The following is a 42798-nucleotide window of genomic DNA, read 5'->3' as shown; positions in this document are numbered from 1 at the left end:
GAGTTTTAAGGGCTCAAAACAGGTTTCTGGATTTGTTTCTGTTTATTTTAAAGTCATAAAAGAAGTCGATTCTGTATATCTAGATGCCATAAACATGAACTTCAGAAGTATAGCGTTGAAGAATGTCGCTACGGATAACGTCGAACACGGCGATTTTCGGGTTGATGCCGATAAAATTGTAATCTTAAACAAATTTAAAAAGAACCAAGACTATCTATTCAGTTTTTGGTATTCCGCTGAGCCTAGGCAAGCCTTATACTTTGTCGACGATCAGATTTGGACACAGGGACAAGGGAAATACACGAGCCACTGGTTGCCAAGTATTGATGATACAAATGATAAGATTGAATTTGATTTATCTATTTCTTTCCAGAAAGGTTATGAGGTTTTGGCTAACGGTGAACTTGTTGCAAAAGAAGCCATCACGGAAAATAGAACAACCTGGCATTTTGATATGAGTAAGCCCATGAGCAGTTATCTTGTAGCGCTTGCCATTGGCAATTACAATAAAAGAACGGAAACTTCAAAAAGTGGCGTTCCCTTAGAATATTACTATTATCCAGAAGATTCAGCCAAAGTAGAGTCGACTTATCGCTATAGCAAACAGCTATTTGATTTTCTGGAGGAAGAGATTGGTGTGCCATATCCTTGGGAGGTCTATAAACAGGTTCCGGTCAAGGATTTTTTATATTCCGGGATGGAAAACACAACCTTGACCATATTTTCAGATGCCTTGATAGTGGATGCCATTGGATTTAACGACAAGAATTATGTTAACGTCAATGCCCACGAACTGGCCCATCAATGGTTTGGCAATTTGGTGACAGCTACAAGTAGTGAGCATCATTGGCTACAGGAAGGATTTGCGACCTATTACGCGCTCTTGGCAGAGCGTGATGTGTTTGGCGATAACTATTACTATTGGCGTTTACATGAATACGCACAGCAGCTCTTAGCGCAGGAAAATGCAGGAGATTCCACGTCTTTGCTTGATCCAAAATCCAGTAGCTTAACCTTTTATCAAAAAGGTTGCTGGGCCTTGCATGTGTTGCGGGAGCAGGTTGGGGAAGAAGCCTTTACATTGGCGGTAAAAAATTATCTGCTAAAACATCAATACAAAAATGTTGAAACGTCTGATTTTATTCAGGAAATGGAAACGATAAGTAGTCAGGATTTATCGGAATTTGTGAAAATATGGTTGGAAGACCGTGTGTTGCCACAAGATTTGATGGTTCAGAGTTTGAAGAAATCGGAGTTTATTCAAAAGTATATGGATGTGAGTTGTGAAACCTATCCCTCCAAATGTGACGATTATTTGGTTTCAGATATTTCTGATAAGGCAAAAATCAAGATTCTTTCGCAACCTGGTTACGAGGTAGAGCTGGAGGATTTCAATAACAATCTTGAGGTACGACAAGCCATTGCTCAAAAGATGGCTACTATTCCAATAGAATTTAAAACACAGTATGAATCGCTTTTAAACGATGCGTCCTATGTGACGATTGAGAATGCTTTGTATAATTTGTGGGTGAATTTCCAAAGTGATCGCGCTAAATACCTGCATCAAACCAAAACTATTTATGGATTTAACGATTATAATGTGAAATTGCTTTGGCTGGCCTTACATTTAAATACAGTTGAATATCAACCAGATAAAAAACAAGAAATTTTTGAAGAATTAAGAAGTTATACCGATTCAAGGTTTAGTTTTGATTTGCGGATGAATGCGTTTAATTATTTAAAATTGATCAATGGGTTCGATAGAATATCCTTGGCTAATTTAATCGAAGCAAAGTCTCATCACAATTGGAGGTTTCAGCAGTTTGCAAAAAAAATGTTAGTGGAACTGCAGGATATAGAGATGTATAAGCGGGTTCTTGATGAAATGGAGAGATAGGAATAAAGATATAGCTATTGAATAATTTTTAAACTAGAAACTAGCCTGTCCCATAGCAAAGCGGAGAGGGGAAGTTGAAGTTGAACTTGAACTTGAAATGCATCAAACAAGAAACTAGAAACTAGAAGCGAGAAACTAAAAATAACACACAACAAATGAGAGCATTAGTCATATCAGGAGGAGGAAGTAAAGGTGCGTTTGCGGGAGGGGTGGCACAGTATCTTATTGAAAACAAGAGACTTAATTACGACCTATTTATTGGAACTTCTACGGGTAGCTTGTTGGTGTCTCACTTAGCGTTAAATAAGGTGGAAGAAATTAAGGAAATTTATACCAGTGTCACTCAAAGTGATATTTTTAATGTATGTCCTTTTAACATCAAAAAAAGAAATGGCATTGAGACCATTAGTATCAATCATTTCAATGTGTTACGAAATCTTTTAAGTGGAAGTAAAACCTTTGGTGAAAGCCATAATTTAAAAAAACTTATCCAATCTCACGTTACTGAAGAGGGGTTTAATGCCTTAAAAGCCTTGAAAGCTGATGTGGTGGTGACAGTTTCAAATCTGTCACTTAATCAGGTAGAGTACAAGTCTGTTAAAGATTTTGATTACGAAGAATTTATGGATTGGGTTTGGATCTCATGCAACTACACCCCTTTTATGTCGTTAGCAAAAAGGGAAGGTTGTGAATATGCTGATGGTGGTTTAGGCTCGATGGTGCCTATAGAGGAAGCTATCAGGCGTGGTGCAACTGTAGTGGATGCGGTTGTTTTGCAGACGGAAGTTACACAGTATAATAGAATGCCCTCGCTAAATGCGTTTTCATTGTTGACCAATATGTTTGCGTTTATGTTGGATAGAATCGAATTTCAAAACATCCGAATTGGAAAGTTTGTGGCCAACAACCAAAATGCGATTATTAATTTTTACTATACGCCAACCGTTTTGACTACTAATTCGTTGGTTTTCAACAAGGATAAAATGACGTTATGGTGGCAAAGTGGATTTGAATTTGCAAAATACAAAAATCAAGAAACAAGTCCGGTAGAACCTGAGAAAACGGAGTAGTTAACCGCAATTTACCACATTTCACTTACTTCCTGTTTGATATAGGAAAGTGCTGCATCACTAGGTGCGCGTTTCTCCATCATTTCAGTTAAAACAACTTCTCGTAATTTGTTGGCAGAATCCGTTTTTTCTAAAAGGCTAGCTTTTCTGATGAGTTGGATCGTGGCATTTTTTGCAGCGCATATAATGTTCCAACATTCGTCCGTAATGTAAATTTGTTGCGATAGATTATGCTCAAATTCCTGTTCAATGTTCGCTATAAGTAAGCTTTCGTAACTATCTTTATCAGAAGATGTTGGCTTGACCCTAATCATTAGTTTGGAAGGGGTGATGCGCTCTAGGAAAAGTACCATGCGTTCATAGGCTTGCAGGCGTAAGGGCATGGCTTTGACTTGCATATCTTTTTGAAGTAGAAAACGTCTTCTGCCATCCTCGTTTTTGGTGTGTTCCTTAAAAAAATAATAGGCTATCAGTCCAGTGATTAAAGCTGGGATGGCATAGAGTAAGGCGTCAACTAGTTTTGGTACTAATTCCATAATGGGCTGTTAAGTTTTATCAAACATAAGATGTTTTTATTTAAATTTCGCAAAGAAATTAAAAAAACGATTATTTAAGGATGTAACGAGTTTAGGCTACGTGTAATTTTAATTTTTAAATTTAAATTTTCAAAACAGTTGTCTATAAAAGTATATCTTTAAACTATGACCAAACCTGTAAAAATTACTTTGATTCTAGTGTTTTCTGTGGTAGTCCTTGCTGTTGTAGGCTATTTTGTGGCAACTGCTATTGTGTCCTCAAAACTAGAAAATTTTCTTAAAACAGAACTTCCAGAAAACCTGAGTATGAATTATGGCTCTTTAGATGTCAGCATATGGCGAGGAGATGTCATAATTGTCAATCCTAAAGTTGTGGATAAGGGAGTTCATGCTTCAAAAAGCAAGGTCCAGGTTGAGCTCGATACCATATTGGTTAGTGGCTTTGGGCTTTGGAGCTATCTCCTTAACGATCAGATTCATGTGGAAAGCGTGCAGATGAGAAGTCCTAAGTTGCTGTATAACCACAATAGCGCCATTCCCAAAAATGAAGATCAGGATTCTTCCCGAGATAAATGGAAAGGAAAGATTAAGGTAGGTAGATTTAATATCCAGAATGCAGAAATAAGTATTAAGGATATTGAAACGGACTCTCTAGTATTTTATACGGAAGAATTGACGGCAAATGTAATGGACATCAGTATAGACGCGGCTTCCGTCAAAAATCGTATTCCTTTTAATTACACGGATTATAATCTTTCCTACAACAACTTATTCTATAGTATGGGCGATTATGAAAATCTTAAAATTGCTTCGGCTAATATCACTCAGGACAAGGCGGTTTTTAACCAAATGAAAATGTATACCAAATACTCCAAAGCACAATATGATAGAATGATCCCTATTGAGCGCGATCATTTTGATGTGTCCATAGCTTCATTGGTTTTGGAGGATCAGAAATTCGGGTATGAAAAGGATTCTGTTTTTTATTTTAAGAGCCCAAAAATTACTTTTGAGAATCCAGAAATGTATATTTATAGAAACAAGTTGGTTGCTGATGATCTTACTCGTAAAATTTTGTACAGTAGGATGTTAAGAGAGCTTAAGTTTGATTTGACTTTAAGTGGTGTTTTTCTTAAAAATGGAACTATTGTATACTCTGAAAAAGTGAATGCCGATATGGGCGCAGGGGAACTTTCATTTACAAAAATGAATGTCGACATAAAAAATATCAGTAATACTTATGACCAATCAGAAAAAACCACCTTAGATATTGATGCTGTATTTATGGCGAGAACGCCGTTAAAGGTGAAATGGGAATTTGATGTTAACAACGTCAATGATGCGTTTGTATTTAGAGTGGATATTGGAAAACTTCCCGCGGCAGATTTGAATCCCTTCTCACAACCCAATCTAAAGGTGAAACTGGTAGGCGAGCTTTTAAAAACCTATGCCACGGTATCAGGAGATGCCAACACCTCCAGGGTGGATATGCGAGTGAATTATGAAGATTTTAAAGTGGAAATTTTGGATGGTGAAGGCGAAAAGAAAAAAAAGGTCCTATCCGCCATAGCGAATTTGTTTATTGCAAAAAATAGCGATCGGGCAGTTGATGGGTTTAGAGAAGGGAATAAAGAGGGAATTGAGCGCGATCATACCAAATCAATCTTTAATTTCCTCTGGATTAGCATCAAGGCAGGATTGGCAAGTGTATTGACGGGGGACGGGAAAAAGAAGTAGCGGCATTCCGATTTTTTGATAATGGCGAAAGATGTTAAATCAAAAGTTGATTAGGAGTAGTCTATATCTCATTTTAGAGATCTGAAATAGTTATTATTTAAGGGGTTAAATTATTGAATTTTAATATCTACTAGAAACAAGAAACAAGAAACAAGCCTGCCCGTCCGAAGCTTTTGAGGAGGCGGGAAACCAGAAACTCCAATTTTAATCCAGCTCCAAATAGTCAATTGCCAACTGTGTCAGTGTCTTAACACCCAATAACATTCCGCTTTCGTCAATGACAAAATCTGGCGTATGATGTGGAAAAGCTTCCGTGTTACCTGGAGTCATTCCACCCAGGAAAAAAAACAGCCCAGGGACGGCTTCTTGAAAAAACGAAAAATCTTCTCCACCGGTGACGGCTTTGGTAATAAGAACTTGATCGCTTCCTGCAACTTTTTGAAGCGTTGGCAACATTGTAGCGGTTAAATCCAGATCGTTGTAAGTTATGGACGTAAAGTTTTCAAATGCGATAGTCGCTTCGCCACCATAGGCCTTGGCGATGGTTTCGGTCATTTCAGTCATGCGTTTAATGATTTTTGCTTTCATATCAGGATCCAAGGAGCGAACGGTTCCGATAAGTTCAGCGCTTTCAGGAATTATATTGAAACGAACGCCACTGGTGATTTTCCCTACGGTAATCACGGCGGCTTCCTTGGTCAAATCGAGCTCTCTGCTGACAATGGACTGAAAACCGTCAATAATTTTTGCTGAAATCAAAATAGGGTCAACACCAAGCCAAGGCTGGGAGCCATGACTTTGTTTGCCCTTGACCTTAACTACAAACCGCTCCACAGCAGCCATAATACCACCAGATTTGTATTTGATTGTACCTACAGGCGTTGCCGAATTGATATGCAGGCCAAAAATCGCATCTACTTTTGGGTTTTCCAGAACGCCTTCTTTTATCATGAGTTTGGCGCCACCTTCTTCTCCGGGAGGCGGACCTTCTTCCGCGGGTTGAAAAATGAATTTCACGGTACCCTTGATTTTGTCTTTATGTTGGGATAAAACCTCGGCAACGCCCATTAAAATAGCTGTATGGGTATCATGTCCGCAGGCATGCATCACCCCGGTTTTGGTGCCCATAAATTCTGTTTCAACCTTCGACCTAAACGGCAAGTTATTACGCTCCGTGACGGGAAGGGCATCAATATCCGCTCTCAAGGCCACAACTTTGCCTGGATTGTTTCCTTTTAAAATTCCCACAACTCCAGTTTGTGCAACACCAGTTTGAACTTCAAGGCCCAAAGATTTTAAATGCTCAGCAATTTTCTCTGCTGTCTTAAATTCCCGATTGCTCAGTTCGGGGTGCTCGTGAAAATGTCGTCGCCATTCAATTACTTTAGATTCTATAGCGTTAAAATCGGCTTCTAAATCAGTTTGGGCATTTAACAGCGTGCTTCCGAAGAGACAAATGAAGAGGAGTGAATAGTTCATGGGATGTTTTTTTTGTAATCATTCTAAAGATATTCTTTTTCTTTTAAAGATGGAATACAATTGCAATTGTTTATAATTATTGATAAAAACGTTCTCTAAAAACAGAAGCTTTGGTTAATTTCACGGATTAATAATTGAAAGAGATTTGGAAAAGTATTTAAGTCAGTTAAATGAAGCGCAGTTAGCACCAACACTGCAAAAAGATGGTCCCATGATTGTGATTGCGGGTGCTGGTTCTGGTAAAACTCGTGTGTTGACGTATAGGATTGCTTACTTAATGAGTTTGGGGGTTGACCCTTTTAATATTTTGTCGTTGACGTTCACCAATAAGGCTGCTCGTGAAATGAAGGGCAGGATTGCCGATATTGTTGGGAGCAGTGAAGCAAAAAATCTTTGGATGGGAACGTTTCACTCCGTTTTTGCGAAAATTCTTCGGATTGAAGCCGATAAATTGGGCTATCCGAGCAATTTTACCATTTATGACGCACAGGATTCGCAACGCTTGATAGGTGCCATTATAAAAGAAATGGGACTTGATAAAGATATTTATAAAACGAAACAGATCAGTTCAAGGATTTCATCCTATAAAAATAGTTTGATTACGGTGAAAGCTTATTTCCAGAATCCAGAGCTCATTGAGGCCGATACCATGGCCAAACGGCCGAGGTTGGGAGATATCTATAAAAATTATGTCGATCGTTGTTTTAAGGCGGGCGCTATGGATTTTGATGATCTGCTATTGAAAACCAATGAATTGCTCACACGTTTCCCGGATGTGTTGGCCAAATATCAAAACCGGTTCCGTTATATATTGGTAGACGAGTATCAGGATACCAACCATTCCCAATATTTGATTGTTAGGGCGTTGTCTGATCGATTTCAAAATATTTGCGTTGTTGGAGATGATGCTCAAAGTATTTATGCCTTTAGGGGTGCCAACATCAATAATATTCTAAATTTCCAGAAGGATTATGACGATGTGAAAATGTTCCGATTGGAGCAAAACTACCGCTCAACCAAGAATATTGTCAACGCTGCCAATTCCATCATCGAAAAGAACCAGACCAAACTTGAAAAAGTGGTATGGACGGCCAATGATGAAGGGCCCAAGATAAAAGTCAACCGGTTGATGACGGACGGTGACGAAGGCCGCTTTGTGGCCAGTTCCATCTTTGAAAACAAAATGGAACATCAATTGATGAATAGTGATTTTGCCATTTTATATCGCACCAATGCACAATCCCGTGCCATGGAGGATGCGCTGAGAAAACGCGGTATTCCTTATCGAATTTATGGCGGCCTATCTTTCTATCAGCGAAAAGAGATTAAGGATGTCTTGTCCTATTTACGATTGATCATCAATCCAGCCGATGAAGAGGCGTTAAAACGCGTTATCAATTTTCCAGGCCGCGGGATAGGGCAGACTACTATTGATCGATTGGTGGTGGCTGCAAATGGCTTTAACCGCTCAATTTTTGAGGTGATGCAACATATTGATAAAGTTGACATCAATATTAATTCCGGCACTAAAAATAAACTTAAGAATTTTGTCACCATGATCGAAAGTTTTCAGGTGATGAATCAAACAGCGAATGCTTTTGAGCTGGCAGATCACGTGACCAAAGTGACTGGATTGATCAAGGAATTCAAGGATGATGGCACGCCGGAAGGGATTGCCAAAATGGAAAATATTGAAGAATTGCTTAATGGGATTAAGGATTTTGTTGAAGGACAAGAGGAATTGGCAGATGCCACAGGTGCCTTAACAGAATTCTTGGAAGATGTAGCCTTGGCCACCGATTTGGATGCCGATAAAGGCGATGCAGATCATGTGGCCTTAATGACCATTCACTTAGCCAAAGGTTTGGAGTTCCCGTATGTTTATATTGTGGGCATGGAGGAGGATTTATTCCCAAGTGGAATGAGTATGAACACCCGCAGTGAGTTGGAGGAAGAGCGACGTTTATTTTACGTGGCTTTGACCAGGGCGGAAAAGCAAGCGTATCTTACCTATACCATGTCACGTTACCGTTGGGGAAAATTAATAGATGCTGAGCCAAGCCGCTTTATTGAGGAAATTGACGAAAGTTTCTTGGAAATCATGACGCCAATTGACGATCGACGCTTTAATCCGATGTTGTCTGCGGATATTTTTGGTGATGTGGAGCCCAATATGATCCGATTCAAAAAACCAGCCAAACGAAAATCTGAAGAAAAACCACCTAAATTTATTCCACCGGCAAAACTGAAGCCAATCGGGAAGTCTACCGGAAGTCCTGATGTTAATTTGTTTGACGGCAAGTTGACGGTAGGCAATGTGGTAGAACACATGCGTTTTGGTAAAGGTGAAGTCTTAAAAATTGAAGGCGTTGGTGCAGATACCAAGGCCGAAATCAATTTTGAGCATGGCGGTGTTAAAAAATTATTGTTACGTTTTGCGAAATTGGATGTATTAGGATAAGAATCTTATTAGATTTTTGCTTCATATGCGTTTGAGTAAACACTCTTAATTTTGATCAAGTGCCCAATAGTTCAATTCCTATCCACCCATGACCTGCATTTCATAGCGTTTAAAGTCGTGGTTAAGTCCCAATTGTCTTAGCCGCGATCTCATGGTAAACCTTCATGTTGTTGGCATTGAAGGATCTATTCCACCAAAAAATAGAATGGTTGTAGGTGCAATAGCAGTCGCCGGATGCTACGAACTGACATCTTCCAAAAATTTGGTAGAAACCCCACTACCATAGAAATTCATTAAAACCCGTATATTTGGATCTATAGACCTTGATCCCGTTCATAAGTATTTTCTTTGCTAAAAGGAAATGATATGGAAGCAGGGCAACAAAGAGTAAATTGGTTTTATGCCCTTCATGAAGAAATTATTAATTACTTTATAAACGCAATTACAATACACATATTATGGCTGAATTCATAAGAATATACGAAGAGAACCCCAACGCTAAAGAAATTAAAAAGGTCATTAAGGTCCTTAAAAATGGTGGATTGATTATTTATCCTACGGATACTGTTTACGGTTTAGGCTGCGATATTAACAATATCAAGGCATTGGAGCGTGTGGCACAAATTAAGGGGGTGAAATTGGACAAAGCTAATTTTTCCTTTATCTGTCATGATTTGAGCAACCTAAGTGACTATGTCAAGCAAATAGACACGACCACGTTTAAAATATTAAAGCGCGCACTGCCTGGTCCCTACACGTTCATTCTTCCGGGTGCTAAAACGCTTCCGCATCCTTTTAAAAAGAAAAAGACAGTTGGAATCAGGGTCCCCAATAATAATATTGCTTTAGAAATTGTAAGACAACTAGGGCGACCAATAATTTCCACCTCAATTAGAGATGAAGATGAAATAATTGAATACACCACAGATCCTGAATTAATTTTAGAAAAATGGGGTAACCTGGTCGATTTGGTAATTGATGGAGGATATGGTGATAATCTCGCTTCTACAATTATTGATCTATCCGAAGAGGAGCCTGTCATAATAAGAGAAGGTAAGGGAAGTTTGGAGATCTTTTAGACAAGTTTTCACTCGCCTTTATTAAAATAGCCAAAGTCTGTCTAATTGATGAAAGGCATATTAATGCAATTAATCAAGCAGTTTGGATAGCTGCCACTTGAACATTGTCTAACTTGTGGAAGTATTGTGCAGATTAAAAAGAGATTTCTGACTGCGAAGGAATAAAAAAAGCTCAACCTTCAAGTTGAGCTTTTTAAATATTTTAAACTGATTGTTTAGTTCTTTTTGTCTTGAGCAATCATGTTTTTCATTTCTTTTTCAACCATATCGTAGAACTGGTCAATCTTAGGAAGTACTAAAATTCGTGTACGTCTGTTAATTGATCTGTTCTCAGCCGTATCGTTAGGTACTAAAGGCACATACTCACTACGTCCAGAAGCAATTAGTTGTTTAGGGTTGACACCTAATTCTTCTAATACTCTAACAATTGAAGTTGCACGTTTTACACTTAAATCCCAGTTGTCAACTAATACGCCACCTCTATTGTAAGGTACGCTATCGGTATGACCTTCAACCATACATTCAAAATCAGGCTTTCCGTTAACTACAGTTGCTACTTTGCTTAAGATAGTCTTAGCTCTAGAAGTAACGTTGTAGCTTCCACTTTGGAATAATAATTTATCCGCAATTGAGATATAAACCACACCTTTTTCCACATTAATTTGAATGTCTGGATCGCTAAGACCAACATCTTTTTTCAAACTTGTTACAATTGCAAGAGTTACACTGTCTTTTTTGGTTAATGCATCTTGCAAACGGGTAATCTTAAGATCTTTTTCTTTTAGGCTCTCAAGAGATCTTTCAAGATTCTCAGCGCCTTTTTTAGTTAAGGTAGTTAAGTTTCCTTTGGTGTCAATCAAATCCTGGTTTGTTCTGCGCATATCAGCCAATTGTTCTTGTAGGCCTTCAACGCGTGCTTGTGCAGCAGCTCTTTCAGAGATACAGCTGTTTAGCTTTACAGTTGCGGTATTTAATAAATCTTGTGTTTCTTTTTGTTTGGCTTCAAGTGCTGCATATTCTTTTTTAGATACACATGAACTTAAAACCAACAATGAAAACACACTTAATAACATGATTTTTTTCATAATGGTAGTGATTAAATAATTAGAAATTTAATAAGGCAAAATTATATAAAAAATGCTACTAAAGCGAAGAATTAACAAGAATTTTAACACTTTAATTCTTACTTAAAGTTTCTTTTGATTTTTCCCAAAATAAAGCCATACAATTGAATTGATTTGGTAGTAATTACATGGTTTGAAGGTACTTATTTGAAGTTGCAAAAGTTGACGTTTTTTTAGAAATTGTGGAAGGCGCCAGTAAAAATTAGCATGGGCTTTTAAAACCGCCAGAATGTGGGCAAATTTAAATTCTATTAAAAACTTAAAACTTGCCAATCCATCCAAAACAAGCCGAACAAAGATTAAAAAGAAAATGTTTTTAGGAGCATTTTTTGTCAAGGTGAATAAACTGTTTCTGAAATTGAGATAGGTTTTTTTCGGATTGTTAGTGTCTAAGGTAGCACCACCAACATGGTATACCGATGAAGTGCCAACATATTTGGTGGTATATCCAACATTATGGGCGCGCCAACAAAGATCTATTTCCTCCATATGAGCAAAGAAAGATTCATCAAAACCATTTAATTTTTCGAAAACAGATTTCCTAATAAAAAAGCAAGCGCCCGAAGCCCAAAAAATTGGGATGGTGTCATTATATTGACCAAGGTCTTTTTCGATCGTATCAAAAATCCGTCCTCTACAATAAGGATATCCAAATTTGTCAATAAACCCGCCGCCAGCTCCAGCGTATTCAAAATAGGCTTTGTTTTTATAATCGAGTATTTTTGGCTGAATTATGGCAGTCTTTGGTTCAGAACCAAAGAGGGCGCTTATAGGTTGTAACCAATCTTTAGTGACCTCAATGTCACTATTGAGAAGACAGAAAACCTCTTCATCAACCTGTTTTAGCGCGTCATTATAACCTTTGGCATACCCACCGTTTTCTTTGTTTTTTATGATTTTTACCGAGGGGTAATTCGTTTTTAAGAAACTGACGGAATCATCCGTGGAGGCATTATCGGCCACGTAAATAGCGGCATTTTCAGAATACTTAAGGACTGAGGGAAGAAATTTCTCCAACAAGGCCTTGCCATTCCAATTTAATATAATTACTGCTATTTCTTTTTTAGCCACGAATAATAATTTTTAATTTTCACCTACAGAACCCTAGACCTCTGAACCATTAATCCCTTTCATATTCTGGAATATCCCTTAAAAACACATAGCTCTCGGCCTGAAAATCCATCTGACAGTAATAATGTTGCAACCCATTGGTGACCATCAAATATTTTGCCTTCAACGTAAGGTTGTAACGCGCAATTTGATCAAATGTACTTTGGTCAATTTCAACTTGTGGGGCTTTACATTCCACAATCAGATGGACCTCACCTTGCGTGTTGAACACCACAATATCATAGCGTTTTTTTAGATTGTTGATGGTCAATTCCTTTTCCACATTTATTAATGAATGTGGGTATTTTTTTTCAGTCATTAAGTAGTGCACACAATGTTGACGCACCCATTCCTCAGGTTGTAAAATCATAAATCTTTTGCGAACAACGTCGAAAATAGATACTTTATTTTCGCTATTTTTGAATCGGAACGAAAACTTTGGAAAATTAAGTGGTTGCAAGACTTCTAATTTAGACATGGCCAAAGTTAATCTTCAATAACCAAATACCAAATTCCCCAAGGTAAAAATGGAATTTGGTACATGAGAATTTCAAAATTTATAAAGTTTGGACGAAGTTAAACAGATAGCTGCCGATATTAAGAGTAGAAAGTTGAAGCCCATTTATTTCTTAATGGGCGAAGAGCCCTATTATATCGATAAGATTTCAGATTTTATTCAAGATAATGTTCTTACCGAGGAAGAGCGCGGTTTCAACCAGATGGTGCTTTATGGACGTGATGTGTCCATAGATGATATCGTAGGAAATGCCAAGCGGTTTCCAATGATGGCGGAATATCAGGTAATCATTGTTAAGGAAGCTCAAGATTTATCACGAACTATTGAAAAGTTAGTTGACTATGCTAAGACCCCTCAGCCTTCCACCATCTTGGTGATGAACTATAAGTACAAGACGATTGACAAGCGGAAATCACTTTACAAAACCATCAATAAAATGGGAGTGGTTTATGAAAGCAAAAAACTTTATGAAAACCAGGTTGCCGATTGGATTAGACGGGTGTTGGCTCCTAAAGACTATACCATTGCCCCAAAAGCGTCGCAAATGTTGGTGGAGTTTTTAGGCACGGATTTGAGTAAGATCAATAATGAGTTGGATAAACTACAGATTGTATTACCAAAGGGTACGCAAATATCCCCAGAACATATAGAAGAGAACATTGGAATCAGCAAAGATTTTAACAACTTTGAATTGCGAAAGGCGATTGGGGAGGGCGATCTTAAAAAGGCCCATCAGATCGTAATTTACTTTGCCGAAAATCCTAAAGACAATCCCATGGTGGTTACGGTTTCTTTGTTATTTAATTTCTTTTCACAATTGCTGTACTTACATGGAATGAATGATAAATCGCCTAGAAATGTCGCTTCTGCATTAAAAATCAACCCTTATTTTGTGAACGAATATATTACGGCCTCAAGAAATTTTCCGATGAGAAAAGTGAGCAGTATCATTGCTACTTTACGTGAATTTGACGTAAAGAGTAAAGGTGTTGGCTCTAATTCCGTGCCTCAAGGCGATTTGTTAAAAGAGCTTTTGGTGCGGATTATGAACTAATTAAAACTTTCAAATTCCAACTTTCAAATTCTGGTATTTCCTTAGAGGATGAGCACTATATTTTTTTTAGTAGAGTCTATTTAAGATAGTTTGTTATTTAACTTCAACTTTAATTTAAATTTCGACTTCAATTTGATTTCCTATTTTATGAAACGTTAACATCTTGTGCTAAGCTTAGGTTAAAGCCTCGCTGTGATTTTTATGTACGCTATTTTTTTGTTAAGTTATAACATGTCGAATAGTAATTTTAAAAACATAAAAATTATGAAAAACCTAAAAAATAAGAGAGTCGCAATTTTAGCGACCAACGGATTTGAAGAAAGTGAATTGAGAGATCCAAAAGCCGCGTTGGAAAAAGCGGGGGCTGAAGTCCATATTGTTTCAGAAAAATCAGGAACAATAAAATCTTGGACGGATGGCAATTGGGGTTCAGATTATACGGTTGATAAAACTTTGGACGAAGTGAGCCAAACAGATTATAGTGCTTTGATGCTACCAGGCGGTCTGATCAATCCTGACACTTTAAGAAAAAATTCTAAAGCGGTATCTTTTATAAAGTCATTTTTCGAAAATCATAAACCAGTAGGCGCCATTTGTCACGGACCTTGGTTATTGGCAGAAGCTGATGTGTTGAAAGGTCGGAAAATCACCTCTTATAGCTCCATCAAAACCGATATGATCAATGCCGGCGCCAATTGGGTGGATGAAGAAGTTGTCGTTGACCAAGGGTTGGTAACCAGTAGAACTCCTAAAGATTTACCTGCCTTTAACTCAAAATTAGTTGAAGAAATTCATGAAGGAAAGCATAAAGAACAAGTGGCATAATATGTAGAGGCATAAGTGAAGTGCTTGAAAACTCAAAATAAACGAATTATGGAGAAACAAAAAGAGCATGGTCCAAGTATAAAAAATGATGCGCGCTATGAAGCCTTAAGAGATGAAGGTTACAGCAAACAAAAAGCGGCCAGAATAGCCAATACCAAGGATCCTGGTAAAAAGGGAGGAAAGGCCGAACGTTATGAAGACCGCACGCGAAGTGCGCTTTATGAAAAAGCCAAAGATATTGGCATTAAAGGTCGAAGTAAAATGGATAAAGAAGAATTGATCCATGCACTAAGGAATAATTAATTGGAAGCAATTCTTAGTTAAAATGAAAAACGTCAGACATTGAAAATTATGTTTGACGTTTTTTTATGAGGTTTAAAATGAATTAAATTGTGCCATTATTTTTTCAAGTTTTTTAAAATTGGCATCATAAGTTTCCCGAGTTGCTGTTAAATCAATCCATAAAAACGCTTTGGAAGTTTCAACAATGATGTAGCAGGAGTTGTAAAAGGTATCCTCTGACTTTAGTTGGACCTTGTACGCTTTACCAATGCTTTTGAATTCAGGAAGGTCTTTTTTAAATAGGATTTTATGGTCATTTGACCATTTTGGAGTGTCTCCAGATCGGTACCCAACTATGACCCAATTTTCAAAGTTTTGGAGGGTTTTAAATTTTTCCTTTTCGAAGGACTTAAATAAAAGGGCACTTTCTGATTTCTCGATTATAGGAAATGTACCGCCAAAAAAATTAGGACTTGGTGTTTCTTTAATATCCCACCATTTTGGTATTATCACGCTGTAGCCGTAAGTGGAATCGACATAATTAATTTGATCCTGTCCTGACTTTTGTTTTGAAATGACGTGTGCAGCATTCGTATTTACGGTGGCCTTTGTCTGGGAAAAACCAATATTCGGGACTTGGACAAGAAGAACCACTACGACTAAAATTTTTATATACATGGAGTTAATTAATTTAATGAAGGTGGAATATTTCTTTAATGCTCCACTGGAAGAATATCCGACTTATTTAAGAAATTGTTTAGAGTTTGAACACTTTTGAATTGTCCCTGAACTCTTCCAATTCCTCCAATAACAAATTATAATCATACTGTAAGTCTTCATGCAGGTTGCTAACTATTTTCTTTATGGCTACAATCTGACGGTCATATATATTGTTGAGGGTGACGTTTTTAAATATGGAAGGCTCGAAGTCTTTAAGAACTGTGCAAAAGTGAATCAATAATTCCACTTCAGTTTCTTTTTTTAGGGAGTACCTGGCATATTTTTTAATGTTTCTCAGAATTTTTCGAACACTTTTCTTAATATAAAAATAACTGTTGGTGTTGATGGTTTTAAATTGTTCATCAATTTCAGCTTTTACGCTTTCGATATATCCCGCTTCGTCATGCGATTCAAATAATAAATAGGTAAGCAGCTCCTTGTTTTCCTTTTTGAATTTTGAAAGACGCAAACAAAGTTCCAGCAATTCTTCTGAAGAACGATGTTTTAATTCTTTCTTTATGGTAACAACCGAAACTGCTTTCATTTAAAATTATTATTTTTTGTCAACTGAATATTTTCCAGCCCCAAGCAATGCGATAACGATAAATCCAATCAGATATAACAATGCTTTTTCTTTAGTTCCAAAACTGTCTTGGGCATGTACAATAAAAGCGGCAACGCCCATCGTACCAATGGTCGGAATAGCCGCAATTCTGGTTTTAAAACCCAGAATAATAAAAATTGGCGCTACAACTTCTCCTATAAGAGCTAAAATGAGCGATACCGTATTGCCTACGCCTAAAGGATCAGAAAAACCACCGGGATTTTCAAGTAGAATATTAATTTTAGGAATGCCATGGGTCAATAGCATTCCTGAGAAGCCTACTCTTAAAATAGCAAGCGCCAAATCATTAAATTTATTTTTCATTTACAAAGGTTATTAAATTAGGATATTAAGTGGGAATAAAATAAAGAATTCAATTTCAAAAAAACAAGACGCTATAAAAATTATCTCAACTTTGGATAATCATTAGGATTTCCTTCGTGCATCAAGTCATACACGCTTTCAAAAATATCTTCGATTGAAGGTTTTGAAAAATAATCGCCGTCTGTTCCGTACGCAGGTCTATGTGCGCGAGCAGTCAATGTTTTTGGCTGGCTATCTAAAAATTGATAGGCGTTTTGTTCCCCCAAAATCGCGTTGAGGAGATAGGCTGAGGCACCACCTGGAACATCTTCATCGATCACCATTAGTCGGTTGGTTTTGGCGACACTTTTGACAATATCATGATTCAAATCAAAAGGCAATAAGGATTGTACATCTATCACTTCAGCATCTATCCCGACCTCCAATAATTCTTTGGCTGCCTGTTGGACCAATCGTAAAGTTGAGCCATAGGAAACTAAGGTGATATCGCTACCGGTTTTAAGCGTTTCCACAACTCCTAAAGGCGTTTTGAACTCTCCTAAATTGGTGGGAAGTTTCTCTTTAAGTCGGTAACCATTTAAGCATTCTACTACCAATGCCGGTTCATCACATTCTAAAAGTGTATTGTAAAAACCTGCAGCTTTAGTCATATTTCGCGGCACTAAAACGTGCATCCCTCTTATCAAATTTAAAACACCGCCCAATTGCGATCCGGAATGCCAAATACCTTCCAGTCTATGGCCTCTTGTCCTAACAATTACGGGTGCTTTTTGTTTGCCTTGGGTTCTATAGTGTAAGGTAGCCAGATCATCACTCATAATTTGAAGCGCATACAGGATATAATCTAAATATTGGATTTCAGCAATCGGGCGTAATCCGCGCATCGCCATCCCAATGCCTTGACCCATAATGGTGGCCTCCCGGATACCGACGTCAGCGACCCTAAACTCGCCATATTTTTCCTGTAAACCTTCCAAGCCTTGATTGACATCACCAATTTTTCCGGCATCTTCACCAAATATCAAAACTTGTGGATATTTTTTAAATAGTACATCAAAATTATCACGGAGTACCAATCTGCCATCCACATCTTCTGCAGATGTATCATACGTTGGTAAGACTTCTTTTATGTATAGTGCCGATTTTTTAGATTGACTGTATAAATGTGAGCTGTATTTGGGCTGAATTTTTTTTAAATACGCATCAATCCATTCGTTTAGAATTTGTTTTTCATTGGAGTTTTCAGAAATCACATAACGCAATGACCGTCGGACAGCGGACGCAATGTCTTTTCTAATAGGATCTGATACATTGGACAGCTCAGTGATTACACGTTCTATAAAAACCTTATTGATACTTGAATTCGCTAAATTTGTAATCAGCTGGATAGCTACTTGTTGCTCTTCTTTTATAGGATTCTGATAAGCTTCCCAAGCTAGTTTTTTACCTTCTCTAACTTGTTTCTTAATATTTTTGTCAATGGTATCCAACTCCAGTTCTGTGGAAATACTACTGGTAATGATCCATTCGCGCATTTTACGGATACAATCATTTTCCATTTCCCAATCTAAACGTTCTTTGCTCTTGTAACGCTCATGAGAACCAGAAGTGGAATGGCCTTGAGGTTGGGTCAATTCTACAACATGAATCAAAACAGGCACATGTTCTTCTCTGGCTATTTTTGAGGCATGTTGATAGGTTTCTACCAATGCTACATAATCCCAACCTTTGACTTTTAAAATTTCATAACCTTTGTGTTTATTGTCACGTTGGAACCCTTTTAAAATTTCAGAGATACTTTCTTTTGTAGTTTGATGTTTGGCATGTACTGAAATGCCATATTCGTCATCCCATACACTGATTACCATAGGCACTTGCAACACACCTGCAGCATTTATGGTTTCAAAAAACAAGCCTTCACTGGTACTTGCGTTTCCTATAGTTCCCCAGGCCACTTCATTGCCATTATTGGAAAATTTTGGGCTGTGGATACCTTTAACATTTCTATATATTTTTGAAGCTTGCGCCAATCCCAAAAGACGAGGCATTTGTCCAGCAGTAGGAGAGATGTCGGCACTTGAGTTTTTTTGTTCTAACAAATTTTTCCAATCACCTTTTTCATCCAAACTATGGGTGCCAAAATGGCCGCCCATTTGGCGTCCTGCCGACATGGGATCGTGGTCAATATTTGGATCGCCATAAAGTCCGGCAAAAAACTGTTGGATGTTTAAAGCACCAATAGCCATCATAAAAGTTTGGTCACGGTAATATCCAGAACGGAAATCGCCGTTTTGAAACACTTTGGCCCAGGCTAATTGCGGGACCTCCTTGCCGTCGCCGAAAATTCCAAATTTCGCCTTTCCAGTTAAAACTTCTCTTCGGCCCAGCAGGCTACACTCCCTGCTAGTCATCGCTATCTTATAGTCTTTGAGGATTTCTGATTGAAATTCTTCGAAGGAAATGTCTTTTGTTGTTTGTGGCGTCGTTTGCATAAAGTGCTTTTTAGATATTGCAAAAGTAGTCAAAATGGATAGGTTTTGCAATTCAAATCCGATTTCACCACTCTTATTAATATTTCTATAGGACTATTACAGGCGTTAAAAGTCTGGATGTCAAAACCTGATAATTAAGTTGTTAATCTTTTTTATCTTCCACTAGAGTAGAATTAAACAATTTCAAAATCCGTTTATATTCATCCGTCCAGCTGCTTGGTTCAATAAAACCGTGATCTTCTGCAGGATAAACAGCCATTTCCCAATTGTCCTTGCCCAATTCAATTAAACGCTGTGATAATCTCACCACGTCCTGAAAATGTACATTCACATCCACCATCCCATGGGCGATGAGCAAATTGCCCTTTAAACCTTTGGCAAAATAAATAGGAGAGGAACGTTCATAAGCGATAGGGTCATTAAATGGTTCATTTAAAATATTTGAAGTGTAGCCATGATTATAGTGTGCCCAATCGGTAACTGATCGTAATGCAGCACCGGATGTAAATGTGTCCGCTTCATTAAACAATGCCATTAAGGTGATGAATCCGCCGTAACTTCCGCCGTAAATACCGATCTTATCTTTATCAATGCCATAATTCTCCACTAAAAAATGAGCACCATCCACTTGGTCAGAAAGATCCTTTCCGCCCATATGTCGGTAAATCCCTGTGCGCCAATCTCTTCCGTAACCGGCGCTTCCTCGGTAATCAATATCAATAACGGTATACCCTAAATCTGTCAACAAATTATGGAACATATATTCTCTAAAGTAAGAAGACCACCATTTATGGACGTTCTGTAGATAGCCCGCGCCATGGACGAAAATAACGGCTGCATTATTCTTAACTGATGCTTCAGGTACATATAGTCTTGCAGGCACTTGTGCGCCATCTTGAGCTTTAAATGTGATGAGCTGTGGATCTCTCCAATTATAGGATTTAAAGACATCGGATTGTCCTGAAGTCAACTGAACTGCTTCAGCCTTAGCCGTATTCTTTTTATAGTAAAGTTCCCAAGGTTGGTTGCTGTAAGAATGTAAAATGGCCAGGTGTTTTTCATCTGGAGAAAGTGTCACATCATTATTACCTGTCATAGAGGTCAATTGCTCCATTTTACCACCCATTAACGGCATTTTATAAAAATGTCTTTCGCCTGGACCAATTTCAGAGGTGGTTAAGTACCAATTTTTTTGGTCGTTGGAAATAAAGGGATCAAAAACTTCAAAATCTCCAGAAGTCAAAGCTTTTTTATTACCATTGGTGACGTCCAAAAGATATAAATGGGAATAGCCCGTAGCTTCAGATTGAAAATAAATATGTTTATTATCGGGTAACCAACCCATGGTGCCACCGCCCATTGACCAACCTATGCCCGGTCCGGCAATCCACGCTTCGTCACGTTGTCTATCTAAAATGGACAACTCTCCAGTTGATAAATCTAATTTGGCAATCCAACGGTCTTTGTTGTCTTTAGAGCGAACGTTAACAATAGCGTATTGGCCATTATCAGAAAAATAGGCTTGTGAGGTAATAACTTCTCGCTCTTTTGCTTCCCATTCCTTATCAGGATAATCTTTGACATAGTCCGGTAAATCTGTAATTCCCGGTAAACTATTCGTTTGAACCTTGTAAACGGTATCTTTTTCAATATTATAAATGGCCAACTCCACTTTGGTTTCGTCATCCCCAACTTTGGAGCGTGTGTTCAAGTTTTTTGTATAACTAGAAGCATCAATATAATTTGGTACGATGGTAGCATCACTTTTTCCGCGTTGGAATAGCATAAAAGTCACGTATTTGGCATCTGGCGATACGCGCAGATTGTTCACTTGGTTATCGCCGGTATAATACGTATAAGTTTCTTTTTCCTTTCGTGCTTCCTTTATGTTTTTTGATGTTTCTTTTTTATCTTCACGTTCTTTTACGACGCTTAATAATTTAAGATTTTCTGCTTCCAGATATGTGGCTTTGTCCGATGATTTTGGATCTTTCTTTTTGGACTCTTCTCCCGATTGTATTTGGGTCAGTTTTTTTAGGATGCCGCTTTCCTGTGAATAGATATAGGCATTATTATCGGCTTCAAAAGCAATCCAGTCTTCATTGGCCAAGAAATTTGGGCTGCCGATGTTTTTAGGGAATTGTAGCAACTCCGTTTCCTTTCCTGATTTGATATCCAAAATGACCAAGGTATTGGCCTTAGAATAAATCTTTTTAGTTTTTGATTTATTATAGGTGCCTTTTGCAAAATCAATTTCTTTTTCTTCCGTCCAACTTACTTTTTCAATCTTTTTTGGATTTGCCAATCGCACGCGATATAAAGAATCTGAAGGATCAGCATCTTTGTTGTAATTAAAATAAATGCCCGTGCTATTTTGATCCCATTTGACGTTGGAAGGAAATGTTCCCATCCATTTGGGATCTTGCATTATTTTTTCTACTGAAAGTTCACTTTGTTGTGCGTGAAGATTGATGAAAAGAAAAGAAAAAAGGAGGCTGAAGAAAATGGATTTAGTCATTGGTGTGTTTGTTAAATATTTGTGGTCTATAATTTGTGAGGTGTTGTCTGTTGTCTGTTGTCTGTTGTGTGTTGTCTGTTGTCTGTTGTCAGATATTTCGAATTTGGTTTCGATATTTTTATATTCAAGTTTAACTTAGGATTTAGCTGATGTCACAAACTTATGAATTTTCAATAAGTTTTGACGATAAGGTCAGTTGGTAAATATATAACCGATATTAATAAGTACAGAGTTTAAAGTTCGGAGTTCAAGATTAAACTTCAAAATACTTTATTATCTAGTTAAAGATAAAAACCATTCACTTTCATTGAAACTACTTTAGTTTCTATAAATGTTTTAGCCCCGAACCTGTCGTACATTCAGACGGGTACACGAATATTTTTTTGTTTTTCATATCCTTGTACCAGTTATGTCACGAAATAGACTAGCTGCAGGCAAATCATTCAATTTTAATTTCGACTTCCCACCTTCACAAAATGCTTCGGACGGGCAGGCAAGTTCATTTCTCCTAATACCACTTCCGTCTAAAAAGCCCTAACAGCACCTCCGGGTCTACGGTAAATTTAATTCGGATGCGCTGGCTGTAGTTGGGTTCATCAACTTCCCAGCCTAAACTTGAATATATCGGGAAATAGAGCTCAAAATAATCGGTGACCAAATCCAGTTTGATTCCGGAGTCATAAACGAATTTTGGATTGATTGACTTGTTTTTTACCAATCCAATATCACCATAAGCCTCAATAAAGCGCCATATTGTGGTGCTCATATTAGCGGTGGTCATCCATTGGTTGGCAAAAGGGGTTTCTAATTTAGATTTGAAACCTCCTTCGGCAATGATGATCTGTTGACTGAAAATCCCTGAAGATTCCGAACGTCCTAAATAGTTATAGTCAAATAAATAATCTGTCGGTCTATCCAACGCAAAGCTGAAGTAGTCTGAATTCTCATCGGTATTGTTATAGAGAAATGTTCCTGCAAAAAACCTGAAATTGAATTGTCTATTGCTTTCGGTCAATTTTCGCCATTCATAATTTAAGGCGATTTTACCAAATTTTTTAGCAATCTGAAAGTCATAGTAAAATTTAGAGAAATCGATCAAATCAGTGTGGGCATTGATGTATCGTATATTGAAAACACTATAATCAGGGTCTTTTACTACAACTGTCGATTTATCCTTAACGTTTCTTGAAATATCCAAATACCTAACATTTATATAACTGGATTTATTCGACCTGAAATTGTCATTGTCCCGAAAATAAAAAGAGACGCTCGGGCTTATTTTTGTTACAAAGGCATCTTTCGCAAATGAGGCGTAACTGGCACCCAAACCATAATTAATACGGAATAAATTTTGATCTTCAATATGTTGTGTGTAGACACCAACGGCGCCCCCTGTGAGGGTGTTTGAGTTAAAGCCATATTTGGGTGTGAATTGATAACTTAAGTTTTTCATCAATAAGGTTTTGTTATAAACCTTGGCACCTAAAGTGAAGCCGTCATAAATATTGTTGTATTCCACCAAGGGCATAAAAAACACCTGATTGTAGTTGGGGTCTTCAATGTCCTTAAAAAGTCGGAATTGCAGGGGTTTATTGTTGAAAAACCAACCTTTTAATGATTTCCAATTGTCCCTAAGATTGTATTCAGGGATGGTATTGTCATAATTCAATACTAATTTTGTGGCATCATTGCGCGGGATGGTCAACGTTTTGGTTCCATTTATGTTTTCAATCCACGTTTTTGAAAGGACAGAGTCATTTTTTAAGGTGAAAAGAGATACAGGAACATTGTTTTCTCGTTTGTTTTTAATGGTAAAGGTGACTGAATCTTCAGATTTTACAACGTTTTTAATCCTGAAATCAATTTTTTTTCTGGTGCCGATATAATCGTTAAAGAACCAATCCACCTCTTTGTCCGTATTCTTTTTTAAGAGGTTTTCAAAATCGGCACTCGTTGTCGGTTTGAGTCTGAAATTTTCGAGATATTCGTAAATAGTGTTTTCAACAATATCAGAATCGACAAAATCATTTAAATATTTCAGTCCGATGCCGGCTTTATATTTCCCTGCGATATTGGCATTGAATTTCAGCAATTGATCTTTGGGTAAGGTTAGAGCCTGATCTCGATTTGAACGTGCCATTTGCATGAAATACAAATTGTACTGTTCATTGAAATCAACATCGGCGGCATGGAAAGACCTAAGGCCCCAAACATTTGCTAAAGTCCCAAATAGTTTAAGATCAGGGTAGTTTTCTTCAACATATTTCATCAAAAAGTAAATCTGGATCGCGTCTTTGAGCCAATAGTCTTCTCTAGGGTTTAAGAGCAACGTATTATCAAGGTAGTTGTTTAGGGTCGTTTTTAAAAGCTTGAGTTCATACTGTAAAATTCCCGGAAAGGGATTAAGGAATTTTGGCAATTGGTTTAAACCATAAAGTGGGTCCTTACTGTATTCAATATCGGTGACCAAAAGATAATTATGAGGATATTTCCCTAGGTTTTGTGTGATGAACTGGGTGATCTTATCGATGATGATGGCGCGATCAGTCGGCATGATTCCTTCATCCTCCAAATTGGTGATAATGGTGAAGTTATCTGTTTGTACGAAGTTGAATTTGGGGAATCTATTGATGTACAGTTTGCTGTCCACACGATCCTTTCCATAGTAATAGAACGTCTGGGTGCTATCATTTTGTTTGACATCTTGAATGGTGAGCTCAGAATAAATACCGTAATTCTTTGGAAATTCTACTTTCAGATGGATATCTGCTTTGGGTACATAAAGGTCGTTCAAGTTTTTATTGCTGTAATATTGCCATTGTCCATCATAAACAGCAGGGGTAATGTACCAATATTTTAAATTGAGTTCATTGTTGGAAGTTGCACCATAATCGGTAAACGTATCATCTGGGAATTGTAAATTATAAGACAGTTCAATATGATAGAATGCATTTGGCAATAAAGGTTCAGATAATTCTACTTCTAAAACATCCGGATGTGGTTTTAATCTTGTGTAACTAAGTTCTTGACCTGTGCTATCTTTTAAGGAAGTGATGTTTGTAAAGCCACGCATATCATTTTTCGCAAAGTGGAATTTAGTGCTATATTCTTCGGCAAACCTTTTAGCTATAGGTGTTTTTTTTGTGGAAAAACTGTTGTTCCAGTCGTTGAGATAGATTTTAGCCAACGTATCATTTGTGATATTTTGGTAGCGAAGTGTTTGCGTTATTTTTGCGTTTTTTTGTTGCATGTTAAATCGTGCATCAATGTCAATCTTATTTTGACCGTACATAAATGCCGAATAAAACACTATAAAACTTAAAAGAAAACGTCTTTTCAATGGGGTATGATCAACTTTAAAAGGTTTTAATATCTTGTAATAAAAGGATGGCGTGTAAGTTGGTTAGAAAAAACAACACATCAGGATGCGGTATATAACAAAAGATCAGTGTTTATAGGTTTAATGCTACTTAAAACCAACTTTGAAAGTTGTAGTGGTCCATAATTTAGGATGTATTTCTCCATGATATTGCTCAAATGAATCCTCAATAATATATTTTATTAAGGACTCAGGTTGATATTAAGATTAAGAAATAGATGTGACTACATTCGCTAGAAATTTGGACTCAGTTCAAATTCTTTATAAAAATTATCTAAAATAGTCAATACTTCATCAGGTGTATCTACTAAATGGACGAGATCTAAATCCTTCTCACTAATATTACTAAAAGAGTCCAAAACTGCAGATCTTACCCAGTCTAGAAGACCTTGCCAAAACTCCGTTCCCACTAAAATAATAGGGAATTCTTCAATTTTGTTGGTCTGGATGAGGGTGATGGCTTCAAATAATTCGTCTAAAGTTCCAAAGCCCCCAGGCATCACAACAAAACCTTGGGAGTACTTCACGAACATGACCTTTCTCACAAAAAAATAGTCAAAATCCAAGCTTTTATCAGCGTCTATATACGGATTGTCGTGTTGTTCAAAAGGCAGATCAATGTTCAATCCAACCGAAGTGCCGCCTGCAATATGTGCGCCTTTATTTCCCGCTTCCATAATTCCAGGACCACCACCAGTAATGACGCCGTATCCATGTTCCACAATTTTTTTTGCTATTTCCTCTGCTAATTTATAGTATTTATGATCTGGCTTGGTACGCGCTGAACCAAAAATAGAAACACAAGGTCCTATTTTACTCAATTTCTCATAACCATTGACAAACTCGCCCATAATTTTAAAAATGGCCCAAGAATCGTTGGTTTTTATTTCGTTCCAAGCTTTACTGTGTTTTTCTAATCTCATTATGTGTATGATCTATTTTTTATTGATTGTATTCTTAGTTTTCAGTTTTCAGTTGTCAGTTTTCAGTTGTCAGTTCTCAGTCCTAAGTTTTCGGTGACGTACTCCTTAGCCTTTTCAATTCTGCAGGTCTAATTTGCCTCCCGTCATCTGTTATCTATCGCCTGTGTCATTTGTAATTCTTCTGCCTTCTCGCATCTCGCCAAAACAGACAAATTTAATGGAAAATAACATAATAAGTTCCATTCAATCGGTATTAAAACCGTTTGAAATGAATTTCCAAATGCCAATGATGGTCTAAAGTTCCAATATAAATATTTCCTTGTAAAATTTGCTGTTACCGCGCACTTTACTTTGTTTTAAAAGTGTCACCACTTTATAACTTAAACAAAAAAAGAGACAAATCGTAGGATTTGCCTCTAGTTAGGTCATGTTTTTGAAACTATTCTAAATTTGGTTTAGAGCGGTTTACGGCCGGCAATGATATTGTAAAGAATAGCAATGACGGCGATCACCAATAGAATGTGGATCAAATTGTTAGTAGCTAATCCCTCTACAATACCCAAAAATCCTAAAAGCCACACTACAATACAAATTACGGCAACAAGCCAAAGAATACCTCTCATAATTGTTAGTTTTAAAGTTATCTTACTAATATACTAAAGATTTTGACGCAATTATGCGCTGTTATGAATAAATCTTTAACATTTTTCATAAAACTAATTAAAAATCAGATGAGAATCCTACTGGTTTTGATAGCTTTCGAGCTCTTTTTTGAGGAATTTTGCCGTATAGCTCGTTTTGTGTTTGGCCACTTCTTCTGGCGTCCCTTCCACAATTACCTGGCCCCCACCTTTGCCACCTTCATAGCCAATATCAATAATATGGTCCACAGTTTTGATGACGTCCATATTGTGTTCAATAATTAAAATGGTGTTGCCTTTGTTAACGAGTTTGTTCAACACATTCATCAGGACCCGTATGTCTTCAAAATGCAAACCGGTAGTGGGTTCATCAAGAATATAAAACGTGTTTCCCGTATCACGTTTACTCAATTCAGTGGCCAATTTAATACGCTGAGCCTCACCTCCAGACAAGGTAGTACTTTGTTGTCCAAGAGTAATATATCCCAAGCCCACATCCTTGATGGTTTGTAGTTTTTTATGGATTTTTGGAATATGTTCAAAGAAATCAACCGCTTCATTGATGGTCATGTCCAACACGTCACTAATGGATTTTCCTTTGTAACGAATCTCTAAAGTTTCTCTATTAAATCGTTTCCCCTGGCAGGTTTCGCATTCCACATAAACATCTGGAAGAAAATTCATCTCAATAACTCTAAGGCCTCCACCTTGACAGGTTTCGCAGCGACCACCTTTTACATTAAAGCTAAAACGTCCCGGTTTATAACCACGTATCATGGCCTCAGGGATTTTTGCAAACAAACTCCTGACCTCGTCAAAAGTCTTCGTATAGGTTGCCGGATTGCTTCTTGGTGTACGTCCAATGGGCGATTGGTTGATGTCAATGACTTTGTCAATATGTTCCAAACCTTTGATGCTCTTGTAGGGCATTGGTTTTTTAACGCCATTAAAATAATAGGCATTCAGGATAGGGTAGAGGGTTTCGTTTATTAAAGTTGATTTTCCACTACCGGAAACACCGGTTACACCAATCATTTTACCCAAGGGGAACTTTACCGAAATGTTTTTCAAGTTGTTTCCCGTACATCCTTTCAGCTCAATAAACTTACCGTTTCCTTCACGACGTTGCTTCGGTATCTCAATTTGTTTGGTGCCATTCAGATAGTCGGCCGTAAGAGTATTATGGGTTTTTAATTCCTCAGGCGTTCCAACACTGATGATCTCTCCGCCATATTTACCGGCTTTAGGACCAATATCAATAACATAATCCGCACTTTCAATCATGTCTTTATCGTGCTCAACAACTATAACAGAATTACCAATATCACGAAGTGCTAATAAAGATCTGATCAATTTTTCATTGTCACGCTGGTGTAATCCAATACTTGGCTCATCCAAAATATAAAGTACCCCCACCAGTTGGGACCCAATTTGAGTGGCCAAACGGATCCGTTGTGCTTCACCACCAGACAAGGATTTTGAACTTCTATTGAGAGACAGATATTCTAGGCCTACATCCAATAAAAATTGTAATCGGGTTCTGATTTCTTTAATGATTTCTTCCGAAATCAACAATTGCTTTTCAGAAATTTGGGATGGCAGATTAGAAAACCATGCTGCTAAATCAACAATGTCCATATTTGCCAAATCCGCAATATTCAACCCGTTCACTTTAAAATAAAGGGATTCTTGACGTAATCGAGAGCCATGACATTCATCACACTCCACCTTGTCCATATATTCTTTTGCCCAACGTTTTAAGGAGGTTGTTTCTGCGGCAGCATATTGATTTTCTATAAAGTTAGCGACACCTTCAAAGTCAATTTTGTACTCCCGCGTCACACCCAAAACCTTACTTTCTAAGGAAAACTTCTCGCTACCACCGTACAAGATCATTTTTTTTGCCTCTTCAGGAATGCTTTTGTAAGGATCAGTCAACTGAAAATTGAACAGTTGCGCAATGGTTTCAAACTGTTTAAAGATCCAACTGTTTTTATATGGCCCATGGGGGGCAAGTGCACCGGCTTGGATGGAAAGTTTATCGTCAGGAATGATTTTTTTCTCATTGACCTGATAAAGTTTTCCTATGCCGTTACATTTTGGACACGCACCTTTTGGCGAGTTGAATGAGAAATTATTGGGTTCAGGATTTGGGTAGGAAATCCCCGAAGTTGGACACATCAAGCTTCGGCTAAAATACCGTGTTTCATTACTATCCTGATCTAAAACCATTAGAATATCGTCTCCATGGTACATGGCGGTATTAATGGTTTCAGTGAGGCGTTTATCATTATCGTCGCTATCGTCAATTTTGAGTCGGTCGATAACAATTTCGATATCATGGTTTTTATAACGGTCCAACTTCATGCCTTTAACAAGGTCTTTCACTTCACCATCGGTACGTACTTTTACAAAGCCTTGTTTCGCAATTTGCTCGAACAATTCGCGGTAATGTCCTTTCCTTGAACGGATCACCGGAGCAAGAATATTGATGCGTTTGCCATTAAAAGTTTCCTTGATCAAGCTTTTGATCTGCTCATCGGTATAGCTCACCATTTTTTCGCCAGTATTATAACTATAAGCATCACTCGCTCTAGCGTATAACAGTCGTAAAAAATCATAAATCTCAGTAATGGTGCCCACAGTGGAGCGTGGCGATTTGCTTGTTGTTTTCTGTTCTATGGCGATCACCGGAGAAAGACCATCAATCTTATCCACATCAGGACGTTCCAAGCCGCCAAGAAACTGACGGGCATAAGCCGAGAATGTTTCGATATAACGCCGTTGCCCTTCAGCATAAATGGTATCAAAAGCCAATGATGATTTTCCACTTCCCGAAAGGCCTGTAATCACGACTAGTTTCTCTCTGGGAATGGACACATCTATATTTTTAAGGTTGTGAACGCGCGCGCCTTGAACCTCAATTGTTTCTTCAAATTTACTCATATTCATAGCAATCCTGCCTGATTTACAGACAGGTTTGCAAAGGTACAGATAATGATGTAAAAAATGAAGGAGTTGATATTTAGAGTTTTGTTAAATAATAATCCATATTTTACGATTCAGGCCATGCTTCTTTAAAACTAGGTTTAACAGTGAAAAAGTTCGCGTTTCCTCTTAAATTTGAGTTGTGGGTTTAGTTTAAAATTAATTTGAAGCAAAATAATGGTTGCATGAAATGCTTTGAGAAATAGAACATCACCGAATGATTATACTTTAAATTTTATAGATGATTTGAAACGGATTTATTATTATTGTCATTGAAAACAAAAAACTTATAGTATGCAATTATTAGGAATCAGCTCTAGAATTAATCACCCAGAATTTGGGAAAGGTGTCGTGACCAACGTGACCTCAAAACATTACTGGGTAACGTTTATTGATAGCGGATTGGAAACAATAGATTTGAATAGCGACTTTGAAGTGATTGAAGCCGCCGAAGATGATGTGGATACCATCAGTTTTCATGAAGTGGAAAGTACTTTAAAAGCCATTTTGAAAAAATGGAGTGATGTGAGCGAAGTGGTCAACATTGGCGATAAATGGAAAGGCGGCAAGCTTATAATGCAACCTGGAGATCCCAATTTAAAACCGACAGAAATTCCTATTGATACCTTTTTTCATAAAATCACTATGGTGCGCGACCGACTGCGTGTGATGGAACAAAAAATCAATAGCAGTAAGCTTGAAGAACAGGAAAAAATCGATTTACAGCAGTACATCACCAGAAGCTACGGGAGCTTAACCACATTTAATGTGCTTTTTAAGCTTAAGGATCATAATTTTGTAGGACAGAGAGGGTAGTTGGCAGTTTCAGTCTTCAGTAGACAGTTGACAGTCTCAGGTGCTGGTTTTTTCTAGTTTCTTGTTTTTTGTGTCGTGTTTGCCCGTGGTTTAACTTCTATATTCTACGTTTCAAGTTTCAAGTTTTTCTTGTGATTCAAAGATGAAAAACCTAATTGAGAATAACTAATTATCAATCTTTTTAGGATTTATTTGTGTAACTCTGTGCCTACTTTGTGTTATAGTTTTTGATATAAAAAATTGAAAAAAGAGATTACGTTAAAATCAAACCCAGTTGTGAACATCTGGGAAATATGTTCCTTAAGACTTGAAGAAAAACACTATTTCGTTCCTACCAAATCCGTTATCTCAAACCCAAAGATCATAAACTTATGAAATCTTGGTAATTGTGCACCACTTTCAGTAGTTGTCCAATCGCTCCAGGACGCTTCCAATCCGTTGATAGGTAAAATGTCCACCCACATCTGGAAACTTTGCGGTTTTCCGGAAGCATCAAAATGCCATAAATACGAATCTCCTGGCGTTGTTCCACCCGAGGTGTAAGTGACTAAAAGTGCTTCCGATCCATCTTCCATAGTCACTAATCGCCGTTCAGTTCCAGGATCAAAAACCTTATAAGGTGCCACTAGCCAAAACGAATCGTTATTAAAGTTGGAGACCGCTTTTTCAATGAGTTTTTTAGAAGAATCCTTGTCCACTTTTTGATCGTTCTGATAGACTTCGCTTTTGTACGGATCGTTCAAATCAAGATCTACTCTATAGTTTTTCCAATAGACTTGGCACGTGTTTTCGGCTTTGTTCCATTTATAATGATGGCGTTTATTAAAGGTCCATTCAAGGTGGTTTGTGCTTTCATAAGCGTCGTGATCTAAAGAATTTAACATTTTGGTTGCCAATAATTCGGCAGGTTCGCCTTTTATTCCTGATGGTAAATCTTCATCGTATTTGAAATATAAGAAGCCGAAGAAGAGCAGGGTAGGGAGCGTGAAGAATACAATCACCCCAGCGATTATTTTTAGTACTTTTTTTGGTTTTGCCAATTGATGTGGGTTTTTATTTGCGAAGATAGGTGTTTCACGGCGTTGTGACACAGAGATTCGCTGGGTTGTTACGCAGAGTTTTACAGAGTATTTACGGAATTTCACAGAATTATTACTCAGAGTTTTGCAGACCTGCCTGCCGGCGATGCAGGGGTTTCACAGAACTACGCAGAGTTTTATCTTATGACTATCAGTCATTATTAAACCTCCGTGTAGCTCTGTGTTTCTCCGTGAATCTCTGTGATACAATTCCTAATTTTCTTTTTCGTAACCTGCTGGACGTTTCCATCTTACCGGCGCCGCTGGTTCCGGTTGCATTTTAAATTCTTGTGTTTCCAAAAGTTTTAAAGCTTCTTTGACGCCACGCTCCAATTGTGGGTCCCTTCCGTTCATAGTTAATTTTGGTTCTTGGATGACTTCAATATCCGGGGCGACACCTTCGCCTTCAACCGCCCATTCGCCATTGACATCATAAAATCCCCCACGCGGCGCAACCATGCGTCCGCCATCAATAAAAGGAGGTGTATCCCAGGTGCCCACTAATCCGCCCCAGGTTCTGGTGCCAATCAGCGGTCCGATATTTTTCGCTTTAAACATATAAGGTAGTAAATCGCCTCCCGAACCTGCACGTTCATTGATCAACATGACTTTTGGTCCCCAAATTCCTGCCATTGGCGTCGTCCAAGGTCGGTTATCATTGGTTTTACTATTGAAATATCCAAAAAGTTCGCGAGACATAATATCGATCATATAATCTGCAGCTGATCCGCCACCATTATTTCGCTCGTCAATTATCACACCCTTTTTATCCTGTTGTGAGAAATAATATCTGTTGAAGGATTCAAATCCGCCCTGACTTGTATTTGGAACATAGACATATGCCAATTTGCCATTTGAAAGTTCATCTACCTTCTTACGGTTGCCTTCCACCCAATCCAGATAGCGCAGATTTCTTTCATTCGCCACAGGCTTTACCAAAAATGATTTGGCACCTGTTTTATTCGGTTTACTGTTCACTTCAATCGTGGTTTCTCGATTTGCCGTTTGTTCCAATAAACTGTAAATATTTTCATTTGGACTCACTGTTTTACCATTGATGGAAATAATATAATCGCCTACCTTGACGTGGATTCCCGGCAAACCTAAAGGAGAGTAGGTGTCTGGATTCCAGGTTTCGCCAGTGTAAATTTTACTGATGCGATAGCCATCTGTGGTCCATTCAAAGTCGCAACCCAATAATCCCACTGGCACACGATCAATTTTGGGCATATCACCACCTGACACATAGGAATGTCCAATGGATACTTCGCCGCTCATAATATCGATTACATAGTTCAAATCTGTTCTATGCCTAACGTGGTCAATCCACGGTGCGTACCATTCATAAACCGCATCCCAAGGCGCCCCATGGACGTTATTCACATAGAGGAAATCGCGCATATATCGCCAACCTTCTTTATACATTTGATGGTATTCTTCCTTTGGATCCACTTTTATTTTAAGATCCATTTTTAGCTTTTCATCATCTTTTGGTGGTTTCGAGGTGGCGACTATACTCCAGTTATTGTTTTGTCTGATCAATGTACTTTCACGATCGGCGGAAACGACCATCTCGGAAATATTTTTGGCATAATCAGTCGCTTTTCCATCTTCTAAGCTATAACTGTGTATTTTCTGTCCCTCTTCATTAGGAACAGTCTCTGCAACAAAAACGATATTCTGAGGTCCTTTTATCAATCCGACATAATTAGCTTGTTTAAGTTGAAGAGGTACAATGCGATTGAAAATATTTTCTTTATCGATGACTATTTTTACGACTTCAGCTACGATATCTTTGTCTTTGGAATCATCCTTCTTATTGTCGCCTTTTTTAGCTTCTGTTTTATCGTCCTTCTTCTTGGAATTCTCTTCATCCGTTTTTGGAAGGATTGGCGCATCATCTTTACTGTTTAAAACGATGGCATAAAGTCCACGGGTCACATTTACATCATAAGAACTCATGTCCAGCCAGCCTGAGGTAAGTCCGTAATTGGTGCTTGCCAAAGTGAAAATATATTTTCCAGTAGCATCCCAAATCGGCGTGATCGCATCTGCCATTCCATCTGTAATTTGAATCTTCTCATTGGTTTCTACGTTGTAAACGAAAATTGCCTTAAAATGACTTTCCATTTGTTTGGCGTAGGCAATCCATTTACTATCCGGAGACCAAACGGGATTCATGGAACGATCAGGATGTGCATACCGATCCGTATCTGCCTTAACTGCTTTTTTAGTCTCTAAATTCAGTACCCAAATATTATAACCGGTATCTGTATAGGCAATGTATTGGCCGTCATTGGACCACTCAGGTTTAAAGAAGAAGGTGGCATTGGGCAGGGTAATTTCCTCTTGATTGTTGCCATCTTGATCCGCTACTACCATTTTGTAGTTCCCGCTGGCATCAGAAAACCAGGCTATTTTATCACCTTTGGGAGACCAAACGGGACTGCGGTCTGCTACTCCTGATGAGTTGGTGAGATTTCGCCAAGATCCATGTTCTTTGGGCACCGTAAATATATCTCCGCGATACTCAAAAACAGCGCGCATGCCTTTTGGTGAGATTTGTGGATTGCTAAGTCTGTTAGCGGAAACATCTTCCCAACGCGGTCTGGCGAAATTCAAATCGCCGGTTGCCGTAATGTTCAATTGTTTGGTATCTAAAGTTTCCACATTTAAAAGGTGAAGATACCCTCCTTGTTCATAAACAATTTGATTTTGATTGGCACTTAAGCTTTTGACGTCAAATTTTTTATGAAAGGTGATTTGTTTTTCAGTTTTGGTTTTCGGATCGAAGGACCAGATATTACTGGTGTAATCACGTTCTGATAAATAATAAACCACCCCGTTTAACCATTTCGGATCGAGATGGCGCTCTTTATCCAATTGCGGCGTCGTGATCAAATCTTTAGTTTCCATATCCACAATCCAGATAGGCATGGCTTGTCCGCCGCGATAATTCCGCCATTCAGGATCCCAAGAGGTAATTGGCGTATAGGCGATATATTTTCCATCGGCAGAAATATCGCCATAAGCTGCCCTTTGCAGATCTAAGGCTTCTGGAAAACTATCTTCAATTCCAATAGTATATAATTTTGTGGATGCGGTTGGTTTACCTTCTCTGCCAGAGCGGAACAGGATTTTGTTATCTGTCGTCCATCCTTCAACATAATCGCCATCCGGATGGAAGGTCAGACGCTGTGGCTCACCACCTTCTGAAGGCATGATGTACACATCTGAATTCCCGTCGTATTCTGCGGTAAAAGCGATGGTTTTACCATCTTTGGAAAAATGCGGATTGGATTCGTAACCTTCGCCGCTGGTCAATCGGATTGCTGTGCCACCATTTAAAGGTGCTTTCCATAAATCGTTGGCATAAATAAAAACAACTTCTGTTTTTGAGATGCTGGGCTGTCTCAGCAATTGCGTGCCTTGTGAGAACATTGACTGTGACAGAAACAAGGCGAAGATGATGAGGGATTTTTTCATGATGGACTGGATTAAAAAATATCTTTATAGACGTAAATAAAATAAATAATGAAATTGGCAGGCTATTCCAAACCATACAATTGTTTTAATGAGGCTAATTTTTCTTCTGAGAATAATCGCAGTTCTTCAAAGAAACTAGTGAATTCCTGCTCAAACTCCTGATAGAATTCCTTAAGTTCATCTGTAGCTCTGTCCATTCCTGAAATGTTATTGGTACGCCTGTTCATGCCAATCAGGACATTTTGTATGCCTTCAATTTTCGCATAATTCAACAGCCAATTTCCCGCAATCATATAAGGCACCATTTTTTGGGCGCGAGGGGGTAGAAATTCGGCATGTGTTTTCAAAATTTCGTAAAAATCGTCTACATAAACAGCTAAAGGAATAGGTGAATAGTGCGACCAGTTTTTTGCTAAAAAATGGTCGTATAAAATATCCACAATCACCCCGCTATAATGGCTGTAATTTTCATGCAGGCGCTTGGTACTTAATCTGACGGTGGGATGTGCATCAGTAAACGTGTCGATCTCGCGGTGGAGTCGAATGCCTACTTGAATCTCATCAGGATACTTTTTATAGTGTTTTCCTTTGATGCTATCCGCCATAAAATTTCCAATGGTGATTAATTCGTTGTCTCCTGAGAGGTAAATATGTGCTAAAAAATTCATTGGTCTAATTTACGGAATTGCTTTTTAGTAAATCGAGAGGACCTTGAAAATTTCGATTAGATCATCCTAAAATTTCCAATTTTGTAATTGTATATTTGCTTTTCATTTAAAATTTAAAATATGACACTCATCAAATCAATTTCAGGAATACGGGGCACTATTGGAGGTAAAGTGGGCGATAATTTAACGCCTATTGATGCGGTAAAATTTGCATCAGCTTATGGGATCTGGTTAAAAGAACAACGCAACAAGGAAAATTACCGTGTGGTGGTTGGTCGCGATGCTCGGATTTCTGGTGAAATGATCCAAAATTTAGTGATGAATACCTTGGTAGGCTTGGGCATCCACGTTATTGATTTGGGTTTGTCAACCACGCCAACCGTGGAGGTTGCCGTACCTATGGAACATGCCGATGGGGGGATTATATTAACCGCCAGTCATAATCCAAAACAATGGAACGCCCTTAAATTGCTTGATGCCAAAGGAGAATTTTTAAATGCTGCGCAAGGGGCGCGGATTTTAGAAATTGCCGAAGCCGACCAAATGACCTTCGCAGAGGTAGATGATCTTGGAGAAATTACCAAAAACGAGGCGTATATGGATATTCATATTGATGAAGTTCTAAAAATGCCTTTGGTCAATAAAGAAGCCATTAAAGACGCTAAATTTAAAGTGGTTGTAGATGGCGTCAATTCAAGTGGAGGGATTATTATTCCGTTATTATTGGAACGTTTGGGCGTGCATGCTGTAAAATTGTATTGCGACCCTACTGGTCATTTTCCGCATAACCCAGAACCTTTGAAAGAACATTTACAAGATTTATCAGCGATGGTGGTCAAAGAGAATGCGCATTTTGGAATTGCGGTAGATCCCGATGTGGACCGATTGGCGTTTGTAGATGAAAAAGGTGAGATGTTTGGAGAAGAATATACTTTAGTGGCTTGTGCAGATTATGTGTTGAGCAAAACCCCGGGCAATACAGTAAGCAATATGAGTTCTACAAGAGCTTTGAGGGATGTTACGGAAAAACATGGCGGCAGTTATGAGGCCAGTGCAGTAGGAGAGGTGAACGTGGTGGAATTAATGAAGAAGAATAATGCCATTATTGGGGGTGAAGGAAACGGAGGGATCATTTACCCAGAATTGCACTATGGACGCGATGCGTTAGTTGGTGTGGCTTTGTTTTTGAGTCTGCTGGCAGAAAAAGACATGACCACAAGTGCGCTTAGAGCAACCTATCCTAATTATTATATGGGTAAGAAGAAAATCGATTTGGAAGCAGGGATGGATGTAGATGGGATTTTGAAAGCGATGGAAGAACGTTATAAAAATGAAAAACTGACTACTATTGATGGTGTTAAAATAGATTTTGACAAAAGTTGGGTCCATTTACGCAAGAGTAATACGGAGCCAATTATCAGGATTTATACGGAAGCACTTTCTCAGAATGAAGCCGATGGGCTTGCGGATCAGATCATTTCTGAAATCAAGGCTGTCGCAAATATTTAGTACCTTTGCCTTTTAAATTTAATACCATGATAACCACCGAAATATCCAATAAAAAAACCACCGAACAGGAACGCTACTTCCAACAGTTCAGGCAACATATCATTGGTATTGATCAAGAATTCATGACCCCATATGGTAAACAGAAAATCGTGTATACAGATTGGACGGCATCAGGGCGTTTATATAGACCGATTGAGGAAACATTGATGAATGTCTTTGGGCCCTACGTGGCGAATACCCATACGGAGACTACCGTTTCCGGGACCGCAATGACCAAGGCTTATCATAAGGCAAAACACATTATAAAAGACCATGTAAACAGCAACGACGATGATGTGTTGATTTGCTGCGGCAGTGGCATGACTGAGGCCATTAATAAGTTTCAGCGGATTTTGGGTTTGAAAGTGCCTGAGAACATGAGAAAACATACGATAGTTCCAGATGCCATGAAACCTGTTGTTTTTATTACGCATATGGAACACCATTCCAACCAAACGTCGTGGTTGGAAACCATTGCCAAGGTGGAAGTCATTCCTCCTGGGGAAGATGGTTTGTTCTGCATGGATAATTTTAAAGTGCTTTTGGAACAGTATAAAGAGCGTCCCATTAAAATCGCATCGGTAGTTGGCGGCTCTAATGTTACCGGGATTCAGACCCCTTATCATGAGATTGCGAAAGTGATGCACCAAAATGGCGGGGTGTGTTTTGTTGACTTTGCGTGTTCAGCACCTTATGTTGATATTGATATGCACCCAGAAGATGAAGATGAAGCTTTGGATGCCATTTTCTTTTCACCACACAAATTTATTGGAGGGCCTGGAACTTCTGGCGTTTTGATCTTCAATAAGAAACTGTACAAAAACATGATTCCTGATAGTCCAGGCGGGGGTACCGTAAGTTGGACCAATCCGTGGGGAGAACATAAATACATTGATAATATTGAAGATCGTGAGGATGGCGGTACCCCGGGATTCTTACAGACCATTAAGACAGCCTTGGCCATAAAGTTGAAGGAGCAAATGGGCGTGGCCAACATCTTGGAAGGGGAGCATGAAATCATCGAATATATTTTTACCGAGTTGAATCCTGTTGAAAATATCAATATTCTTGCCGGTCAGCATCAAGATCGCTTGGGAGTGATTTCCTTCTATATTGATGATCTGCACTACAATTTGGGCGTTAAGCTTTTAAATGACCGCTTTGGGATCCAAACCCGTGGTGGTTGTAGTTGTGCAGGAACTTATGGACACTTCTTGCTGCATGTGGATATGGAGACCTCCAATGCGTTGACCCACGAGATTTCTTTAGGCGAATTGACCCGTAAACCTGGTTGGATAAGAATGTCCATACATCCGACCACCACAACAGAGGAAACTATTTATGTTTGTGATAGTTTAAAAGCACTTGCCAAACATCATAAGGCTTGGGCCATGGATTACCAATATATTCCAGCAACCAATGAGTTTGTGCATAAATCTAACCTGTTGGAAGATAAATATGAACTTCCGGTGGATGATTGGTTTGAAATGTGATGGAATGCTGACCTGCCCATCCGTTCAGGTGGGTAACGCAGATGGAGCTGATTTTTACTGATTTTTTGGCGCCATCGCCCATTATGTAACTCGATGAAATGGCTGTTCCAGAATGGTCCAATCGCACGAATTTCAGATTCCCTAAAGCTTTTTCGCGCCATTCATCTGTCAAAGAAACTATGTGATTTTTGCGAAAGTTTGTAAAAAAGGCTATCTGGTAGCCAAAATCTATAAGCAAAGCGGTCTTTAGTCTTTTTAAAGAAATTCCGCAGGAACCTTATCTCTATGTTTCCAACGTCTGTGCGTCCATAGGTAATATTGAGGTGCTTCCCGGATTTGTTTTTCTACTTTTTTGGTGAACATATCGGAGATTTCGTAATTTGGATAATCTTTAGGGTTTAATGCAAGTGTTTCAAACGTCGTCTCGTAATATCCACGTTTTAAGCGTTTTACCCTAAAGAACACTACGGACATATCCAATCGCTTGGCCAACATCTCCGCACCGGTATGGATGGGAACTTTAATGCCCATAAATTCATTCCAGTGAAATGCTCTAGTGAGCATCGGACTTTGGTCGGATACAAAGCCGTTGATGGTCAATTCGCCTTCTAATTTTGATCTGGTTAAAGTGGGAACGGTTTCTTGGGTGGTGATCAAAGTGCTGTCGTATTTAGCGCGAATGCGTTTTACCAGGCGGTCGAAATATTTATTTCCCAAGCGGCTGTATACCGCATAACCTTTGTGCGAAACGTACTTTTGTAAAATGAAAATCCATTCCCAACTTCCGTAATGACCACACATGAGGACGATGCTTCGGTTTTGCTTTCCGAGATCTGTGAGCAGTTCCACATTTGTAAACTTGAAGCGTTCTCTCATCGCTTCCTCAGAAATAGTCAGCGATTTGATGGCTTCCAGCATCATATCACAAAAATGATGGTAAAATTTCTCAGTAATGTCCTTGATTTCAGCTTCTGGTTTCTCTGGAAACACCAACCTTAGATTATCCTGGACCACTTTTTTTCGATAGCCGACAATTTTGTAAATAATGACGTAAAGTCCATCAGAAAAAGCATAAAGCAATCGAAATGGGAGAATTGATATCATCCAAATAAGTGGATAAACTAAGATGTAAACAAGAAATTGCATTTTTTAATATTAGATTTGCACCTGCAAAGATATGCTTTAATATAAATAATACGTTTGGAGTTTATGGGTAATTTAGATTTGGTAACCATTGTAGTAATTGCAGCGAATGTAATTATTTCGTTTAAAGGTTTTAGCGATCGTGGTTTTTTTGAACGCTATAAATTTAACGTTGGCGGAATTAGGCGCGGTGAAAAAATCAGGATTTTCAGTTCTGGTTTTTTGCATGTAGATACAATGCATCTTTTCTTCAATATGTTTACCCTTTACTTTTTTGCTCCGGTAGTGATTCTCTATTTGGGAACTGTCCATTTTTTGATCATTTATATTGCAAGTTTGCTTTTAGGGAATTTATTATCGCTCTATTTCCACAAAGATGAATATCATTACAGTGCTGTAGGCGCTAGTGGTGCGGTTACTGGCGTCCTTTATTCTGCCATTCTATTACAACCAAATATGCAGTTGGGCATTTTATTTATTCCTTTGCCAATACCTGCTTACGTTTTTGGAATCTTGTATCTCATTTATTCCATTTATGGCATGAAGAAACAATTGGGTAATATTGGACATGATGCGCATTTTGGTGGTGCAATTGGTGGCTTTGTGGTCACCTTGATCCTTTACCCTTCGCTTTTTCAAACGGACTTATTGATGGTTGGCTTGCTGGCCATCCCTATTGTGGTGTTGTTTGTGATGCATAAAACGGGAAAATTATAAGTACCGCGTAGGTAATAACACTCTCAATCTTATTCCGTTTTAGTTTAAAAGCTCTCCAATCTTGGCGTCTAGGGCAGCACCTCTCAGGTTTTTGGCAACAATCGTTCCGGTCTCATCTAAGATATAGGTGGCGGGAATAGCATTGATATGGTACAGTTTGGCAATGGGATCATTAAAATAGCTGAGGTTTGAAACGTGGTGCCAAGTTAAATTATCGTCTTTAATCGCTTTTAACCATTTGTCTTTATGCCCAGGTCGGTCCAAAGATACATTGATGATTTCCAATCCCTTATCGTGGTATTTTTGATAAACTTTAACCACGTTTGGGTTTTCTTTTCTGCAAGGGCCACACCATGATGCCCAAAAATCAATAATGGTCGCTTTTCCCCTAATACTGCTCATGGCAAGGATGTTTCCGTCAGGATCCGGTGCGGAAAAATCTGGAGCTATATTGCCAATATTTAAAGCGTTAAACTGCGCCATTTGAAGCTTTTTAGTTTCCAATTGACTGGCGATACGTTTGCCGTATTCTGACGATTTTAATTCGGATGACATGGCGTTGAGCTTTCGTTCAATTTCATCAAGATCCATATTTGGTGATGCCACCAAGGATTCTAACAAAACCAACGAAAAGTAATTATCTGGATGCTCACTAATGAAATGCTGCGGATAGTCTGCCAATTGCTGATTGATATCTTTTATTTCCTTGGCAATACGGGCGTTTTCTGATGGGTTATCTGAGGTTGCAAGCGCTTTATTCTCCTCGAATAAGGCATTGCGCTTATTGCTCAATTCCTTGACATCATGCAGGTACGTGGCTAGGGCATCGTTAGTCTTTGAACCCGTTATGGTGGAACTTCCCAAATTGTTGGGATCTACTGAAATTGAAATTTCTTTAGTTTCAACTAGGATAGGCAAACCTCCATTCAAACTGTTAATGGTCAGATGCCAAAGTTGTGGCGTGGTTATTTCACCTTTAAAAGTGAACTTTCCATCCATGATAATGGCAGAATCTTGAATGATTTCACGTCGTTGATTATCGACAGTTTTTAAATAGGCCCTGACGCCATTATGGATTCCAGGAGCTGTTCCGTTGATGACATAACCGTCCAATTGCGTTTGCGGATCGGATTTACAGGCACTCAATACTATGAAGATTATGAAAACACTAAAGACTCTTTTCATTGGAATGATTTTTTATAGGTGTACAAATATAATAAGATATAACAGACTAGAAAGATTGTAGAGCTCTCATCAAACCTTAAGAAATTTAACATTTACTCTTAAAGATGGCAATTTTACGATATTTTTGCAGGAAAATGAAGCGTTATGATTGCTAATGATACTATTGTTGCCTTGGCCACCGCTTCTGGAAGTGGTGCTATTGCAGTCATCCGACTTTCAGGAAAGGATGCCATTTCTATAGGTTCTCGGTTTTTTAAATCGGTTTCGGGGAAAGACCTATCGGAACAGAAATCGCATACCGTACATTTAGGTCATATTGTTGATGCTCCCAGGGTTATTGATGAGGTTTTGGTGACCATTTTTAAGAACCCCCACTCTTATACCGGTGAAGATGTGATTGAGATCTCTTGCCATGGAAGTTTATATATCCAACAGGAGATCATTCAGTTATTTTTGAAGAATGGCTGCCGTATGGCCAATGCTGGAGAATATACCTTAAGGGCATTTTTAAACGGGAAATTGGATTTGAGCCAAGCCGAAGCCGTAGCCGATTTAATTGCCAGTGACAATGAAGCCTCCCATAAAATTGCCATGCAACAAATGCGAGGTGGGTTTAGCAATGAGATTAAACACCTGCGTGACGAATTACTGAACTTTGCGAGCTTAATAGAACTCGAGCTTGATTTTGCGGAAGAGGACGTTGAATTTGCCAATCGTGATGAGTTTTACAACTTGGTGAACCGGATTATTCATGTACTGAAACGACTGATCGATTCTTTTGCGGTTGGAAATGTGATCAAAAACGGGATCCCGGTAGCTATTGTTGGCGAGCCAAACGTGGGGAAATCGACTTTGTTGAATGCGTTGCTCAATGAAGAGCGTGCCATCGTTTCTGAGATAGCC

Annotated in this window: 32 protein-coding genes; 13 read left to right on the top strand and 19 right to left on the bottom strand. The window is 38.4% G+C overall.

What is annotated here, in order from left to right:
• Together VLZ86_RS11630 and VLZ86_RS11625 are read left to right on the top strand one after the other, a co-directional pair.
• On the top strand, positions 1 to 1897 hold a 1897-nt coding region (locus VLZ86_RS11630; RefSeq protein WP_325451495.1), incomplete at its 5' end, for a M1 family metallopeptidase.
• Positions 1898 to 2052: 155 nt separating this feature from the next.
• Entirely contained in the window at positions 2053 to 2967 is a 915-nt protein-coding gene (locus VLZ86_RS11625) for a patatin-like phospholipase family protein (protein WP_325451493.1), read from the top strand.
• 11 nt (positions 2968 to 2978) lie between these two features.
• Here VLZ86_RS11625 and VLZ86_RS11620 read toward each other — a convergent pair whose 3' ends face one another.
• Positions 2979 to 3503 (bottom strand): hypothetical protein, encoded by a 525-nt coding sequence (locus VLZ86_RS11620; protein WP_325451491.1) that lies wholly within the window; start codon positions 3501 to 3503, stop codon positions 2979 to 2981.
• A gap of 165 nt (positions 3504 to 3668) precedes the next feature.
• On the opposite strand from VLZ86_RS11620, the gene VLZ86_RS11615 reads away from it, so the two are divergent.
• On the top strand, positions 3669 to 5240 hold the full coding sequence (locus VLZ86_RS11615; protein WP_325451489.1) for a hypothetical protein: 1572 nt from the start codon (positions 3669 to 3671) through the stop codon (positions 5238 to 5240).
• A gap of 204 nt (positions 5241 to 5444) precedes the next feature.
• On the opposite strand, the gene VLZ86_RS11610 is transcribed toward VLZ86_RS11615, so the two are convergent.
• Positions 5445 to 6719 carry an amidohydrolase gene (locus VLZ86_RS11610; protein ID WP_325451487.1) on the bottom strand — a complete coding sequence of 425 codons (1275 nt, stop codon included), beginning with the start codon at positions 6717 to 6719 and terminating at the stop codon, positions 5445 to 5447.
• A gap of 145 nt (positions 6720 to 6864) precedes the next feature.
• Between VLZ86_RS11610 and VLZ86_RS11605 the strand changes: the two genes are divergently transcribed.
• Together VLZ86_RS11605 and VLZ86_RS11600 are read left to right on the top strand one after the other, a co-directional pair.
• On the top strand, positions 6865 to 9180 hold the full coding sequence (locus tag VLZ86_RS11605) for an ATP-dependent helicase (protein ID WP_325451485.1): 2316 nt from the start codon (positions 6865 to 6867) through the stop codon (positions 9178 to 9180).
• 458 nt (positions 9181 to 9638) lie between these two features.
• Positions 9639 to 10259: an L-threonylcarbamoyladenylate synthase gene (locus VLZ86_RS11600; protein WP_325451483.1), complete on the top strand. Its 621-nt coding sequence runs from the start codon at positions 9639 to 9641 to the stop codon at positions 10257 to 10259.
• A 215-nt stretch (positions 10260 to 10474) separates the two neighbouring features.
• Here the strand turns inward: VLZ86_RS11600 and VLZ86_RS11595 are convergent, their stop codons facing one another.
• The 3 genes from VLZ86_RS11595 to VLZ86_RS11585 form a co-directional block, all read right to left on the bottom strand.
• Positions 10475 to 11344, bottom strand: coding sequence for an OmpA/MotB family protein (locus VLZ86_RS11595; RefSeq protein WP_325451481.1), 870 nt, complete (start codon positions 11342 to 11344; stop codon positions 10475 to 10477).
• A 102-nt stretch (positions 11345 to 11446) separates the two neighbouring features.
• Complete coding sequence (locus VLZ86_RS11590; protein WP_325451479.1) at positions 11447 to 12454, bottom strand: glycosyltransferase family 2 protein; 1008 nt, start codon at positions 12452 to 12454, stop codon at positions 11447 to 11449.
• A 49-nt stretch (positions 12455 to 12503) separates the two neighbouring features.
• Positions 12504 to 12953 carry a type I restriction enzyme HsdR N-terminal domain-containing protein gene (locus VLZ86_RS11585; RefSeq protein ID WP_325451497.1) on the bottom strand — a complete coding sequence of 150 codons (450 nt, stop codon included), beginning with the start codon at positions 12951 to 12953 and terminating at the stop codon, positions 12504 to 12506.
• Between the two features lie 106 nt (positions 12954 to 13059).
• Between VLZ86_RS11585 and holA the strand changes: the two genes are divergently transcribed.
• From holA to VLZ86_RS11570, 3 genes are all read left to right on the top strand, one after another.
• The gene (holA, locus tag VLZ86_RS11580) at positions 13060 to 14064 is read left to right on the top strand and encodes a DNA polymerase III subunit delta (RefSeq protein WP_325451477.1); all 1005 of its coding nucleotides are present in this window, start codon (positions 13060 to 13062) and stop codon (positions 14062 to 14064) included.
• Positions 14065 to 14328: 264 nt separating this feature from the next.
• Positions 14329 to 14889: a type 1 glutamine amidotransferase domain-containing protein gene (locus VLZ86_RS11575; protein WP_325451475.1), complete on the top strand. Its 561-nt coding sequence runs from the start codon at positions 14329 to 14331 to the stop codon at positions 14887 to 14889.
• 48 nt (positions 14890 to 14937) lie between these two features.
• Positions 14938 to 15192 (top strand): DUF7218 family protein, encoded by a 255-nt coding sequence (locus VLZ86_RS11570; RefSeq protein WP_325451473.1) that lies wholly within the window; start codon positions 14938 to 14940, stop codon positions 15190 to 15192.
• Positions 15193 to 15264: 72 nt separating this feature from the next.
• Here the strand turns inward: VLZ86_RS11570 and VLZ86_RS11565 are convergent, their stop codons facing one another.
• The 9 genes from VLZ86_RS11565 to uvrA form a co-directional block, all read right to left on the bottom strand.
• Entirely contained in the window at positions 15265 to 15849 is a 585-nt protein-coding gene (locus tag VLZ86_RS11565) for a hypothetical protein (RefSeq protein ID WP_325451471.1), read from the bottom strand.
• Between the two features lie 79 nt (positions 15850 to 15928).
• Complete coding sequence (locus VLZ86_RS11560) at positions 15929 to 16435, bottom strand: hypothetical protein (protein ID WP_325451469.1); 507 nt, start codon at positions 16433 to 16435, stop codon at positions 15929 to 15931.
• Between the two features lie 9 nt (positions 16436 to 16444).
• On the bottom strand, positions 16445 to 16819 hold the full coding sequence (locus VLZ86_RS11555) for a DoxX family protein (RefSeq protein WP_325451467.1): 375 nt from the start codon (positions 16817 to 16819) through the stop codon (positions 16445 to 16447).
• Between the two features lie 80 nt (positions 16820 to 16899).
• Positions 16900 to 19311 carry an alpha-ketoacid dehydrogenase subunit alpha/beta gene (locus tag VLZ86_RS11550; RefSeq protein WP_325451465.1) on the bottom strand — a complete coding sequence of 804 codons (2412 nt, stop codon included), beginning with the start codon at positions 19309 to 19311 and terminating at the stop codon, positions 16900 to 16902.
• A 142-nt stretch (positions 19312 to 19453) separates the two neighbouring features.
• A complete protein-coding gene (locus VLZ86_RS11545; protein ID WP_325451464.1) occupies positions 19454 to 21829 on the bottom strand; it encodes a S9 family peptidase in 2376 nt (791 codons plus the stop codon).
• 508 nt (positions 21830 to 22337) lie between these two features.
• A complete protein-coding gene (locus VLZ86_RS11540; RefSeq protein WP_325451462.1) occupies positions 22338 to 25079 on the bottom strand; it encodes a metalloprotease in 2742 nt (913 codons plus the stop codon).
• Between the two features lie 362 nt (positions 25080 to 25441).
• Positions 25442 to 26131 (bottom strand): TIGR00730 family Rossman fold protein, encoded by a 690-nt coding sequence (locus VLZ86_RS11535; RefSeq protein ID WP_325451460.1) that lies wholly within the window; start codon positions 26129 to 26131, stop codon positions 25442 to 25444.
• Between the two features lie 455 nt (positions 26132 to 26586).
• Entirely contained in the window at positions 26587 to 26754 is a 168-nt protein-coding gene (locus VLZ86_RS11530; protein ID WP_325451458.1) for a lmo0937 family membrane protein, read from the bottom strand.
• A 117-nt stretch (positions 26755 to 26871) separates the two neighbouring features.
• On the bottom strand, positions 26872 to 29718 hold the full coding sequence (uvrA, locus tag VLZ86_RS11525; RefSeq protein WP_325451456.1) for an excinuclease ABC subunit UvrA: 2847 nt from the start codon (positions 29716 to 29718) through the stop codon (positions 26872 to 26874).
• Between the two features lie 336 nt (positions 29719 to 30054).
• On the opposite strand from uvrA, the gene VLZ86_RS11520 reads away from it, so the two are divergent.
• Complete coding sequence (locus tag VLZ86_RS11520) at positions 30055 to 30576, top strand: hypothetical protein (protein ID WP_325451454.1); 522 nt, start codon at positions 30055 to 30057, stop codon at positions 30574 to 30576.
• A 320-nt stretch (positions 30577 to 30896) separates the two neighbouring features.
• On the opposite strand, the gene VLZ86_RS11515 is transcribed toward VLZ86_RS11520, so the two are convergent.
• From VLZ86_RS11515 to VLZ86_RS11505, 3 genes are all read right to left on the bottom strand, one after another.
• On the bottom strand, positions 30897 to 31616 hold the full coding sequence (locus VLZ86_RS11515; protein WP_325451452.1) for a hypothetical protein: 720 nt from the start codon (positions 31614 to 31616) through the stop codon (positions 30897 to 30899).
• Positions 31617 to 31868: 252 nt separating this feature from the next.
• Positions 31869 to 35141: a S41 family peptidase gene (locus VLZ86_RS11510; protein ID WP_325451450.1), complete on the bottom strand. Its 3273-nt coding sequence runs from the start codon at positions 35139 to 35141 to the stop codon at positions 31869 to 31871.
• A 62-nt stretch (positions 35142 to 35203) separates the two neighbouring features.
• Complete coding sequence (locus VLZ86_RS11505) at positions 35204 to 35809, bottom strand: acyl carrier protein phosphodiesterase (RefSeq protein ID WP_325451448.1); 606 nt, start codon at positions 35807 to 35809, stop codon at positions 35204 to 35206.
• A 120-nt stretch (positions 35810 to 35929) separates the two neighbouring features.
• Here VLZ86_RS11505 and glmM point away from each other — a divergent pair, with 120 nt between their 5' ends.
• Positions 35930 to 37318: a phosphoglucosamine mutase gene (gene glmM, locus VLZ86_RS11500; RefSeq protein ID WP_325451446.1), complete on the top strand. Its 1389-nt coding sequence runs from the start codon at positions 35930 to 35932 to the stop codon at positions 37316 to 37318.
• Between the two features lie 26 nt (positions 37319 to 37344).
• Entirely contained in the window at positions 37345 to 38850 is a 1506-nt protein-coding gene (locus tag VLZ86_RS11495) for an aminotransferase class V-fold PLP-dependent enzyme (RefSeq protein ID WP_325451444.1), read from the top strand.
• 255 nt (positions 38851 to 39105) lie between these two features.
• Here VLZ86_RS11495 and VLZ86_RS11490 read toward each other — a convergent pair whose 3' ends face one another.
• The gene (locus VLZ86_RS11490) at positions 39106 to 39996 is read right to left on the bottom strand and encodes a lysophospholipid acyltransferase family protein (RefSeq protein ID WP_325451442.1); all 891 of its coding nucleotides are present in this window, start codon (positions 39994 to 39996) and stop codon (positions 39106 to 39108) included.
• Positions 39997 to 40059: 63 nt separating this feature from the next.
• Between VLZ86_RS11490 and VLZ86_RS11485 the strand changes: the two genes are divergently transcribed.
• Positions 40060 to 40710: a rhomboid family intramembrane serine protease gene (locus tag VLZ86_RS11485; protein ID WP_325451440.1), complete on the top strand. Its 651-nt coding sequence runs from the start codon at positions 40060 to 40062 to the stop codon at positions 40708 to 40710.
• A gap of 39 nt (positions 40711 to 40749) precedes the next feature.
• Here VLZ86_RS11485 and VLZ86_RS11480 read toward each other — a convergent pair whose 3' ends face one another.
• Entirely contained in the window at positions 40750 to 41895 is a 1146-nt protein-coding gene (locus VLZ86_RS11480) for a TlpA disulfide reductase family protein (protein ID WP_325451438.1), read from the bottom strand.
• Between the two features lie 144 nt (positions 41896 to 42039).
• Between VLZ86_RS11480 and mnmE the strand changes: the two genes are divergently transcribed.
• The coding region (mnmE, locus tag VLZ86_RS11475) for a tRNA uridine-5-carboxymethylaminomethyl(34) synthesis GTPase MnmE (protein ID WP_325451436.1) at positions 42040 to 42798 on the top strand (759 nt) is incomplete at its 3' end.

The sequence above is a fragment of the Gelidibacter sp. genome (genome assembly GCF_035515035.1).
GTDB lineage: Bacteria > Bacteroidota > Bacteroidia > Flavobacteriales > Flavobacteriaceae > Gelidibacter.
The sequence above is the reverse complement of the archived record's forward strand: the minus strand, read 5'-3'. Positions and strand labels throughout refer to the sequence as shown.

Bases quoted from the DNA above. Each gene is read 5' to 3' on its own strand.
- VLZ86_RS11625 (WP_325451493.1), top strand. From the start codon at position 2,053: ATGAGAGCATTAGTCATATCAGGAGGAGGAAGTAAAGGTGCGTTTGCG.
- VLZ86_RS11620 (WP_325451491.1), bottom strand. From the start codon at position 3,503: ATGGAATTAGTACCAAAACTAGTTGACGCCTTACTCTATGCCATCCCA.
- VLZ86_RS11615 (WP_325451489.1), top strand. From the start codon at position 3,669: ATGACCAAACCTGTAAAAATTACTTTGATTCTAGTGTTTTCTGTGGTA.
- VLZ86_RS11610 (WP_325451487.1), bottom strand. From the start codon at position 6,719: ATGAACTATTCACTCCTCTTCATTTGTCTCTTCGGAAGCACGCTGTTA.
- VLZ86_RS11600 (WP_325451483.1), top strand. From the start codon at position 9,639: ATGGCTGAATTCATAAGAATATACGAAGAGAACCCCAACGCTAAAGAA.
- VLZ86_RS11595 (WP_325451481.1), bottom strand. From the start codon at position 11,344: ATGAAAAAAATCATGTTATTAAGTGTGTTTTCATTGTTGGTTTTAAGT.
- VLZ86_RS11575 (WP_325451475.1), top strand. From the start codon at position 14,329: ATGAAAAACCTAAAAAATAAGAGAGTCGCAATTTTAGCGACCAACGGA.
- VLZ86_RS11570 (WP_325451473.1), top strand. From the start codon at position 14,938: ATGGAGAAACAAAAAGAGCATGGTCCAAGTATAAAAAATGATGCGCGC.
- VLZ86_RS11565 (WP_325451471.1), bottom strand. From the start codon at position 15,849: ATGTATATAAAAATTTTAGTCGTAGTGGTTCTTCTTGTCCAAGTCCCG.
- VLZ86_RS11560 (WP_325451469.1), bottom strand. From the start codon at position 16,435: ATGAAAGCAGTTTCGGTTGTTACCATAAAGAAAGAATTAAAACATCGT.
- VLZ86_RS11555 (WP_325451467.1), bottom strand. From the start codon at position 16,819: ATGAAAAATAAATTTAATGATTTGGCGCTTGCTATTTTAAGAGTAGGC.
- VLZ86_RS11550 (WP_325451465.1), bottom strand. From the start codon at position 19,311: ATGCAAACGACGCCACAAACAACAAAAGACATTTCCTTCGAAGAATTT.
- VLZ86_RS11545 (WP_325451464.1), bottom strand. From the start codon at position 21,829: ATGACTAAATCCATTTTCTTCAGCCTCCTTTTTTCTTTTCTTTTCATC.
- VLZ86_RS11540 (WP_325451462.1), bottom strand. From the start codon at position 25,079: ATGCAACAAAAAAACGCAAAAATAACGCAAACACTTCGCTACCAAAAT.
- VLZ86_RS11535 (WP_325451460.1), bottom strand. From the start codon at position 26,131: ATGAGATTAGAAAAACACAGTAAAGCTTGGAACGAAATAAAAACCAAC.
- VLZ86_RS11530 (WP_325451458.1), bottom strand. From the start codon at position 26,754: ATGAGAGGTATTCTTTGGCTTGTTGCCGTAATTTGTATTGTAGTGTGG.
- uvrA (WP_325451456.1), bottom strand. From the start codon at position 29,718: ATGAGTAAATTTGAAGAAACAATTGAGGTTCAAGGCGCGCGCGTTCAC.
- VLZ86_RS11520 (WP_325451454.1), top strand. From the start codon at position 30,055: ATGCAATTATTAGGAATCAGCTCTAGAATTAATCACCCAGAATTTGGG.
- VLZ86_RS11510 (WP_325451450.1), bottom strand. From the start codon at position 35,141: ATGAAAAAATCCCTCATCATCTTCGCCTTGTTTCTGTCACAGTCAATG.
- VLZ86_RS11505 (WP_325451448.1), bottom strand. From the start codon at position 35,809: ATGAATTTTTTAGCACATATTTACCTCTCAGGAGACAACGAATTAATC.
- glmM (WP_325451446.1), top strand. From the start codon at position 35,930: ATGACACTCATCAAATCAATTTCAGGAATACGGGGCACTATTGGAGGT.
- VLZ86_RS11495 (WP_325451444.1), top strand. From the start codon at position 37,345: ATGATAACCACCGAAATATCCAATAAAAAAACCACCGAACAGGAACGC.
- VLZ86_RS11490 (WP_325451442.1), bottom strand. From the start codon at position 39,996: ATGCAATTTCTTGTTTACATCTTAGTTTATCCACTTATTTGGATGATA.
- VLZ86_RS11485 (WP_325451440.1), top strand. From the start codon at position 40,060: ATGGGTAATTTAGATTTGGTAACCATTGTAGTAATTGCAGCGAATGTA.
- VLZ86_RS11480 (WP_325451438.1), bottom strand. From the start codon at position 41,895: ATGAAAAGAGTCTTTAGTGTTTTCATAATCTTCATAGTATTGAGTGCC.